35 protein-coding genes, 4 tRNA genes, 1 rRNA gene and 1 other annotated feature are annotated in these 49,074 nt (G+C 42.0%); of the genes, 34 read left to right on the top strand and 6 right to left on the bottom strand.

From position 1 onward, the window contains the following. The 5 genes from DW059_RS09465 to DW059_RS09445 all read left to right on the top strand — a co-directional run. Window positions 1-214: ribosomal RNA gene (locus DW059_RS09465) — 23S ribosomal RNA — on the top strand; the annotation flags it as partial. A gap of 221 nt (window positions 215-435) precedes the next feature. After that, a tRNA-Trp gene (locus DW059_RS09460) sits at window positions 436-506 on the top strand. Window positions 507-937: 431 nt separating this feature from the next. Further along, the gene (locus DW059_RS09455) at window positions 938-1,891 is read left to right on the top strand and encodes a magnesium transporter CorA family protein (RefSeq protein WP_158552096.1); all 954 of its coding nucleotides are present in this window, start codon (window positions 938-940) and stop codon (window positions 1,889-1,891) included. Between the two features lie 515 nt (window positions 1,892-2,406). Further along, the gene (locus DW059_RS09450; protein WP_117698613.1) at window positions 2,407-2,634 is read left to right on the top strand and encodes an HPr family phosphocarrier protein; all 228 of its coding nucleotides are present in this window, start codon (window positions 2,407-2,409) and stop codon (window positions 2,632-2,634) included. Between the two features lie 251 nt (window positions 2,635-2,885). Beyond that, on the top strand, window positions 2,886-5,237 hold the full coding sequence (locus tag DW059_RS09445) for an ATP-dependent DNA helicase (RefSeq protein WP_117698612.1): 2,352 nt from the start codon (window positions 2,886-2,888) through the stop codon (window positions 5,235-5,237). Here the strand turns inward: DW059_RS09445 and DW059_RS09440 are convergent. Then, complete coding sequence (locus tag DW059_RS09440; RefSeq protein WP_022243377.1) at window positions 5,232-6,116, bottom strand: LysR family transcriptional regulator; 885 nt, start codon at window positions 6,114-6,116, stop codon at window positions 5,232-5,234. The two genes, DW059_RS09445 and DW059_RS09440, sit on opposite strands and share 6 nt — an antisense overlap. A 178-nt stretch (window positions 6,117-6,294) precedes the next feature. On the opposite strand from DW059_RS09440, the gene DW059_RS09435 reads away from it, so the two are divergent. Further along, complete coding sequence (locus DW059_RS09435) at window positions 6,295-10,098, top strand: phosphoribosylformylglycinamidine synthase (RefSeq protein WP_117698611.1); 3,804 nt, start codon at window positions 6,295-6,297, stop codon at window positions 10,096-10,098. Between the two features lie 365 nt (window positions 10,099-10,463). Here the strand turns inward: DW059_RS09435 and DW059_RS09430 are convergent, their stop codons facing one another. Continuing rightward, window positions 10,464-11,303 (bottom strand): Cof-type HAD-IIB family hydrolase, encoded by an 840-nt coding sequence (locus DW059_RS09430; protein ID WP_022242649.1) that lies wholly within the window; start codon window positions 11,301-11,303, stop codon window positions 10,464-10,466. A 169-nt stretch (window positions 11,304-11,472) separates the two neighbouring features. On the opposite strand from DW059_RS09430, the gene DW059_RS09425 reads away from it, so the two are divergent. The 5 genes from DW059_RS09425 (at window position 11,473) to DW059_RS09405 (ending at window position 16,952) form a co-directional block, all read left to right on the top strand. Further along, on the top strand, window positions 11,473-13,281 hold the full coding sequence (locus tag DW059_RS09425) for a bifunctional homocysteine S-methyltransferase/methylenetetrahydrofolate reductase (RefSeq protein ID WP_117698610.1): 1,809 nt from the start codon (window positions 11,473-11,475) through the stop codon (window positions 13,279-13,281). Beyond that, a complete protein-coding gene (locus DW059_RS09420; protein WP_117698609.1) occupies window positions 13,278-15,698 on the top strand; it encodes a homocysteine S-methyltransferase family protein in 2,421 nt (806 codons plus the stop codon). The genes DW059_RS09425 and DW059_RS09420 overlap by 4 nt, the downstream gene beginning before the upstream one ends. Before the next feature lie 25 nt (window positions 15,699-15,723). Further along, window positions 15,724-16,575, top strand: coding sequence for a DegV family protein (locus tag DW059_RS09415; protein ID WP_117698608.1), 852 nt, complete (start codon window positions 15,724-15,726; stop codon window positions 16,573-16,575). 207 nt (window positions 16,576-16,782) lie between these two features. After that, window positions 16,783-16,855: transfer RNA gene (locus DW059_RS09410), tRNA-Val, on the top strand. A 23-nt stretch (window positions 16,856-16,878) separates the two neighbouring features. After that, a tRNA-Met gene (locus DW059_RS09405) sits at window positions 16,879-16,952 on the top strand. A gap of 132 nt (window positions 16,953-17,084) precedes the next feature. On the opposite strand, the gene DW059_RS09400 is transcribed toward DW059_RS09405, so the two are convergent. Then, window positions 17,085-17,579: a DUF6512 family protein gene (locus DW059_RS09400; RefSeq protein WP_117698607.1), complete on the bottom strand. Its 495-nt coding sequence runs from the start codon at window positions 17,577-17,579 to the stop codon at window positions 17,085-17,087. A 450-nt stretch (window positions 17,580-18,029) separates the two neighbouring features. On the opposite strand from DW059_RS09400, the gene ispF reads away from it, so the two are divergent. The 11 genes from ispF to DW059_RS09350 all read left to right on the top strand — a co-directional run bounded on the left by ispF (window position 18,030) and on the right by DW059_RS09350 (window position 27,812). Continuing rightward, the gene (ispF, locus tag DW059_RS09395) at window positions 18,030-18,569 is read left to right on the top strand and encodes a 2-C-methyl-D-erythritol 2,4-cyclodiphosphate synthase (RefSeq protein ID WP_022242903.1); all 540 of its coding nucleotides are present in this window, start codon (window positions 18,030-18,032) and stop codon (window positions 18,567-18,569) included. Between the two features lie 79 nt (window positions 18,570-18,648). Continuing rightward, window positions 18,649-18,867, top strand: a binding site (T-box leader). 113 nt (window positions 18,868-18,980) lie between these two features. Next, a complete protein-coding gene (gene epsC, locus DW059_RS09390) occupies window positions 18,981-19,658 on the top strand; it encodes a serine O-acetyltransferase EpsC (RefSeq protein WP_022242902.1) in 678 nt (225 codons plus the stop codon). 31 nt (window positions 19,659-19,689) lie between these two features. After that, entirely contained in the window at window positions 19,690-21,108 is a 1,419-nt protein-coding gene (cysS, locus tag DW059_RS09385) for a cysteine--tRNA ligase (protein ID WP_117698606.1), read from the top strand. Then, entirely contained in the window at window positions 21,093-21,554 is a 462-nt protein-coding gene (locus DW059_RS09380; protein WP_022242900.1) for a Mini-ribonuclease 3, read from the top strand. Before cysS ends, DW059_RS09380 begins: the two co-directional genes overlap by 16 nt. A 10-nt stretch (window positions 21,555-21,564) precedes the next feature. Next, window positions 21,565-22,320, top strand: coding sequence for a 23S rRNA (guanosine(2251)-2'-O)-methyltransferase RlmB (gene rlmB / locus DW059_RS09375; RefSeq protein ID WP_416390276.1), 756 nt, complete (start codon window positions 21,565-21,567; stop codon window positions 22,318-22,320). A gap of 12 nt (window positions 22,321-22,332) precedes the next feature. Beyond that, window positions 22,333-22,929: an RNA polymerase sporulation sigma factor SigH gene (gene sigH, locus DW059_RS09370; protein WP_022242898.1), complete on the top strand. Its 597-nt coding sequence runs from the start codon at window positions 22,333-22,335 to the stop codon at window positions 22,927-22,929. Between the two features lie 4 nt (window positions 22,930-22,933). Further along, window positions 22,934-25,105: a YhgE/Pip domain-containing protein gene (locus DW059_RS09365; RefSeq protein ID WP_117698605.1), complete on the top strand. Its 2,172-nt coding sequence runs from the start codon at window positions 22,934-22,936 to the stop codon at window positions 25,103-25,105. 19 nt (window positions 25,106-25,124) lie between these two features. After that, window positions 25,125-25,517, top strand: a complete 393-nt coding sequence (locus DW059_RS09360) for a hypothetical protein (protein ID WP_199534332.1) — start codon at window positions 25,125-25,127, stop codon at window positions 25,515-25,517. A gap of 14 nt (window positions 25,518-25,531) precedes the next feature. Next, entirely contained in the window at window positions 25,532-26,059 is a 528-nt protein-coding gene (locus DW059_RS16470; RefSeq protein WP_242986186.1) for a YhgE/Pip domain-containing protein, read from the top strand. After that, complete coding sequence (locus DW059_RS09355) at window positions 26,053-27,672, top strand: YhgE/Pip domain-containing protein (RefSeq protein WP_242986184.1); 1,620 nt, start codon at window positions 26,053-26,055, stop codon at window positions 27,670-27,672. The genes DW059_RS16470 and DW059_RS09355 overlap by 7 nt, the downstream gene beginning before the upstream one ends. A gap of 67 nt (window positions 27,673-27,739) precedes the next feature. Next, window positions 27,740-27,812, top strand: a tRNA-Thr gene (locus DW059_RS09350). 269 nt (window positions 27,813-28,081) lie between these two features. On the opposite strand, the gene DW059_RS09345 is transcribed toward DW059_RS09350, so the two are convergent. After that, on the bottom strand, window positions 28,082-28,825 hold the full coding sequence (locus DW059_RS09345) for a LytR/AlgR family response regulator transcription factor (RefSeq protein WP_158552095.1): 744 nt from the start codon (window positions 28,823-28,825) through the stop codon (window positions 28,082-28,084). A 203-nt stretch (window positions 28,826-29,028) separates the two neighbouring features. Between DW059_RS09345 and DW059_RS09340 the strand changes: the two genes are divergently transcribed. Further along, complete coding sequence (locus DW059_RS09340; RefSeq protein WP_117698603.1) at window positions 29,029-31,806, top strand: hypothetical protein; 2,778 nt, start codon at window positions 29,029-29,031, stop codon at window positions 31,804-31,806. A 148-nt stretch (window positions 31,807-31,954) separates the two neighbouring features. Next, complete coding sequence (locus tag DW059_RS09335) at window positions 31,955-32,710, top strand: tRNA threonylcarbamoyladenosine dehydratase (protein WP_022242242.1); 756 nt, start codon at window positions 31,955-31,957, stop codon at window positions 32,708-32,710. A gap of 73 nt (window positions 32,711-32,783) precedes the next feature. Here DW059_RS09335 and pckA read toward each other — a convergent pair whose 3' ends face one another. Beyond that, window positions 32,784-34,388: a phosphoenolpyruvate carboxykinase (ATP) gene (gene pckA / locus DW059_RS09330; protein WP_117698602.1), complete on the bottom strand. Its 1,605-nt coding sequence runs from the start codon at window positions 34,386-34,388 to the stop codon at window positions 32,784-32,786. 345 nt (window positions 34,389-34,733) lie between these two features. Here pckA and DW059_RS09325 point away from each other — a divergent pair, with 345 nt between their 5' ends. Then, on the top strand, window positions 34,734-35,891 hold the full coding sequence (locus DW059_RS09325) for an exonuclease SbcCD subunit D (RefSeq protein ID WP_117698601.1): 1,158 nt from the start codon (window positions 34,734-34,736) through the stop codon (window positions 35,889-35,891). Continuing rightward, the gene (locus DW059_RS09320; RefSeq protein ID WP_117698600.1) at window positions 35,888-39,067 is read left to right on the top strand and encodes an SbcC/MukB-like Walker B domain-containing protein; all 3,180 of its coding nucleotides are present in this window, start codon (window positions 35,888-35,890) and stop codon (window positions 39,065-39,067) included. Before DW059_RS09325 ends, DW059_RS09320 begins: the two co-directional genes overlap by 4 nt. On the opposite strand, the gene DW059_RS09315 is transcribed toward DW059_RS09320, so the two are convergent. Then, on the bottom strand, window positions 39,059-39,607 hold the full coding sequence (locus DW059_RS09315) for a TetR/AcrR family transcriptional regulator (protein ID WP_117698599.1): 549 nt from the start codon (window positions 39,605-39,607) through the stop codon (window positions 39,059-39,061). The two genes, DW059_RS09320 and DW059_RS09315, sit on opposite strands and share 9 nt — an antisense overlap. 721 nt (window positions 39,608-40,328) lie before the next feature. On the opposite strand from DW059_RS09315, the gene DW059_RS09310 reads away from it, so the two are divergent. The 8 genes from DW059_RS09310 (at window position 40,329) to DW059_RS09275 (ending at window position 48,561) form a co-directional block, all read left to right on the top strand. Continuing rightward, complete coding sequence (locus DW059_RS09310; protein ID WP_158552094.1) at window positions 40,329-41,174, top strand: DegV family protein; 846 nt, start codon at window positions 40,329-40,331, stop codon at window positions 41,172-41,174. Window positions 41,175-41,455: 281 nt separating this feature from the next. After that, on the top strand, window positions 41,456-42,991 hold the full coding sequence (locus DW059_RS09305) for an ABC transporter permease (protein ID WP_117698597.1): 1,536 nt from the start codon (window positions 41,456-41,458) through the stop codon (window positions 42,989-42,991). Window positions 42,992-42,999: 8 nt separating this feature from the next. Beyond that, window positions 43,000-43,359, top strand: coding sequence for a sensor histidine kinase (locus DW059_RS09300; protein ID WP_117698596.1), 360 nt, complete (start codon window positions 43,000-43,002; stop codon window positions 43,357-43,359). A gap of 30 nt (window positions 43,360-43,389) precedes the next feature. Then, window positions 43,390-44,037 (top strand): HAD family hydrolase, encoded by a 648-nt coding sequence (locus DW059_RS09295; protein ID WP_117698595.1) that lies wholly within the window; start codon window positions 43,390-43,392, stop codon window positions 44,035-44,037. A gap of 15 nt (window positions 44,038-44,052) precedes the next feature. Further along, window positions 44,053-45,099 (top strand): GGDEF domain-containing protein, encoded by a 1,047-nt coding sequence (locus DW059_RS09290; protein ID WP_117698594.1) that lies wholly within the window; start codon window positions 44,053-44,055, stop codon window positions 45,097-45,099. A gap of 54 nt (window positions 45,100-45,153) precedes the next feature. Beyond that, window positions 45,154-46,179: a lysozyme inhibitor LprI family protein gene (locus tag DW059_RS09285; RefSeq protein WP_117698593.1), complete on the top strand. Its 1,026-nt coding sequence runs from the start codon at window positions 45,154-45,156 to the stop codon at window positions 46,177-46,179. Between the two features lie 63 nt (window positions 46,180-46,242). Continuing rightward, window positions 46,243-47,232, top strand: a complete 990-nt coding sequence (locus tag DW059_RS09280; protein WP_117698592.1) for a guanosine polyphosphate pyrophosphohydrolase — start codon at window positions 46,243-46,245, stop codon at window positions 47,230-47,232. 12 nt (window positions 47,233-47,244) lie between these two features. Further along, a complete protein-coding gene (locus DW059_RS09275) occupies window positions 47,245-48,561 on the top strand; it encodes a hypothetical protein (RefSeq protein WP_147326036.1) in 1,317 nt (438 codons plus the stop codon). Window positions 48,562-49,074: the final 513 nt, after the last annotated feature.

Here is a 49,074-nt window from a genome sequence, read left to right as displayed (position 1 = left end):
GGTGCATCAGCTGGATACCAAATCCATAGCTGGGTAGCCAAGTCCGGAAGGGATAAACGCTGAAGGCATCTAAGCGTGAAGCCCCCCCCAAGATGAGATGTCCCTGTCTTCAAGACAGTAAGACCCCTGAAAGAGTATCAGGTAGATAGGGCAGAGGTGGAAGCGCGGTAACGTGTGGAGCTGACTGTTACTAATCGGTCGAGGGCTTGACCAAAAAGCAGTAAGATGGTAGGACGGATGAAGAGATGTGGAGCAGATTTATCTGCGGAAACAGCTCTTAAGCCGGACGAACATTTGCCTGCAAATGACATCGAAAATGCGAAGCATTTGAGATGACCATCTTAGAAAAAAAGTTTTCGGATTCCTGTATGAAGTTTTGAAGGTATGTTACAAAACAAACCTATTGTGACGTACTTGTACGTCATTTTAGCATATAGGGGTGTAGTTCATCGGTAGAATAAGAGTCTCCAAAACTCCAGAGGAGGGTTCGATTCCTTCCACCCCTGTTCTTTAAAAGAAAGTATATTCTATACTTTCTTTTTTTACTTTACAGGAAATTGCTTTCCTGTAAAGTAAAAAACGCTCTGCGAGGATGCACACTGCGGCGTATAAGGTAGATGTCGCAAGCGACCGCCGCAGGCGCGAGAATGTGCCAAGGCACATTCTTTGTTATGCGAGTAGCGAGAAACTCGCAAAGCGTGTTTCTCGTTTGTGTCAAGTATTCGTAAGAAGCTATCGGCAGACTTAGCATGAATTCACAAACAGCTATTAGCAGTAAATTTTGTATAAAAAAGAAAAGTGGTATAAAATAGACAAAGAGTGTTAAAATCTAAGAGATAGTAATGAAAGAGAAGTTTTATAAAGGGCAGTCTACTGACATAGAAGAAAATATGTGATGAATGAAAACAGGATTGTGAGGAAGGGAGCTGTAAGAGAAATGAACAGGTATTGGTTGCATGCGGCATCAGGAGAACTTTCTTTAGCAAGGGATAATGGGAAAAATATAGAAAAGGAATCAGAACCGCAGATAATACTATTAAATATGGAAGAATTTCAGCAATTAGAAGGAAATTATCCGCATCGAAAGAATCTGATTAGCAGCATGCGTTTTATCCGCTATAGCAAAGTAGAGGCATTTCATGAATGTGTACAGGGGATTATACATGTACCAAAACAGGGAAGTAAAAAGGAAAAAGAGTTTTCCTTTGGCTTTTATCTCTTTGAAAATAAACTATTTTTAATAGAAGAAGATGAGGAATTACAGGAAATATTGGCAAAGGTCAAAAATGATATGTTTGATGGCTGCACACTTCATATGGTGTTGCTATTTATTTGTAATGCATTAATTGACAATGATATTCTTTATCTGCAAAAGATAGAGGAAAATTTGGAGAAGGTAGAGGATGTTGTAATTAAGAGGATACCGGAGCATTTTAATGAAGTAATAATGCGTTATCGGAAGCATCTTTCAGAGAGCCGGGCATATTATGAACAGTTAATGAATATGGGAGATTTCATGCAGATGTATATGAACCGGGAGTCTTTAGTAGAAGAGGAACAGGGCTGGGAACGCTATATGAATCGTGTGGAACGGCTTCATAATTACGTAGAGACAATCCGCGAGTATTTACAGCAAATCCGTGAAATGTATCAGACGCAGATTGATATTCACCAGAACCGGATTATGAGTATTCTGACCATTGTAACAACGCTCTTTTTGCCATTGACACTAATTACAGGCTGGTATGGAATGAATTTTCCGGGAATGCCGGAATTTCAATGGAAATATGGTTATCTGGCAGTAATCGGAGTGTCCGTTCTTCTTATTATTATAGAGATAGTATATTTCAAGAAAAAGCGGATCTGGATATCTTCGAAAGACGTAATATAATGAGCGCAAGCGAGTCAAGATACTTGCATGATTTAAAATCGGCGAAATTAATGAGTGATACAATCACGTTATAATACACGAAATGTCCACTTATATGGAAAAACGCTGAATGTACGGAAAAAAGTGCAATAGTAAGTATTATGTAAATGTTATGTGTAGAAAGAAGTTTAGGAATAATGATGGAATTTGGAGCTTTTTTGAAGACTTTTGAAGGAATGCGAGGCTTATTCCCTTATTTTTTGACACAAAAATTTGTGAAAAACGATAAAAAATATTGACTGAGTAAAAAAAAACTTGTAAATGTGACTAAAGTACCATAAAAAACGACAAAATGTGACAGGCAAACTAATTTTGGTAAGACCAAAATGGAGAAAAACAGAAAAATTTATTGTGTAAAATGCTCATAAAATTCATATACTAAGATGGTAAGCGAAAATTGACAAAAAAAAGAAATGGTGTCATAATGCTCAAGAATCAAAAGTAAATCAGTTATTTTTTTGAGGATGGTGAAAAAAATGAATGAAAAGAAAATCAAATTAGCTGGCACAGAAGAGGTTAGAGACTTTGTACGTGAGGCAGGAAAATGTGATTTTGACATTGATATTTCATACAATAGAGTAATAATTGACGCAAAGTCTTTTCTTGGAGTATTAAGTCTTGATCTGAATCGAGAGCTTACTGTTAAGTATGGCGGACATGATATGAACTTTGAGAATGTATTAAGCAAGTATGCAACTGCTTAAATGATGGCACAGGTTTTCTGGCAGCCAGAAAATACAGGTTCATAAGGTAAGAAGAAATACCGGGTAGCGGACAATTTGGATATTGTCTTTTCTATCTGGTATTTTTTTGTTATTATGAAATGAGAGTACGTTTCAATTCCTTTAAAGTCTGCTAGAAAAATGAGATTTTTCAAAAATTGATAAATAGAAAAAATAGTAAATAGCATAAATAGAAATAAGTATAAGATGGGATGAAAAGGGGTGACAGCGGAATGGAACGTGAGCAGATAAGAATATCGGTACGAAATCTGGTGGAGTTTATCTTGCGTTCCGGAGACATTGATAACCGCAGAGCCAGTCTTGATACGATGGAAGCCATGCAGGCGGGCAGCAGACTCCATCGGAAGATTCAAAAGAAGATGGGAAGCACTTACCATGCCGAGGTTCCTTTAAATATTATCATTGAGGAAGAAAATTATGAGCTTGGAATCTGGGGACGGGCAGATGGCATTATAATAGAAGAAACAGTTACCATTGATGAGATAAAAGGCGTATATTTAAGCCTTGACTTATTGGAAGAACCCATAAAGGTACATCTGGCACAGGCAAAGTGCTATGCGTACATATATGGAATCCAGAATGATTTACAGAAAATCAATGTTCAGATGACATATGGAAATCTCGATACCGGAGATTTAAAATATTTTTCTTATGAATATAGCATGCAGCAGCTGCAGGAATGGTTTTCAGATTTGATTTTAAAATATAAGAAATGGGCGGATTTTCAGTATGAGTGGCGGAAGAAACGGCAGGCATCCATTAAAGAACTGGCATTTCCGTTTCCGTACCGGGAGGGACAGAAAGAGTTGGCTGCCGGGGTTTACCGTACGATAGCCAGAAAAAAGAATCTGTTTATTCAGGCACCTACCGGAGTAGGCAAGACCATTTCTACATTATATCCGGCAATCAAAGCGGTGGGAGAAGGATTAGGTGATAAGATTTTTTACTTAACTGCTAAGACTGTTACCGCAAATGTGGCAAAAGAGACCCTTGGCATTTTATGTGAAAAGGGTTATCGGGCAAAGAGTGTGCAGATTACAGCGAAAGAAAAATTATGCCCTTGTGAGGAAGTGGACTGTAATCCCGTAAGCTGTCCTTATGCAAAGGGACATTTTGACCGGGTAAATGATGCGGTTTATGATTTATTGCAGAAGGAGAATAATCTGACAAGAGAAGTTTTGCTGGCACATGCAAAAGAATATCAGGTCTGTCCTTTTGAAATGTGTCTGGACACGGCAACCTGGGCGGATAATATTATCTGCGATTATAATTATGTCTTTGACCCGAATGTGTATCTAAAGCGTTTTTTCGCAGATGGCATCAAGGGTGATTACATCTTTCTGGTAGATGAGGCACACAATCTTGTGGAACGTGGACGGGAGATGTATAGTGCCGCCCTTGTCAAAGAGGATATTCTTGCGGTGCGGAAAATTATGAAGCCAAGAAGCTCTGCCATTGAGAAGGAACTGAGCAAATGCAATAAGCTGATGTTAGAATATAAGAGAGAATGCGAAACTTATCAGATTTACGAAAGCATTCCGAATCTCATTTTCTCCTGTATGCGCCTTGCTGCAAAAATCGAAGAATATATGCAGAAGAATCCGGAGTTTCCGGGGCGGGATGTGGTTCTTGATTTTTATTTTGAATTGAGAAATTTTTTGAATATCTACGAGCGTGTGGATGAACATTATGTAATTTACGGGCAGCATGATGAAGAGGGCAGATTTGTCATAAAGCTTTTTTGCGTGGATCCGTCCTTTAATCTGCAGGAGTGTCTGGATAAGGGAAATACTACGATTTTCTTTTCGGCAACGCTGCTGCCGGTTCAGTATTATAAGGAGCTTTTGACGAATAAAACGGATAATTATGCAGTTTATGCAAGGACAACATTTTCCCAGGATAAGAGACTTTTGTTAATCGGAAATGATGTCAGCAGTAAATATACCAGAAGAACACCGGAAGAATATGGAAGGATTGCGGATTATATTTATCGTACAATAAAGAAGAAAAAGGGCAATTATATGGTGTTTTTCCCATCCTATCTTTTCCTGAAAAAAGTGCATGAGGCATTTGAGTTACGGATGGATGAAACAATTACCTGCATCTGTCAGGAATCCGGCATGCGAGAAGAGGAAAGAGAAGCTTTCTTAGAAGCATTTCAGGAGGAAAAAGAAGAGTCCCTGGTGGCATTTTGTGTTATGGGCGGCATCTTTGGAGAAGGAATTGACTTAAAGAGGGAGCAGTTGATTGGCGCAATCATCGTAGGAACCGGTCTGCCGCAGATTAGCAATGAGCGGGAAATTTTAAAAGAATATTATGATAAGAAAGAGGGCATGGGATTCGATTATGCCTATCGGTATCCAGGGATGAATAAGGTACTTCAGGCAGCGGGACGTGTTATCCGGACTGCAGAAGATGTGGGAATTATCGAGCTTTTGGATGAACGCTTTCTGCAGAATGATTATCAGCGGCTGTTCCCAAGAGAGTGGGAACAGCGAAGCGTGTGCCAGCTTTCCAATCTGGAAGAGAAACTGACAACCTTCTGGGAGGAAAAGCATTTATAATGTCGGCAGCAGATTTAAGAATTCTTCTGTGGAAGTAAGAATCGGCAGATTCGGATTTACGGAGACGGCAAGCTGTCTTCGTGGAAGAGGTTCTAAAGTTTTTAAGATAAACAAATCCTTAGATTCATGTTTCAAGCAATAGTCCGGAATGCAGGCGATACCAAGACCGATACGGGCAAGGTCAATCAGAAGGTCATTACTGCTCAGTTCAATTTCCGGAATCAGCTCCAACTGATGGGAAAGGAAGAGATTGTGCATGAATTCGCTGGTGGTACTCTTGTTATCGAGCATCAGCAGAGGATATTTTGTTAAATCCCGGAAACTTAATTCCTGTTGTTTTAAATTAAAGTAGGATGGATTCGCAATAAATACATCCGTAAAATCCAGTACCATTTTGCGGATGTAGGATTGATTTAATCGTACATTCGGGCAGTTGGTAACGGCAATATCGACTTTTCCCTGCTCTAAGAGGTCAACGCAGCCAAGAGAGGTTGCATTGGTAACCTTGATGGGAACGCTGGGAAATTTTTTATGAAATTCTTTTAAATAAGGTACTAAAAAATAGCGGCAGATAGTATCGCTGGCAGCAATATGAAGCTGCCCCAACCCAAGAGTATTGGATTCTAAGAGCTGGTTTTCCCCGCGGGCGATGAGATTCATGGCAGGCTCAATGTGTTTTAACAGAACCTGTCCTGCCGGAGTAAGCTGGACTTTCTTGGTGCTCCGGATAAAAAGCGGCTGCTCTAATTTCTTTTCTAAGGTCTTGATGGACTGGCTTACTGCAGACTGGGAAATGTAAAGTTGCTTGCTGGCTTCCGAGAAGCTTAAGGAAGTAGCAACGTGATAGAATACTTTATATAATTCGTAATTAATATCCATAATGGCTCCTTTATCATATCAGAATGCATATCTTGCATATTTTCCTTTATTATAAGTGACACTTATAACTGTGTCAACATTAGTAACTCTTATAAATAAAATTAAATATATTAATTGTTCTTATTCATAATGCCGTGCTATAATGAGCATAAGAAAGTAAACATTCAGGAGGTAGAAGATGAGTAAGGTAAGAAGAGTGTATGTAGAGAAAAAAGACGCTTACGCAGTACGCGCCAAAGAGTTACATGCAGAGATTAAGAGTTATCTTGGAATCAGCGCAGTAGATAAGGTACGTGTCCTGATTCGTTATGATATTGAAAACATTTCCGATGATGTATATAAAAGAGCAGTTCAGACTGTATTTTCAGAGCCGCCGGTAGATGATGTCTATGAAGAGAATTTTGAAATGGGGGATGGAAAAGTATTTTCCGTTGAATTCCTTCCGGGACAGTTCGACCAGAGAGCAGATTCTGCAGAGCAGTGTGTGAAGCTTTTAAAAGAGGATGAAGAGCCGGTTATCCGTACCGCAACAACGTATGTTATTTACGGAGATATCAATGCTGAGCAGTTAGAGGCAATCAAGCATCACTGTATCAATCCGGTAGATTCCAGAGAGACCGGCATGGAGAAGCCTGAGACTTTGGTAACAGAGTTCCCGGAGCCTGCAGATGTTAAGATTATGACCGGATTTAAGGATATGCCGGAGCAGGAATTAAAAGCACTTTATGATTCCCTTGGACTGGCTATGACATTCAAGGATTTCTTACATATTCAGAACTATTTCCATGGAGAAGAAGATAGAGACCCATCCATGACCGAGATTCGTGTGCTGGATACCTACTGGTCAGACCATTGCCGTCATACCACATTTTCTACCGAGCTGAAAAATGTTGCATTTGAAGATGGTTTCTACAAAGAGCCAATGGAAAAGACTTACGAGGATTACCTTGATACACATAAGAAAATGTATGAAGGCAGAGATGACAAATTTGTCTGCTTAATGGACATTGCATTAATGGCAATGAAGCGTCTGAAAAAAGAAGGAAAATTACAGGATCAGGAAGAGTCCGATGAGATTAATGCCTGCTCTATCGTAGTGCCTGTTGAAGTAGATGGCAAGACAGAAGAATGGCTTGTAAACTTTAAAAATGAGACCCACAACCACCCAACCGAAATCGAGCCGTTTGGTGGAGCTGCAACCTGTCTCGGTGGAGCAATCCGTGACCCGTTGTCAGGACGTACCTATGTATATCAGGCAATGCGTGTAACCGGAGCTGCTGACCCTACCGTATCTGTAAAAGATACCATGGAAGGAAAGCTTCCTCAGAAGAAACTGGTTCGCGGCGCAGCACAGGGATACAGTTCCTATGGTAACCAGATTGGACTTGCTACCGGATATGTCAAAGAAGTATATCATCCGGATTATGTTGCTAAGAGAATGGAAATCGGAGCCGTTATGGGAGCAGCACCTCGTCGTGCCGTTCAGAGACTGACTTCTGATCCGGGAGATATTATTATCCTCTTAGGCGGACGTACCGGACGTGATGGCTGCGGTGGAGCAACCGGTTCCTCTAAAGCACACAATACAGAATCCATTGATACCTGTGGAGCAGAGGTCCAGAAAGGTAACCCACCTACCGAGCGTAAGATTCAGAGACTTTTCCGCAGAGAAGAAGTTGCCCACATTATTAAGAAATGTAATGACTTTGGTGCCGGTGGAGTGTCCGTAGCAATCGGAGAGCTTGCAGACGGATTACAAGTTGATTTGGATAAAGTACCAAAGAAATATGCCGGACTGGACGGAACAGAACTTGCTATTTCCGAGTCTCAGGAGCGTATGGCAGTTGTTGTTGCACCGGAAGATGCACAGCAGTTCTTAGATTATGCAAAAGAAGAAAACTTAGAGGCTGTGAAAGTTGCCGTTGTAACCGAAGAGCCAAGATTAGTATTATCCTGGAGAGGAAAAGAAATTGTAAATCTTTCCAGAGCATTCTTAGACACCAACGGAGCACATCAGGAGACTGATGTAAAGGTAGAGCTTCCGGTAAAAGAAGAGAATTATTTAAATAAAATCGGCACAAAGGCTGTAGAAGAAGCAGTTGCAGCAGGCGATATGAAAGCAGCATGGTTAAATGAATTAAAAGACCTTAACGTATGTTCCCAGAAGGGTCTCGTAGAAATGTTTGACGGTTCCATCGGAGCAGGCAGTGTATACATGCCATATGGTGGAAAATATCAGTTGACCGAGACACAGAGTATGGTTGCAAAACTTCCGGTTATGAATGGAAAATGCGATACAGTAACCATGATGAGTTACGGATTTGATCCATATTTATCTTCATGGAGCCCATACCATGGAGCAGCTTATGCAGTATTAGAGTCTGTTTCCCGTATCGTAACAGCCGGTGGTGATTTCCACAAGATTCGTTTCACATTCCAGGAATACTTCCGCAGAATGTCGGAGGAGCCAAGTCGTTGGAGCCAGCCATTTGCAGCACTGCTTGGTGCTTATAATGCGCAGATTGGTTTCGGACTTCCATCCATCGGTGGAAAGGACTCCATGTCCGGTTCCTTCAATGAAATTGATGTACCGCCAACACTGGTATCCTTTGCAGTTGATGTAGCAAAAGAAAAAGATGTTATCACACCGGAGCTTAAGAAAGAAAATAATAAGCTGATGTTATTTACCATCGAAAAAGATGCTTATGATATGCCGGATTACGCACAGGTTATGAAGCTTTATGATGCAATTCATGAAATGACTGAGACAGGCGTTATCGTAGCAGCTTATGCATTAGACGGAAAAGGTCTTGCAGCAGCAGTCAGCAAGATGGCATTTGGTAATAAACTTGGCGTTACTGTAAATGCAGATGTAACAAAAGAAACATTATTTGCACCGGGCTTTGGAAATATCGTAGCAGAAGTTCCGGAAAATAAAGTTGCAAAAGCACAGGAAATCCTTGCAGCAGCAGGTCTTGCAGCAAACGGAGCTGTTGTGGGTGCAGTAAATGACAGCAAGAACTTTATCTATGGTGATATGAGCATTTCCATGGATGAAGCAATCGAAGCATGGGGACAGACTTTAGAGAAAGTATTCCCAACCAGAGCAACCACCGGAACAGAAGAAGTGAAGAGCGGACTTTACGATACCAAAGACATTTACGTCTGCAAGCACAAGGTTGCCCGCCCACATGTATTTATTCCGGTATTCCCGGGAACCAACTGCGAGTACGACAGTGCGAAAGCATTTGAAAATGCAGGTGCAGATGTAACCGTAAAGGTATTTAAGAACTTAAATGCAGAAGACATCCGTGATTCTGTTGATGTATTTGTAAAAGCAATTGATGAAGCACAGATTATCATGTTCCCTGGTGGATTCTCCGCAGGAGATGAACCGGAAGGCTCAGCAAAATTCTTCGCAACAGCATTCCGTAATGAGAAGATGAAGGAAGCTGTAAACAAGCTTTTAAATGAGCGTGATGGACTGGCACTGGGTATCTGTAATGGATTCCAGGCATTGATTAAGTTAGGTCTGGTTCCTTACGGAAAGATTACGCACCAGAGACCGGATTCACCTACACTTACCTATAATACGATTGGACGTCACATTTCCAAGATGGTATATACCAAAGTAGTGACCAATAAGTCCCCTTGGCTGGCACAGGCAGAACTTGGCGGAGTATATTGCAATCCGGCATCTCATGGAGAAGGCCGTTTCGTTGCTCCAAAAGAGTGGTTAGACAAGCTTTTTGAAAATGGTCAGGTAGCAACCCAGTATGTAAATGAAGCCGGTGTACCAACCATGGATGAAGAGTGGAATGTAAACGGTTCCTACATGGCAATTGAAGGAATTACCAGTCCGGATGGACGTGTCCTTGGTAAGATGGCTCATGCAGAGCGTCGTGGAGAGTCTGTTGCAGTCAACATTTACGGCGAGCAGGATATGAAGCTGTTCGAAAGTGGAGTAGCATACTTCAAATAAAAAATAGGAATAAAGAAGAACAAGACCTTGTAGATAGGAGAAATCCTTTCTGCAAGGTCTTTTTTTAGTAGAAGATGGTAAGTACATGAAACATTAAAAATTGTGGTGAGCAGGAGGAAGCGGCGAATCGTTTCGCAGAAGATAGTCTGATTCCGAAAGGGTATTATCAGGAATTTATAAGACAGGGTGAATTTGATTTACAGGCTATTAAGAAATTTGCAAATAAAATAAATCGTGATCCAGGTATTGTATTAGGAAGACTTCAGAAGGATAAGAAAATAGATTATAACGACTATACGATGAATACTTTACGACGTAAATATAAAGTATGTACAAAGTTCTAGCGTATACAACGAGCGGTTCTGTTAAAAGCAGAACCGCTCGATTGCGTATGCAACACCATCTTCTTCATTAGAAAGGGAAATGAAATCAGCCGAATCTTTTAAGAGCTGTTGCGCATTTCCCATGGCAACGCCAATGCCGGCAGCTTTGACGATATCGAGATCATTTTCGCTGTCACCTACCGCCATGGTATCTTCCATGGAAATGTGGAGGTAATCACAGAGGAATTTAAGTCCTTTGGATTTGGCAATGCCGCATCTGGTAACTTCTAAGTTATGAAAACCGCCGGACACATAAGTGACTTCCGGGAAGGTGTCTAAGATTTCTTTTGTTTTTTCTCTTGTGGTATAGCTTCCATCTGCATCCGGTGCAAAGTTTAAAGTCAGTTTTGAAACACAAAGTTTATGTTCTTCGATATAAGCAGCTAAGTCAGTAATCGTTTTCCGGGTGGTCTGGATATATTTTTTTAAGGAATCCGGAATATCTAATAGGTTGGTAAGCTCGCTAGTGGAAAACTGGGTATAGCCGTCACCATTGATAAAGGCATCGATATGAAGAGACTGCGTATAGAGCTTGCGTAACAGCCGGACACTTAAATCGGTATCCATGCTTTCATCTAAGAGCAGTTCCTTTTCCGGGACGCGGTATACCGCAGAACCGTTGGCAGTAATGGCATATTGGATGCCAAGCTCCTTCATTTCATCCACAGGAAGACCGATATAAGGCCGGCCGGTGGAGATAATAACGGTAATCCCGTTTTCTACGGCTTTTCGAATCATTTCTTTATTATAAGAGGTAATGACACCGTCTTTATTATAGAGGGTGCCATCGATGTCTAAGGCAATTAGCTTTACTGAATTCATCAAGTGTACTCCTTTGTATTTGAAAATATCATTGTCAATGAATAACAGTGTAGCACAGAAAATGAAAAAAGCAAATCACCGGATTAAATTTATATTTTTAAGTTGCAGGAAAAGGAGCTTACATATATAATTAGTAGGAATTCAAATGTAAGATAAACTGGAGCATACTATGAATATAAAAGAATATATCAAAGAACAAAGACTGATAACCGATGGTGCCATGGGCACTTATTATGAGGAAAAATACAGCGAAGATACCGTGATTGCAGAAAAGGAGAATCTTAAGAATCCGGAGCAGATTAAGGAGATTCATTTAGAATATCTGCGTGCGGGAGCAAGGCTGATCCGCACCAATACATTTGCAGCAAATACCATGTTTCTTGCAGATATGCAGGAAGTAAAAGAGACAGTCCGGGCGGGCTATGAGATTGCAAAGGAAGCAGTAGCCTCATTTCAGGCAGAAAATGGAAAAGAGATTCCGGTATTTATCGGAGCAGATTTAGGACCGATTTATGATCTTGACCATCAGGACTATGACAATGTGTTACAGGAGTACAAAGAAATTTGTGACACCTTCCTTTCCTGTGGCGCAGACTGTTTTGTATTTGAGACACAGAGTGACTTTACCTATATTGAGCCGGTGACGGCATATATCAAAGAAAAATCAGACGCATTTATTCTGGTGCAGTTTGCGTTTGACAAGAGTGGATACACCCGCTCAGGTCTCTCCATGCAACGTGTGGCAGTAGAAGCTTCCGAGATGGAAAATGTGGATGCCTATGGATTTAACTGTGAACTGGACAGTACCCACATGTATCAGTTTATGAAGAACCTGAAGTTCTCCAGTGACAAATTCGTATCAGCACTTCCAAATGCAGGGTACCCATATACTTTGCGGGGAAAGACAATTTATTCCAATAATGCATCTTATTATGCAGAAAAAATGAAGGATATTGCAGCCCTTGGCACCGATATTTTAGGTGGCTGCTGTGGAACCACACCGGAATATATTGCTTTGCTTTCTGGCGAGTTACAGGATGTGCCGAAGGCAGCAAAGAAAATTGAAAATGTAGTAACGCAGGAGGTTACAAGAACTCCATCTATTTTTGAAGAGAAGCTTTCCCGTGGGGAGAAGGCTTATATTGTAGAATTGGACCCGCCATTTTCCGAGGATGCATCCAAGGTTATGAAAGGAGCAGAAGATTTAAGAAAATGTAATGTGGATCTGATTACCCTTTCCGATTCCCCGATGGCGCGGGCGAGAATGGATGCCGGACAGCTGGCAGTGAAAATCCAGCAGAAGACCGGTGTGGCAGTAATGCCACATATCAGCTGCCGTGACCGCAATGTGATTGCGTTGCGTGCAGGTCTTTTAGGCATGCATATGAATGATGTCCGCCATTTCCTGATTGTGACCGGAGACCCGGTTTCAAGGGCAGACCGCGAAAGAGTGACTTCTGTTTTTGATTTCAATTCCATCAAACTGATGCAGTATGTTAAGGAAATGAATTTAGAAGTTTTTGCACAGGAGCCGGTTTATTATGGTGGTGCACTGAATTATCATGGCGCCAATCCGGATGCGATTATTGAACGGATGAAGCGTAAAGCGGAAGCAGGATGCGGTTATTTCCTGACACAGCCGGTATATACCGAGGAAGATGTGGAAAGACTGACTTATATCAAAGAACACATTGACACCAAAATCATGTGCGGTATTATGCCGCTGGTAAGCTATAAGAATGCAATGTTTGTGAAAAATGAGATGCCGGGCATCCATGTTTCCGATGAAATTGTAAACCGGTATCGGGAAGATATGACAAGAGAAGAGGCAGAAGAAGTGGCAATTGAATTATCTGTTGAAATCGCGGCAAAATTATATGATATTGCAGACGGATTTTATTTTATGACACCATTTAACCGGACGGGCTTAATTGCGAGAATTATTGAGGCAATCCGACAGGAGGAAGAACGCAGATGACAAGAGAGGAATTTAAAGAATTAGTAAAAAATGGACCGGTTATCTTAGATGGTGCAACCGGAAGCAATCTTCAGAATGCAGGAATGCCGGTAGGAGTCTGCCCGGAGCAGTGGATTTTAGAGCATCCACAGACCATGATAGATTTGCAGCGGGCTTATGTGGAGGCTGGAACACAGATTCTTTTGGCACCGACCTTTACTGCAAACCGCATTAAATTAGAAGAATATGGACTGGCAGATAAGCTGGTAGAGATGAACCAGCAATTAGTTGCCATTTCCAAAAAGGCAGCAGGCGGAAAAGCGCTGGTAGCCGGTGATATTACCATGACCGGTCAGCAGCTTTATCCGATGGGTGAATTGCAGTTTGAAGAACTGGTAGATATTTATAAAGAACAGGTCAAAGTTGTGGCAGATGCGGGAGTAGACTTATTTATCATTGAGACCATGATGAGTCTGCAGGAAACAAGAGCCGCTGTGCTGGCAATCCGTGAAACCTGTGATTTGCCGATTATGGCAAGTATGACTTATAACGAGGATGGCAGAAGCTTGTATGGAACAGATCCGGTAACTGCGGTAGTTACGTTGCAGAGCCTGGGTGCAGATGCAGTGGGAATGAACTGCTCCACAGGACCAGAGGAAATGTTAGAGCCGATTCGCCAGACTGTAGAATATGCCTATGTTCCTGTTTTGGCAAAGCCAAATGCCGGACTGCCGGAATTAGAGGATGGCGTAACGGTATACAAGACCACACCGGAAGAATTTGCAGAAGTTGGTGCAAAATTAATCGAAGAAGGCGTTTCGATTATTGGTGGATGCTGTGGAACGACCCCGGCACATATCAAAGCATTGGCAGATAAAGTAAGACCAATGGGAATCCATCATGTGGAAGCACCAAGACGAAGAGTGCTTACTTCCGAGCGTAAGACAGTAGAAATTGATTTGGACGGACCATTTATGGTAATTGGTGAGCGGATTAATCCGACCGGAAAGAAGAAATTGCAGGCAGAGCTTCGGGAAGGCAGCCTTAATATGGTTCGTGATATGGCACGGGCACAGGAAGAAAATGGTGCAGCCATTCTGGATGTCAATATGGGTATGAATGGAATCGATGAGAAACAGATGATGTTAAATACCATTCATGAGGTTACTTATACAGTGGATTGTCCGCTTTGTATCGATTCATCCCATGTGGATATTATTGAAGCAGCACTTCGTATTTATCCGGGACGAGCTTTGATTAACTCTATTTCCTTAGAAAAAGAGAAATTCGAAAAATTGCTTCCGATTGCAAAGAAATATGGAGCAATGTTTATTTTGCTTCCGCTTTCTGACGAGGGACTTCCAAAAGACGCAGAAGAGAAGCGGCAGATTGTCCGTACCATTTTAGATGCCGCCTTAAAAATCGGTCTTCATAAAGAAGATATTATCGTGGACGGACTGGTAGCAACGGTAGGTGCCAATCCGCTGGCAGCATTGGAATGTTTCGATACCATCCAGTATTGTAAGGATGAATTGGGCCTTGCCACAGCCTGTGGACTTTCCAATATTTCTTTCGGTCTGCCGGAACGTATTTATGTAAACAGTGCATTTCTTACCATGGCAATTGCAAAAGGACTTACGATGGCAATTGCAAATCCATCCCAGGATTTATTAATGAATGCGGCAGTGGCTTCGGATATGCTTTTACATAAAGAAGGTTCCGATATCCGCTATATCAATCGGATGAACCAGCGGGCACAGAAGGAAGCTCCGGCAACCGATAACGCAGCTTCGGCAGGCACTTTAGAGCCGGCAAATCCGGTATTTGACTGTGTATTAAAGGGAAATAAGGGCAATATTTTAAAAGAAGTAGATAAAGCTTTGGCAGCAGGAGAAGAACCGGGAGCGATTATTAATGGACAGTTGATTCCTGCCATTAATGAAGTAGGTGTCCTTTTTGACAAGCAGATTTATTTCCTGCCGCAGCTGATTTCCAGTGCGCAGACCATGCAGCATGCCATTGAATACTTGGAGCCAATGCTTTCCAAAGATAAGGACGCAGAGCCAAAGGCAACCATTATTATTGCAACCGTAGAAGGTGACATACACGATATCGGTAAGAATCTGGTAGCACTGATGCTCCGTAACTATGGTTATCGTGTTTTAGATTTGGGCAAAGATGTAGCGGCAGATATTATTGTTGATACTGCATTGAAAGAGCATGCGCAGATTATCGGACTTTCCGCCCTGATGACCACTACCATGATGCGTATGAAGGATGTGGTAGAACTGGCAAAAGAGCGCGGCTGCAACAGCAAGATTATCGTAGGCGGCGCAGCAATTACACAGAGCTTTGCAGATGAAATCGGTGCAGATGGCTATTCCCCGGATGCAGCTGATTGTGTAAAACTGGTAGAGCGTCTACTGGAAGAAATGTAAATTTTTATTTTGGGAGGTTTTTGATATGGTAAAGATAATTTCAGATAGTACCTGTGATTTATCTGAAGAACTGGTAAAACGTTATGATATTACCATTCTTCCGCTTCACATTTTATTAGGTGACGAAGAATATCTGGATGGAGTAAATATTACTCCGCAGGAGATTTTTGACTGGTCGGATGAACACAAGACCACTCCAAAGACTTCAGCACCATCCGCAGAGCAGGCAGTAGAATTGTTAAAGCCTTATGTAGAAAAAGGTCAGGAGGTTATCTGTTTTGCCATTGCATCCGGGATGTCTTCTTCCATGAATGTGATGCGTCTTGCAGCAGAAGAATTGAATGCGGAAAATCTGGTGACTGTAATCGATTCAGCAAACCTGTCTACCGGTATCGGACTTCTTGTTATAGAGGCAGCTGAAATGGCACAGCAGGGAAAGGGTGTAGCAGAGATTACAGCCCGTATCGAAGAATTAAAGCCTCTGGTCAGGGCAAGTTTTGTGGTAGACACCTTAACCTATCTTTATCGTGGTGGCAGGTGCAGTGGACTGGCTGCCTTAGCCGGTGGTGCATTAAAGCTTCATCCGCGGATTGGCGTTGAGGATGGCAAGATGGGACCTGGCAAGAAATACCGTGGCAATATGGAAAAGGTTGTTCTCTCTTATGTGAAAGACATGGAAGAAGCAATGAAGAATGCCCGGCCGGAACGTGTATTTATCACTCATTCCGGCAGTGCTCCGGAAATCGTAGATAAGGTACGGGCTTATCTCAATGACCTGCATGTCTTTCATGAAATTTTAGAGACCAGAGCGGGTGGTGTAGTATCCAGCCACTGTGGACCGGGAACACTGGGCGTCTTGTTTATTGCGAAGGAATAGGGAGAAGGAGAGATGTATGATTTGCAAAGGTATCTCATAAGGCAGGTATCCGGCAGCTTGACAGAATTATTGGAGTAATTTTGAATCTTGAAATATTTTCAAAAATTTTAAATATTTCAAAAATATTTTTGAAAAAGTGCTTGACTTCACTATTCCTATATAGTATACTAGCAAAGCGGGTTGCAGATGAGTAACCCGCAGGAATATGGGATCTTAGCTCAGCTGGGAGAGCATCTGCCTTACAAGCAGAGGGTCACAGGTTCGAGCCCTGTAGGTCCCATTCCAAAACAAATAATTGAATATGGCGGAATAGCTCAGTTGGCTAGAGCACACGGTTCATACCCGTGGTGTCGAGAGTTCAAATCTCCCTTCCGCTACTGAAAAAGAATCTTGCAGATGCAGGATTCTTTTTTTGCGAGTAGCAAGAAAAAATCTGGCATCAGGAAAGAACTGCAGGTGAGAATTTCTTGTAAATCCCTTACCGACCTGTTTTCCTATTTAAAAATAGCTTATGGCTCCTGAAAAAGTCCAATTTCAGGCGGATAGTAACTAAAGATAAAAAACAGAATTGCAAGAATTACAAGGCAGGTAAGTAGCAGTCCACTGCGGTTGGCAAGTTTGCGGTTATCTTTCAGAAACCATCCGGTAAGAAAGACACCCAGAACACTGATGTAGAAAATTGCAATATCAATCGCCATGACAGAGAAGCCCAGCACACCGGTGTATGTGTAGAAGAGAATTGGAATCAATGCCAACCCAACCAGCGTCCCAATGGAGAGTGCTACTGGAATCGGACTTTGTTCCGGCAGTTTGAAAAAGAGAAAAAGCACAAGAAGCAGCATTGGAAAGAAAAGAAGCTTCATGTGCTCCCAGGTGGATTCATTCCATGGTGCAAAAAGCCGTACGATGGAATTGTTACCGGACCATTCATAGACGAAATGTAATAGGGATCCAATCACAGACACAAAGAGAAAACCCCAGATAAAAAGTTTTTTAGAATTCATAAAAATACCTCCTGAAACTATAGTATGATGCAAAACAGGAAATAATATGAAAAAAGAAATCTATAAACAGCTATCAGAAAATACCTCCAGTGTGGTATAATGTCCGTAAGCATTGAGCAGTGCCAAAAAACAAGAAAAATCCAGATTGGCTGCTTGCAGACAAAACTGGATTTTCCTTGTTTTTGATAGGGCGAAAGCCCGAGAGCGGGAAGGTGCGAAGTAGCTTCCCGCGTGCACTGCGGAGCTGGACCGAGATAGGGCGAAAGCCTGAGAGCGGGAAGGTGCATGGCAGCTTCCCGCGTGCACTGCGGAGCTGGACTGAGATAGGGCGAAAGCCCGTGAGCGGGAAGATGCGAAGCAACTTCCTGCGTGCACTGCGGAGCTGGATCGAGATAGGGCGAAAGCAGAGAGCCGGAAAGTTGAAAAGAAAAAAAGAAAGCAGGTAATCACATGCGAGTAGGAATGGGATATGATGTTCATAAATTAGTAGAAGGAAGAAAATTAATCATAGGCGGAGTGGAGATACCGCACAGTCTTGGCTTGCTGGGACATTCGGATGCAGATGTATTGTTACATGCCATCATGGATGCGTTGCTGGGGGCAGCGGCTTTAGGAGATATCGGAAAGCATTTTCCGGATACAGACCCGGCATATGAGGGGATTTCCAGTATAAAATTATTGGAAGAAGTGGGACAGCTTTTAGAGAAAGAGAATTATGTCATTGATAATATCGATGCTACGATTATTGCCCAGAAGCCCAAAATGCGTCCACACATTGAGAAGATGGAAGAAAATATTGCACAGGCATTGAAGATAGACGTCAGTCAGGTAAATGTAAAGGCAACCACAGAGGAAGGGCTTGGCTTTACCGGAAGCGAAGATGGAATCAGCTCCCAGGCAATCTGTGCTATCTCAAGTATCTATGAAAACAGCATAGCAGTGGGAGGCAGTGAACGAAATTGTGCAGGCTGCCCGGGATGCGGAAAATAACTTTTCTATTGACAAAATGGCAATTCGTGCATAAACTAGTAGCGTAAAAAGAATTTAAAAATGATTCAGAAATGAATTGATAAATGCAGTGAACGGAAAGAGTAGTATACATGCGTGAATAAAAGAGAGAGACTGTCATCGGCTGAAAGCAGTCTTGATTCCAAAGTATATGAAGTGCATCCGGAAGCAGTCCCGGTGAAAGCAAGTAGCCAGGAACGAATAGCACATGTTACGTGTATTGAGGGAAAGCAGCAATGCTTTACTTAGAGTGGAACCGCGGAATAACTTCGTCTCTATATTTATATAGAGACGATTTTTTACTTTATAGGAAATTGCTTTCCTGTAAAGTAAAAATCGCATGCTTGCATGCATAAAGGAAAGAATCTATACAGTGAACAGGAGGCTGTAATCATGGGTTTTATAAAAGAATTAAAAGAGGAATTTGAGATTATCAAGGAGCGTGATCCGGCATTAAAATCTCCAATGGAGGTTTTGCTTTATCCGTCATTTCGTGTTATGCTTAGTTATAGGCGTGCACATAAGCATTACCTGAAGGGACATTTCTTCCGGGCAAGATATATTTCACAGAAAGCAGCAAGAAAAACCGGAATTGAGATACATCCGGGCGCAGTAATTGGAAAAGGATTCTTTATCGACCATGGTACCGGCGTTATCATCGGAGAGACATCAATTATCGGAGATAATGTAACCTTATATCAGGGTGTAACTTTGGGCGGAACCGGTAAGGAAACCGGAAAACGTCATCCGACCTTAGAGGATAATGTAATGGTAAGTGCAGGAGCAAAAATCATCGGTTCCTTTACGGTAGGCGAGAATTCGAAAATCGGTGCCGGAAGTGTGGTAATTGAAGAGGTGCCGCCAAATTGTACCGTAGTAGGTGTTCCGGGACGAATCGTAAAACGTAATAATGTAAAAATTCCACGCAGCGATATGGATCAGTGCAATCTGCCGGACCCGGTACAGGAAGACATCAATGTATTGCAGCGGGAAAATTCAGAATTATGCAACCGTATCATTGATATGGAAAAAGAGATAAAAGCATTAAAGCAGGAAGTAGAAAAGAATTAAATAAGTAATTCCAGGAACGATGGAGGATAACATGGAGAACAACGTAAAGATTTTTAATACCCTTACAAGAAAAGTAGAGACCTTTGTGCCAAACGAAGATGGCAAAGTGAAAATGTATACCTGCGGACCAACCGTATATCATTTTGCACATATCGGAAATCTGCGCAGCTATATTATGGAAGATGTATTAGAGAAAACACTTCGCTATGCAGGTTATGATGTAAAGCGTGTCATGAACATAACAGACGTAGGACATCTTTCCAGTGATGCAGATACCGGTGAGGATAAAATGTTAAAGGGCGCAAAGCGTGAGCACAAGACCGTTATGGAGATTGCAAAGTATTATACCGATGCATTCTTTTCCGATTGCTCCAAATTAAATATCAAACGTCCGGATGTGGTAGAGCCGGCAACCAATTGTATCCCGGAATTTATTCATATGATAGAGGTACTTTTAGAGAAAGGCTATGCATATATTGCCGGAGAAAATGTATATTTTGATACATCAAAATTAGATGATTATTATGTATTCTCCAGCCAGAGCGAAAAAGAGCTGATGGTAGGTGTCCGTGATGACGTATCTGAGGATGAAAATAAGCGCAACAAGAGTGATTTTGTATTGTGGTTTACCAAGTCCAAATTCGATAACCAGGAACTGAAATGGGATAGTCCATGGGGCGTTGGTTATCCGGGCTGGCATATCGAGTGCTCCTGCATCAGCATGAAGCATTTAGGTGAATATATGGATATTCACTGCGGCGGTGTGGATAATATTTTCCCACATCATACCAATGAGATTGCACAGAGTGAAGCATATCTGGGACATAAATGGTGTAATTACTGGTTCCATGTGCATCATCTGAATGATAAATCAGGAAAAATGAGTAAATCCAAGGGAGATTTCCTGACCGTTTCCTTATTGGAAGAAAAAGGTTATCTGCCGCTGGTATATCGTATGTTCTGTCTGCAGTCCCATTACAGAAAGCCATTGGAATTCTCTTATGAAGTAATGGATAATATGGAAAATTCCTATGTAAAGCTTCGTAAGACCATTGCAAAACTGGATGCGTCTACAGAAGTAGAGCAGGATAAATTTGATGCATACAAAGAGAAATTCCTGCAGGCATTAGAGGATGATTTAAATACTTCCATGGCACTGACTGTAGTATATGAAGTATTGAAAGCCGATATGACCGATGCAACCAAGCTTGCACTGGTAAAAGATTTTGATTATGTATTATCTCTTGATTTAGCAGCGGGAGAAGCAGCAAATCCTGCCGATGAAATCGATGCAGATTTAGAAGCATATGTATTAGAAAAAATCGAAGAGCGTAAGGCTGCAAAGAAAGAAAAAGATTTTGCCAAAGCAGACGCAATTCGTAATGAACTTTTGGAAAAAGGAATTGTCTTAGAGGATACCAGAGAGGGTGTAAAATGGAAAAAGGCATAGATTCCCATATCAAAGAATATTTTGACCTGCCAAAGGTGGATGTAGCAACCTACTCCCCTTTGGCACTTGCCTACATAGGAGATGGCATTTATGACCTTGTCATAAGAAGCATTGTAGTTGGAAAAGGCAATACCAAGGCATCCCGTCTGCATCAGACCACCAGCCATCTGGTGAAAGCGCATGCGCAGGCAACGATGATGGAGACACTGACTCCGATGCTTACGGAAGACGAAACGGAAATTTACCGCAGAGGCAGAAATGCCAAGTCTCCGACCATGGCAAAAAACGCAACTATGTCAGATTATCGCCGTGCCACCGGCTTTGAAGCATTGATGGGCTATTTATATCTGACGGATCAGTTTGAGCGGATTTTGGAACTGGCGAAAGAAGCAATCAGACACTATAATGTGAAGACCGGAAAGAATGATCTGGCAGGAGGAAAGTAGAATGGAAGAAATGCAGATGGAAAACACACAGGCGGAAAGCACGAAGATAGAAGGAAGAAATGCAGTTTTAGAAGCATTTCGTTCCGGAAAAACCATAGACAAGCTGTTTGTATTAGATGGCTGTAAAGACGGTCCCATTCAGACCATTTTAAGAGAAGCGAAAAAGCATGATACGCTGGTACAGTTTGTGGCAAAAGAGCGTTTAGAGCAGTTGTCAGAGACGAAGAAGCATCAGGGTGTCATTGCCATGGCAGCAGCATTTTCCTATGCAACGGTAGAAGATATTTTAGAAAATGCCAGAAAGAAAAATGAGGCACCATTTGTCATTTTGCTGGATAATATTGAAGACCCGCACAATTTGGGTGCAATTATCCGTACTGCCAATCTGGCAGGTGCCCATGGCGTCATTATTCCAAAGCGCCGTGCAGTGGGACTGACCGCCACCGTAGCAAAGGCTTCTGCAGGAGCCATTTATTATACACCGGTAGCAAAGGTAACCAATCTTACCAATACCATCCGGGAATTAAAGGAGCAGGGCATGTGGTTTGTCTGTGCAGATATGGGTGGCACAACCATGTATGATCTGGATTTAAAAGGTTCTATCGGACTGGTTATTGGAAATGAAGGAGAAGGTGTCAGCAAATTAGTAAAAGAAAACTGTGACTTTGTGGCATCGATTCCAATGAAGGGAGATATTGACTCCTTAAATGCATCGGTAGCAACAGGTGTTTTAGCTTATGAAATTGTAAGACAGAGATTAAGTTAACAGGAGAGAGAGATGCAATCTTATCAGAACATGAGTGATGAGGAATTAATTGCAGCACTTCGTAGTGGTGAAAAAGAAATTACAGATTATCTGATGGACAAATACAAAAGTCTGGTTAAGAAAAAAGCAAAAGCACTTTATCTCATTGGTGGTGAGACGGACGATTTGATTCAGGAGGGAATGATTGGTCTGTTTAAAGCTGTCCGGGATTATCAGCCGGATAAAGACAGCAGTTTTTTTCATTTCGCAGACCTTTGTATTGCAAGACAGATGTATACAGCGGTGGAGGCTTCCAATCGGAAAAAGCATGCACCGCTCAATTCGTATGTACCACTTTATGCAGATAGTGAGGATTCGGAAGGCAGGAATCTGGCGGATGTGTTAGAGACTATAGATGAGGCGAATCCGGAGAATTTATTTATCAGTCAGGAAGACCGGGAAGATTTCAAGCGGAAAGTAAATGAAACTTTAAGCAAAATGGAACAGGAAGTGTTGTCGTATTATCTGCAGGGCTTTCGCTATGAGCAGATTGCAGAAGCTATGGGAAAAGAGCCGAAGGCTGTGGATAATGCGTTGCAGCGTTTAAAGAAGAAGTTGAAAGGGAAGTAACAGCATGAAAAATATCATTCACATTTTTCGTAAGGACGTAAGAGGACTTTGCAGGAATTTTTTCGCACTGGTCATTGCAATCGGATTGTGTTTTATTCCATCTTTGTATGCATGGTTTAATATTTATTCCAATGAGGATCCTTATGCCAACACCGGAAATATCTATATTGCAGTGGCATCTGAAGATGAAGGAATGAAATTAGAGGATGGCACAACCGTCAACATGGGTGTTCAGGTGATTGAGCAGTTGAAGGAGAATAAGTCCATAGGCTGGCAGTTTGTAGACAGCTCTGATGAAGCAATCAGCGGAGTAGAAAGTGGAAAATATTATGCGGCAGTAGTTATTGGTGACCGCTTTTCCGAGAGCATGTTCAGCATCTTTTCTAAAGGACTGGAGAATCCGACCATTACATATTATGAGAATGAGAAGAAAAATGCCATTGCAACGAAAATTACCGATACTGCAGTGAGCACATTAAAGTCCAGTATCAATGAGACATTTCTTGAGACAGCGGCAAGTGCCATGTTTGCCCAGATGGATAATCTTTCTGAGAAAATAAGTGAAGATGGCGGTGTGGATGGATTCCGCCAGAAATTAGAGCAGCTCAGCCAGAATTTAAAGGACTATGATGCCATGATAGACAGCTTCCTGTCCGGAAATGAAGAACTGAGCGCAGGGATTGATGAAGCCAATTCCAGTGTGTCAAAGGTGGAAGATAAAATTGATTCAGCTGTAAATTCCCTGAATGGAACAAAGACACAATTAGACAGTACGGATACTACACTTTCAGATTTTTCCAAGAATGTGGAGACAACCTTAACGGATATTGAGAATTCTTTGAATAAGATTTCAACGGATATTACCAATGCCGGACTGGGAGATTCTGCCAAGAAGACAACTGAAAGTATTGAGACAACAACGAATGATATCAAGACTTTAAATGACCAGTTGCAGTCGCTTTATGGAGCAATCAGTGGACTCAAGACAGATGAGAGCTTTACGGACGAGCAGAAAACGGATATGGATGATGTGATGTCACAGATTGATGCGTTGAAGCAGGATGCAGAAGAAATGCAGAAGCTTTTAGAGACACTGATGCCGGACAATGCATCAGATGCAGTAAAAGATGCGGTAGATACTGTGACAGGCGGAATGAATACAGCATTGTCTACCTGCAGCAAGACCATTGAAAATATGAAGAATGTATACACCAATAATCTGGTGCCTGGAGTATCCGGAATATTGGATACGGCATCCCAGATACTGGTCAATGTAACCAATCTTTTGAATAATCTGAATAATACATTAGGTGACATGGAAACCATTTTCGATGGAACCTTAGATATGGTAGATGCTACAGATGAAAGCTTTACACAGATTCAGACATTGCTGAAGACCTGTGATACAAAGATAGAAGAGGCAATCAGCAAGCTGAATGAAGCATCGGAAGATGAACAGATGCAGATTATCATGGAACTTTTGGGCGGCGATCCGGAATCCTATGGTAAATTCTTTGCACAGCCGGTAAAAGTGGAGACAAAGCAGGTTTATGAGATTAAAAATTATGGTTCTGCGGTTGCACCATTTTATACAACACTGGCACTCTGGGTAGGCGGTATTGTACTGGTGGCACTGATTAAGGTAAAGGCATCCGAAAAGGATTTGACGAATCCGAAGCGTTATCAGCTTTTCCTTGGAAGATATCTCATTTTCTTTGTGATGGGACAGATACAGGCATTGATTATTGTGCTGGGTAATATTTATCTGCTGCATTGTCAGGTGAAGAATCCGGTATTGTTCTGGTTTGCGGCGTCGCTGACGAGCTTTACCTTTACCTTATTAATCTATGCGCTGACACTTTCCTTTGGCGATATCGGAAAAGCACTGGTGGTTGTAATGGTCGTTATTCAGATTGCAGGTTCCGGTGGAACATATCCGATTGAGATATTGCCGGAATTTTACCGGCGGGTATATATTTTCTTCCCATTCCCATATGCCATTAATGCCATGCGTGAAACCATTGGCGGCATGTATGGCGGAACCTATGAGAAGAATCTGGCAGAGCTTCTGATTTTCGCAGCAGCGGCATTGTTAATCGGACTGCTGATTCGCGTACCATTTATGGGTATCAATCATTTCGTGGAAAAGCGAATGAAAGATACGAAGATGATGTAAGAGAGCAGGTGAAGAGCAGATGGAAAAGAAAGAAGATTATGAAAAGCTTTATGACATGCTTTTAGGCTATGAGCAGGAGATTCATAAGAAGAACCAGAAACGTATCCGCATCGGATTGCGGTGCCTTATCATTATTCCACTGATTTTCCTGGCATTGTTATTCTGGACAGAAAGCTCAAAAATTGTATTTTTGATTCTGTGGATTGTATCGCTGTTTATTCTGGCAGGATATTTAATCTTTGTAGAATATTCAGATTATAAATTACAGGAAAAATTAAATGAGATTTCCAACCGGGAGCAGCAGGAGAGAGATGCACTGATTGGCGATGGAATTGCCCAGGTAGAGGAACGGATTCGTACCGTACTTCAGACGGCAGAGCAGGAACTTTTAACGGATAGCACAAAGGAGTAGCAGAGGGATAACACATGAAAAATATTTTTAGAATCTTTTATCAGGATTTTAAGAGAGTCAGCACCAATGTGGTAGCAGTGGTTATTGTAATAGGTCTTTCTATTATTCCGTCACTGTACGCATGGTTTAATATATTGTCCAACTGGGACCCGTATGGACCGGAATCTACATCAAATCTTAAGATAGCAGTATATTCCGCAGATGAGGGAATTGACATGGGAGGTCTGTCTTTAAATATCGGAGACAGCGTCATTGATGCCCTGAAAGCCAATCAGACTATGGGCTGGCAGTTTACTGATACCATGGATGAAGCAACAGATGGTGTATACAGCAGTGAATATTATGCGGCACTGATTATTCCGGAGGATTTCTCCGAGAAAATGATAAGCTCCTTAACGGAGAAGTACAGAATCCGCAGATTATTTATTATGAAAATGAGAAGAAAAATGCCATTGCGCCAAAGATTACATCCAAGGCAAAAACGGCAGTACAGGAGCAGGTTAATGCAACCTTTGTCAGCACTCTGGCAGAAGTCATGTTAAAGGTAAATGATGTCATGGTAGAAAATGGAATGGATTCCGGCTCTATGATGAATCTTTTCCTGACACAGCTTAATGATTTAAGCGGAGATTTGGACAGCTATATTGCATTGCTGAATTCTTTTGTCAGCATTACCAATTCGGCATCCAGCCTGATTGATACGACACAGGTTATGCTGCCGAATCTGAATACGATGGTAGATGATGGTTCGAATACGGTAAATACCATGCAGGGAGCATTGAATTCCGGCAGCCTTAATGCCAGTGCTTTGGCTGAGGTTATTTCAGCAAATCTTAATACAGCAGCCGACAGCCTTGACAATATCAATACGCTGATACAGAATGCCTTAGATCAGTTGGATAACTATGGTGATTTATCTTCCGGCGGACTGCAGAGCGCAATTAATATGATGCCGCTGATCCGTCAGTTATTTGAAAACAGTGTGGCAGACTGGAAGGATGATGAAAGTGTTTCCGGTCAGATTGCAGAAATCGAAGCACAGTTAGATAAAATTGAAGCAGATTTAAACAGTGTCCAGAATAATGTCACAGATTTAAATACTGCAAAGGATACTTTAAACACTGAAATATCTACCGAAATAACTTCCTGTAAGACCGAAATAAAAGCTTTAAAAGATACGTTTGACTATTCGGTAAAAGGTCAGCTGGAGACAACCATTCAGTCCATGCAGGGGTCACTGAATCAGACACAGGCAATTTTAAATGGTGTCGATGGAGATTTTGATGAAGTATCGGAAGTGTTGGATGCTTATAGTGAAACCCTCGATAAGGGAAATGAAAGCTTAAGTGATTCACTGGCAGCAGCACAGGAAATGAAGGCCGGACTTGACAGTGTGATTACAAGTCTCAGTGCTCTGGAAATCAGTGACCAGTATCAGGCTTTGATGAAAATTTTAGAGACCGACCCGACTTTGTTAGGAGATTTCTTATCTTCTCCGGTCAATATGGAGACGAAAGAGATTTATCCGATTTCCAATTATGGTTCGGCAATGTCACCGTTCTATACGGTACTGGCATTGTGGGTAGGTGCGTTGATTCTGGTGGCAATCATTCATGTAAAGGTACTTCCGGATGAGAAAATACCGGATGCAAAACCTTACCAGAAATTCTTTGGAAGATATATTACATTCTTCCTGATTGGACAGGTGCAGGCATTGATTACTGCACTGGGAGATTTGTTTTATATTAAGATACAATGCCATAACCCGTTCTTATTCTGGCTTGCCTGCGCATGCTGCAGCTTTGTATTTACCTTATTTATGTACGCATTAACGGTAGCCTTTGAAAATGTCGGAGAGGCTTTGGCGGTAGTCATTATGGTTATCCAGGTAGCAGGAGCAGGCGGTTCCTTCCCAATCGAAGTACTGCCGGCAATCTATCAGCGAATTTACCGTTTCTTCCCATTCCCTTATGGAATGGATGCACTCCGGGAGACCATCGGTGGTATGTATGGAATGACTTATTGGAAATGCCTCGGCATCTTGGGCATCTATATTATAATTTCACTTCTGATTGGACTTGTAATTGCAGTTCCGTTCCGGAAGTTAAATATGAAGATTGAGCATAGCAAAGAAAAATCTGACATTATGCTGTAGAAAAGTATTGACAATCATAGCTCTCTATAGTATAGTATTACAAGTCGGGATTAGTTCCGACAGAATTGCTGGCATGGCTCAGTCGGTAGAGCGTCGCATTGGTAGTGCGGAGGTCACGGGTCCGATTCCCGTTGCCAGCTTAACTGGAAAAAAGGCTGTAATCCTTGATAAATCAAGGGTTACAGCCTTTTTGGTGATTATGCAAATCGCATAAAACATATTAACATCCGAGTCTGAATAATTTGCAGATTGTGTTAAATAACTCGGAACAGCTATTGAAATTAAAACACATAGTTTCGTCCTCCTTATTTTCTTTGAAATCATGTCTTAGCTAAGTACAAATGAATTGTAACAAGTCTGTAACATTTTCGCAATAGGAGTACATTGGAAACATGGGAAATATCTGGCCTTAGGATAAGCCGGGAGGAGTTGGCTCTTTCTCAAGCTTTGCAAACCAGCTATTAACGGCCTTGCTTACCTCGTCACGTTTACGAAAAGGAATCTGCACAATGGAGTGGTCTTCCATAATAAGGTCGTGCTGCAGAATTCCAGTGACATGGTTTAGGTTTACCAGATAGCTGCGGCCAACCGGAAGAAAACAGGCAACAGAGGCAAAGTCCTCGGTAAGCTGTGTCAGGTTTCCGGGAATCGTAAAAGTCTCTGATATAGCGTGCAGCAGGACATTGTGCTGCCCGGTTTCAAAAAAGAGAATATCTGAGTAAGGAAGAGAATATTCCTTCCTACGGACAGAAAAGGTAAATACTTCATTGGATTCCTCTAAAAGAGTATCGCAGCGGCTCATGGCATTGAGAAAGTCTGCGTGTGAGTAAGGCTTTTGCAGATAGTAAAGAGCATTTACCTCATAGCTTGCCATGGCATGTTCCGTAGAAGAAGTGGTGAAAATAATGCCACCTTCATAGCCCAGTGAACGAAGGATACGTGCTGTTTCCACACCGTCCTGGTTATTCATATAGATATCTAAAAACAGCAGAGCCGGATAACGCTTTTCTTCCTTATAATACTGAATCATCTCTTCGCCCGAAGAAAAAAGTAGAATCTCCATATTACAATGATGTTTTGTGGCATATGTATTCAGATGATGTTTTAACCGTAAGGCATCGCTTTCAGAATCTTCGCATAAGTAAATCAGCATAATTATTCTCCTGTATATAAAAAGTAAAAAACACCGGATACGAGACAAGTATAACATATTGAAAGAAAATAAGAATCATTTTTTATCGACAATCAGGAAGATAAAATCACAATTTGGAAGAATTGGTTGCAAAATTCCCGGCGTTTTCTTAAGATAGAAACTGTGTGAACAAAAGAAATAGAAATAAAAAAAGGAGAGGAAATATGGGAAGAAACCGAAAAAAACGATGTCTGGCATTTTTGATGGCATTGACTATGATGACAGGCTTATTTATGGGAGATGCTGCCGGACTACTGGTAAAGGCAGAGGATACGCCGGCATCTGTTCAAATAGGAAGTACAACATTAGAGACGGGCTGGTATGTGAAGGCGGTGGATTCTCCTTCTATACCGGGACCAGCTGCAAGGTATCGTGGTGTCGATAAAGTAGGGGAAGAACCGGAAAGTGGTGGCTATATTTACTTTGATAAGGATACGGCAACCATGACTGTATACAATGATATGGAGATTGCTACTTCCGGACCGAATCCGGTGACAGTAACGGATGGAAATCTAACAATTTCCGGGGCGGGAAATCTTACTGTTACAGGAACCTATAGTCCGGCATTTAACTTATCTGGAACCGGTGCTGCCGTTGTCACAAAGGATTTTACCGGAAATTTCAAGGTAACAAGTAATAGTAATGTAATAAACGGTGGCAGCAGATTTGAGATAGATACAACCGGTGATATTACACTGGAAACTGCATCAACGTCTTCAGAGCCAATTGTTTTGAGCAGTGGAGTGGTTGATTTAAGTGGAAAGAAAGTTACGATAACCGCACCATGTGGTATGATTGACAGTGGAGTATCCACACTGAACCTGACACAGACAGAAGGAGACCTTGCATTAAGTTCTGCATCTGATTATTATCCAATTTTCAGTGCAGAAAATGTTACCCTGAAAAATACCGGTGGAAAGGTAAAACTGGAAAATACCAGCACAGGGGTGTTGACTGACAGTAATCTTACGATTGAAGCTGCAGGAGATATTTCTTTAAAATCAGCGAAGGGAATAACAAGCAAGAGTAATCCACAGGTGAGATTAACTTCAACCAATGGGGATCTTACAATTGAACAGACCGCAAACCCTGTCATGCAAGATGGTAAGCTGACGATTCAGGCATTGGCAGGAGCAGTAAGCATTTCAACTAATGCACCGGTACCGATGTTTATGGCAGAACTTGATATAAAGGCAAAGAATGATGTAACACTGAAACAGAATGGAACAACAGATTCATCACTTACCTGGGGCGGAGCCGGTGGAAGTATTGAGAGTACCGATGGGAATATTACAATAGAACAGGAAAGCAGCACATATGTGATTTCAACTTTGAATGCAGTCAGCCTGAATGCAGGTGGAACGGTTACGGTAAAGAGAAATACGGAAGGAACAGCATTAGCTTCCATGGTGAACGGGATTCCTGCAACAGGTGTAATCCAGCTTGTAGACGGCACAAAGAAAGGAGCCATCGTAGATGGAACCGTATATGCTGCCAGCGGATGTACGCATCCAAAGCGTATCAATGGAAAATGTGTTGTATGTGATGACCAGGAGCCGGTGGCAGCTATTGTAGATGCCAACGGAAATGTAACAAATTATAACAGCCTGTCCGATGCATTCCATAATGCCAATGAATACAATACCGTAAAATTATTCGTTGATTATAAGAACAGCAGTGAATCAATTGATTTATCCTCTGTATATAAGGCTGTAAATCTTGATTTAAATGGGAAGAGTTTAACATTAGATGCATTCAATATCATGAATCACTTAAGCATTTCCAATGGAAAGCTGAACCTGAGAATGCTCAATGATGCAAATACTAGTCTTTCTGATAAATGTACATTAGAAAATGTGGAAGCGGATATCCATGAGATAAGTTGGACTGCAAATGGTGGCCTGGAATTAAAGAGCAGTAGACTTCATGTAGGTTCACAGGCATCCCCTTGCTCATTCTTTGTAGAAATGATTACAATAGCACCGGATGACGATTCTGTAATTACAGTAGAAAACATGATAAGTGGTCTGGCAAACTATAAAAATGTACCAGCAATGGAACAGGCATTGGACAAATTAATTCCTTTCGGATATTCAGTTTTTGTTGATACTGATATTACAGTACTGGATGAATCCGGAAATCGTGCCCAAAATCTGGTGCTTCGTAATAAGAAGCTGGCAGAAGCGGACATTACTTTAAACCCGGCTGCCTTTGTCTATGATGGCACAGGAAAAGAGCCGGCTGTAACCGTAACGTATGATGGAATGACATTAACTGAAGGAAGGGATTTTACGGTTACTTATGTTGATAATATTGAAGTGGGTGATACAGCTGCAGCAATTATCAGTGGTTCCCGCTTTTTAGGCAGTGTAACAAAATATTTCAGCATTACCAAAGCACATCGTGGAGCACCAACAGGACTTACCGCAGTAGCAGAAACCATTGATGGCAAAAATGATGGAAAGATTCGTGGTGTGAATGCGGAGATGGAATACAGTATTGATGGAACTACCTATACCGCAATTACAGAAAATGAATTGACCGGACTTGCTGACGGAACTTATCTGGTACGTTATCAGGAAACACGCAATTATTATGCGTCTTCTGCAACACAGATTGTAGTAGAAAAAGGACTTCCTTCTTCCGACAGCTTAAACCCGTCAAACCCGGGCGGCGGAAATAATCCGGAAAATACACCAGGTGGAAGCACGCCAAATGAAAATAATAATGGAACGACATTAACCGCCGGAAGTAATGTTGTTACAACATTGCCAGGCGCATCTTCGGTACAGACACCGGCAGCAACAACGTCTGATAGCAGCACACAGGTTAAAACCGGAGACGACAATCAGATATTCCTATATTTTCTTGTACTGATTGCTGCGGCAGGAGTGGCTGCGGGAGCATATGGCAGATTAAATGCAGGACGCCGTATGGAATAAGTGAAAAGGGATATATCGGAAATAGAAAAGTCATGAAATGAAAAATAAAAATGCTGTACTTTCAGAAATGGGAGTGCGGCATTTTTCTGTTGCAAAGAACATAAGGACGCGGTAAAATGTAGCGTAGTCAAAGAAGAGGAGATAGAAGATGCTGACACAGTTTTCAAGAACCGAACTATTGCTTGGAAAAGAAGCAATGGAAAAATTAAAGAATGCAAAGGTTGCAGTATTTGGAATTGGCGGAGTAGGTGGATATGTCTGCGAAGCACTGGTAAGAAGCGGAGTTGGAGCTTTTGATCTGATTGATGATGACAAGGTATGCCTGACGAATCTCAACCGTCAGATTATTGCAACCAGAAAGACCGTTGGAAAATATAAAACAGACGTCATGAAAGACCGCATTTTAGAGATTAATCCGGATGCCAGGGTAGAAGTGCATAAATGCTTTTTCCTTCCGGAAAATGCGGATGAATTTCCTTTTGAAGAGTATGATTATATCGTAGATGCAGTAGATACGGTAACAGCGAAGATTTCACTGGTTATGAAGGCACAGGAGATGAATGTGCCGATTATCAGCAGTATGGGAGCCGGAAATAAGTTAGATGCCAGTCAGTTCCGTGTGGCAGATATTTATAAGACAAAGGTATGCCCGCTGGCAAAAGTAATGCGCCGTGAGTTAAAGAAACGTGGCGTAAAGAAGCTTAAGGTGGTTTATTCCGAAGAGCAGCCAACCAGACCAGTTGAAGATATGGCAATCAGCTGTAGAACCAACTGTATCTGTCCGCCGGGAGCAGCCCATAAATGTACGGAGCGGCGTGATATTCCGGGCAGTGTGGCATTTGTGCCATCTGTCGCTGGACTGATTATCGCAGGTGAAGTAGTAAAGGATCTGGCAGCAAAATAGGAAACAGATAAAGAAAACCGGATGTGGAATCACATCCGGTTTTCCGTTTCTATTGATTTCCTTATCAGGAAAATTATTTCTGAGGACCTGCAGAAACAAGAGCTTTACCAGCTTCATTTCCTTCGTATTTAGCAAAGTTCTTGATGAATCTGTCAGCAAGATCTAATGCTTTTGTCTCCCATTCAGAAGCATCTGCGTAAGTATCACGAGGATCTAAGATGCCTGAATCAACACCTGGAAGCTCGGTAGGAACTTCAAAGTTGAAGAATGGAATCTGTTTTGTAGGAGCACTTAAGATAGCTCCGCTTAAGATAGCATCGATGATACCACGGGTATCTTTGATGGAGATACGTTTTCCGGTTCCGTTCCATCCTGTATTTACGAGGTAAGCCTTAGCTCCGCTCTTTTCCATTTTCTTAACAAGCTCTGCAGCGTATTTTGTAGGATGCAGCTCTAAGAAAGCCTGTCCGAAACATGCTGAGAAAGTAGGTGTAGGCTCTGTGATTCCACGCTCTGTACCAGCAAGTTTTGCTGTAAATCCAGACAGGAAGTAGTACTGAGTCTGCTCTGGAGTTAAGATAGATACTGGAGGCAGTACTCCGAATGCATCTGCGGAAAGGAAGATGACATTCTTAGCTGCTGGAGCAGAAGAAATCGGGCGGACAATGTTCTCAATGTGGTTGATTGGGTAAGATACACGGGTGTTTTCTGTTACGCTCTTATCAGCAAAATCGATTTTTCCGTTAGCATCTAATGTTACGTTCTCAAGAAGAGCGTCACGTCTGATTGCATTGTAGATATCCGGCTCGGAATCCTTGTCAAGGTCGATAACCTTAGCGTAGCATCCACCCTCGAAGTTGAATACGCCGTTGTCATCCCAACCATGCTCGTCATCACCGATTAAGAGACGCTTAGGATCGGTTGAAAGGGTTGTCTTACCTGTTCCGGAAAGTCCGAAGAAGATAGCGGTGTTTTCACCGTTCATATCTGTGTTAGCAGAGCAGTGCATGGAAGCGATGCCCTTTAATGGCAGATAGTAGTTCATCATAGAGAACATACCTTTTTTCATTTCTCCGCCGTACCATGTATTAACGATAACCTGTTCACGGCTTGTAATGTTGAACATTACTGCTGTCTCAGAGTTTAATCCTAATTCTTTGTAGTTTTCAACTTTTGCTTTAGAAGCATTGTAAACGATGAAGTCCGGCTCAAAGTTCTTTAATTCTTCTTCAGTAGGCTGGATGAACATATTTGTTACGAAATGTGCCTGCCAAGCTACTTCTACGATGAAACGGATAGCCATACGGGTATCTTTGTTAGCACCACAGAAAGCATCTACTACATAAAGTTTTTTGTTAGAAAGTTCTTTGATAGCAATGTCTTTTACAGCACTCCATGCTTCCTCAGATGCTGGATGGTTGTCGTTCTTGTATTCATCAGATGTCCACCATACAGTGTCTTTGGAGTTCTTGTCCATAACGATGAATTTGTCTTTAGGGGAACGACCTGTATAGATACCAGTCATAACATTGACTGCGCCAAGTTCACTTTCCTGACCTTTTTCATAGCCTTCCAGTTCTGGCTTGGTCTCTTCTGCGAATAATGTTTCGTAGGATGGGTTGTAGACAATTTCTGTTGTTCCAGTAATGCCATACTTGCTTAAATTGATTTCTGCCATTTTGTTTTTACCTCTTTCCTTTAAATATAGTAATATGATAATCGCCCGCAAAAAGCAGGTTTTTATGATATCTTGACTGAGAAACTATAAATCCTAGTTACGTCATCATAATTATTATACATAAATAAGTCATAAAATCAATAAAAAAACTGCGAAATTTTTATAAAGTGAAGAAAGTTGAAAGATTTTCCCCCTAAAGAATTAGCCTCCTGCTTAAAAATGCTGCCATATAATTCTACAGAAGTCCGTTGCGGCAGCACCACAGACAAGCTATAATACAAAGTAAGAGAAAAATATAATCTTACTTTGTAGGATAATCTTGTATAGAAAAGGAGCACATGGGCTATGAAGATATTTCACTTATCCGACCTTCACATCGGATTGAAATTAATGAATCATGATTTAAGGGAAGACCAGGAATATATCCTGCATCAGATTGTAGAGCGGGCCAGAGAAGAAAAACCGGATGCCATTTTGATTGCAGGAGATATTTATGATAAAGCAGTGCCGGCGGCAGAGGCAGTAGAGGTATTCGATCATTTTATCAATGAACTGACGGAGATGGTGCCGGAGGCTGTCCTTATGATGATTAGCGGAAACCATGACAGCGCACCAAGAGTGAACTGTTTCCGAAGCATTTTATCAAGACAGCATTTATATATGATAGGAAAGCCGCCTGAGACGAAAGAGGAATACATTGAGAAAGTGACATTGACGGATAAGTATGGAAAAGTGAATTTTTATCTTCTGCCCTTTGTGAAGCCGTCTATGGTAAAGCAGATTGTGGGAACGGATGAAAATGATAACAATCTTTCTTATGATGCAACTTTGCATAAGCTTCTGGAAAGAGAAAATGTAAATGAAGCAGAGCGGAATGTGCTGGTGAGCCACCAGTTCTATCTGCCGGCAGGAAAAGCGGCGGAGGATGTTGAGCGGATGGATTCCGAAATCCGCACCGTGGGAAATATTGATGAAGTGTCTGCGGATGTGTTGGAGCGGTTTGACTATGCGGCATTGGGACATATTCATAAGCCTATGACCGTGGGAAAAGAGTGTTATCGTTACTGTGGAACACCTCTTGCCTGCTCCGTCAGTGAAGCGGGACAGAAAAAGGGCATTATTATGGTGGAACTGGAAGAAAAGGGCAAGCTTTCCACCAGAGTAATTCCGTTAAAACCACTGCGCCAGGTGCGTATTGTGGAAGGAGAATTAGAAGAAGTATTAAAGCAGCCATCCGATAATTTTGTAACTGTGATTCTTACCGATAAGGTGGATGTCAATGTCTTTGACATGCAGGACCGGCTGCGTCATGCATTTCCCAATTTGCTGGAAATCCGAAGAGAAACGCTGCACAAAGCCAATTATGAAATGGAAAAATTCCGGCATGAGGCAGAGCTTGATGCCTTTTCGCTATGCTGTGAGTTTATCGGAGAGATGAACGAGGAAGAGAGAGAAATTCTTAAGGAAGTCATCAATAAAGTAGAGGAGGAGGCTGAGTTATGAGACCATTAACTTTGGAAATGCAGGCATTTGGTTCTTATGGAGACCGGACGAAAATTGATTTTCGAAAACCATCCCAGAATTTATTTCTGATTACCGGGGATACCGGTTCCGGCAAGTCCACTATTTTTGATGCCATAGCCTTTGCGTTATATGGAGAAGCCAGTTCCACAGCTAATAAAAAAAGTGGAACAGAGCTGCAGAGTCAGTTTGCCACAGCAGGCGCAGAGCCTTATGTGGAATTGAAATTCTGTGAAGGAACAGAAGAAAGCGGCGTCTATACAGTGCGCCGTGTACCAAGACATGTCCGCCCATTGAAGCGGGGAAGCGGTGAAAAAGAAGAAAGCGAATCCGTTACCTTAATCATGCCGGATGAAACCGTTTATTCGCAAAAGGAAACGAATCAGAAAATCATTGATATTGTCGGGCTGAACAAGGGGCAGTTTATGCAGGTGGCAATGATTGCCCAGGGAGAATTTATGGAACTGCTCCGGGCAAAATCCGATGAGAAAAAAGTGATTTTTCGAAAATTATTCCACACAGAAAAATATGAAAAGATTGCCAATGAATTAGGGGACCGGAAAAGAAAATTAGATGCAGAGATTGCCACAATCCGTACGAAGTTTCATGCCAAAGCTGAGAATGCGGACATACCGGAAGCCTTTGAAGAAGCCGAAGCTCTGTTGGCATTGAAAAAGAAGATGCAGCAGGCGGATGCAAAAGCACCGGAGATGGAACGCTTTTTAGAATTGATGCAGCAATTGTGCCAGTATCTTAAGGAAGAGGGAAAGAAGAAAAAGAAGGAGACAAAAGAAGCGGAAAAACTGCGGGAGCATTGCAGGAGTGCGTTGCAGGAAGCGGAAAATCTGCAAAAATCCTTTACCCAGATGGAAGAAGCACAGCGGGAGTTAGCACGCCTTTTTGAAGCGGAAGAGGAGATAAAAGAGACTGCCCGCTTAGAGCAGAGGATAAAGCTTGCCTATGATGCAAAGCAGCTCTATCAGCAGTATGAAGAAGCGGTAAAGAGGCTGGAGAATTTAAAGGCAGAACAGCAGAAATTAGAAGAAAAGCTGCCGGAGATAAAGAAAGCTTTAAAAGAGGCAGAAAAGGAAAGAAACTTAGCAGAGGCGGAAAAGGAAACACAGCAGAAAAATTACAGTATTATAGAAGAAAAAGTAAATCGCACGAAAGCGGCATTGAAAGAAATAAGAAAAGCCGCACAGGAAGTAGAGCAGAGTAAAGATGCTTTGCAGCAGGCGGAAGAGACGGAAAAAGAGACAAAAGAAAAAAGTACTGTCTTAGAGCAGAATATCGTGCAGTGGAAGAAAGAAGCGGAAGCCTTCGAAGAAATTGAAGTAAGGCAGTTACAGATTACCGGAAAGAAAAATGCTCTTGCAGAAATCGAAGATGCCGTAGCAGAGATTACAGAATCAAAGCAGCTTCTTGGTAAAGAAAAGAAACAGGAGGAACATGCAAAAGAGATTTATCGGGAAGCATCCGGACAGTATCAGGCAAAGCAGCAGGAATACGAAGCATATCGTAAGCGATTTTTCGATGCGCAGGCAGGTATTTTAGCAAAGGAATTAAAAGAGGGAGAGCCATGCCCGGTCTGCGGTTCCATGGAACATCCAAAGCCATGCATTGCGGTAGAAATGCAGGAAGAATTAAGCCGGGAAATGTTAGAAGCTTTAGAAAAAACGATTGCAAAGTTACAACAGAAGCAGGAAGCGGCATCTACAGAAGCCGGTGCATGCCACGTAAGAAGAGAGAACCGGGAGAAAGAGTTGGCAGAAAGAAAGGAAAAGTGCCGGAATAAAATAGAAGACTTTGGAAAGGAAGCAAACCCGGCAGCCGATAATGAAATAGAACCGTGGCTTGTCGCGCAAAAGAAAAAGCTTGCAAAAGAAGAAGAAACACTTTCTCAGGAGATAAAAAAGAAGAAGGAATTGTCTCATAAATTAGAAGAGGCAGAAGCAAAAAAGATTGCACTTCAAAAAGAAGAGACAGAAGCAACAGAAAAGAAGCTATTGGCAAAAGAGCAGTTTGACCGTTGTCAGGCAGCTTACACAGAGCGGAACCGCACCCTTGACTATACATCTGAAAAAGAAGCGGATGAAGTCTTGGCAGAAGCACAGCAGAAGAAGGCTTCTGCAGAAAGTGCATATGCAAAGGCTGATAAAGAAAAGAGCCGTTTAGAGGAAGAGAAAACCGGTACACAGACAGGCATTGTCCGTTGTGAAAGAGAACTTCCGGAACGGAAAAAGGAAGCAGAAGCCAAGCAGCAAAAATATGATTTATATATAGAAGAAAAAGATATTTCCAAACTGGAATGGCAGACGCTGGTGGAGCAGTATTCGATAGATGCCATGGAAGAGATGCGGCAGAAAAGGGAAGATTATCAGAATCAGAAGACGATGTATCAGAGCCGCTATGAGACAGCCAGAGAAACGGTAGGAGAGAAAGAAAAACCGGATATAGAGAAGCTTTCAGAGGAACTTAAGGCAGCAGAGGAGCAGAGTAAGCTTGCAGGCAGGGCAGCCAATGAGTGGGAGATTTCTAATCAGAAGGATACGGAAATCTTAGAAGCGGTAGAGGAAATATGGAGCGGGCGGCAGCAGGTATTAGAGCAGCACAACCGTATAACACGGCTTTATACTGTCATTTCCGGAAATGTGTCCGGCAGCCGTATGGATTTGGAGACCTTTGTGCAACGTTATTATCTGGAGCGGATTCTTTATGCAGCAAACCGCCGTTTTGAAGAAATGTCAGCAGGACAGTTTGAACTCAGAATGTTTGATGAGAAGAAGGCTGCAATCGGAAAGAATAAGGGACTTGACCTTATGGTATATTCCAATGTAACCGGAAAAGAGCGGGAAGTCCGTACGCTTTCCGGAGGAGAATCCTTTATGGCGGCGTTATCCATGGCATTGGGCATGGCAGATGAGATTCAGGAAAATTCTGCTGCCATACATCTTGATATGATGTTTATTGATGAAGGCTTTGGTTCCCTGGATGAGCATGCAAGAGAGCAGGCAGTCCGGGTATTAAAAGAGATGGCAGGCGGCTCAAAGCTTATTGGAATCATTTCCCATGTAACAGAATTAAAGCAGGAAATGGAAGACCAGCTTCTTATTACAAAAGATGAAGAAGGAAGCCATGTCCGCTGGCAGTTAAGCTAGCGGATAGGCTCCCTGTTCTAACATTTCCGTCACCATGGAAGCCATAGCGGAAGGAAGCTCCTTCATTCCGTTTTGCAGCCATTTTAAGAAAACATTATAGAGCGCACCGGAATAGAAGTAGACTTTATACCGGTGGATATCATTATAAGGCATGTCACCCATATGATTTTCTAATTCCTGATCAAAAAGGTCTAAGTAAATGTATGCAAGACCTGCCTTATATACACTTAAAATAAATTTCTTGTAAGTCTTAAAATACCGGAAAATCAGTAAAATTGCCTCATAGCTGAAAAAGTCATTTTCAAGCTTTTCTGCCCGCTTCCGGTATTCTTCCATAATATCGTCTGTAATCTTAATTAATACTTCTTCCTTGGAATGAAAATTCCGGTAATAGGAAGCTCTTGCCACTTCGGCAGTGGTAATAATATCGGTTACGGATATATCGGAAAATGCTTTGGTGTCCATGAGTTTGGTCAGGGCACGGGCAATCTTTAATTTTACCTGGCGGTTCGCTTCGTATCTTTTGTCGGTTTCTTTCATTTAAATGCTCCTGTTCGTATGTGCTATGGATGTGTGCCGGTGGGTGGGACAGTCGCTTTATATTTGTTATTACGATTTGTATTTGATACATACATTGCTTCTAACGTCAAAGAGCGGTTTTTCTTGCACTGCATTTTTCTTTTGCCGATAAAGCCTGTCTTTCCAATGTTTGACAGTATGCCGGACTCTGTTCGCCTGAATGCGGATACGATATATGCAGTCTGTTAGAGACGCTTAGAATTCCGGCAGCAACCGGCAACGCTGGCACAGGGACGTGCCAGCGAGGCACATCTTAAGCATGGATGCGAATATGTGCCGGTTGCCGGAAGATACGGAAACTTTAACGGAATTCTTAGCGTCTCTTTCAGACGGAATGTGGTATCCGCAACAGACGGACAGAGCCGGCATCCGGTCAAAGCAACGGAAAGGACAGCCTGACAGCAAGAAAAATACAGTGCTAAGAAAAATAACGCTCTTTGCGTAATGAACCAATGCACATATCAAATGCAAATCGTAAGAAACGAATATCATATTCTGTCCCACCCACCGGCACCACATCCGTATCATGATACAAAATGATATAAAATGTCTCACATCAAACCGTTGAAAAAAGGGAAAACTATGCTACAATGCTACTTATGCAGCCACAACAATGTGATATAAATTATCTCACATATAGTGTGGCATAGATACAGACAACAGTCAAGAGATGGAGACGAAAATGAAGATAATTACAGATACAGGATCTGATATATTTGAAACCGAAGCAAAGGCAATGGGCGTGGATCTGGTGCCGATTTCGGCAAACTTTGCAGATGTTATATTCGACCGGAATACAGAAGAGAATTTCAAAGCATTTTATGAGAAACTGCGCAGCGAGGAACAACTTCCGGTATCCAGCCAGCCATCACCGGCAGCATTTTTAGAAAAGTATGAAGCGGCAGAAGAAGCAGGCGAAGAAGTGTTGGTGATTCTTATTTCCTCGAAGCTTTCGGGAACTTATAATGGGGCAGTGCTGGCAAAAGAAATGTGCGGATATGAAAAGATATATATCGTGGATTCCCTGCAGGCATCCTTATCCTTGCGGCTTCTGGTGGAGTATGCCGTGAAGTTAAAAGAAGAAGGCAAAAGTGCAGAAGAGATTGCAGGAATCTTGGAAGAAGTAAAGAACCGCACCTATCTTACCGGTGTTCCGTCCACATTATTATATTTGAAAAAGGGCGGACGTATTTCTCCGGTAGTTGCAGCAGTGGGAAATGTAATGGGAATCAAGCCGGTACTGCTGCTCCGGAATGGAGAGATTGAAGGCTATTCCAAAGCCCGCGGCATGAAAGCAGCGAAAAGCGGAATGCAGGCTTTCTTAAAAAAAGGAGAAGTGGATAGCTGCATGCCGGTAGAATTTGCTCACAGCAATAACCCGGAAATGGGAGAGGAATTCCGGAAAGAAACCATGGAAGCTTTTTCCCTGACAGAAAGCAGCTTACATGAAGTTGGAATGGCAATCGGAACCCATATCGGACCGGATGCACTTCTGATGGCATTTATTTTAAAAGAAAGCATGAAATAAGAATTTTCAGATTTAAGGATTCTTTAATAATTGATTCGTTATAGTAGAACCAGCAAAGGAAATAAAACTTTGCCGGTTCTTTTTTTGCTTTACAGGAAATTGACTGCAAAGTAAAAAACGCTCCGCGAGGATGCACACTGCGGCGTATAAGGTAGATGTCGCAAGCGACCGCCGCAGGCGCGGGAATGTGCCAAGGCACATTTTTGTTACAAGTAGCGAGAAAATCGCAAAGCGCGTTTCGCGTAGTTGAGGTATACTAAGAGGATAGAAAGGAGCAGAAGATGTTTTGGGATATCTTACGCAAAGACTTAAAGCGAAAGAAAACAATTAATATTGTAATTTTGCTGTTTATTATTTTAGCTGCCATGTTTGTGGCAAGCGGGCTGAACAATGTACTGACGGTAGTAAATGGAACCGATTATTATCTTAATCAGGCAGACATTGGAGATTATGTAGTACTGACCCAGCAGGGGGATGGCGGTGTGCCGGAGCTTTTGGATACCTGTCAGTATGTAAAAGACTACCGCATGGATCATATTATGTATGCAGCCAAGGGGAATATCAAGGCAGAGGGAAAAGAACTTGATATAGCAAACAAGGCAATGATCATAGAATCCATTTCCGAAAGTGAGATACATTTTTTCACAAAGGATAATAAGGAGCTTACAAAAGTGCCTGAGGGTGAGGTCTATGTCACAGGAAATTTCTTAGATGCAAATGATTTAAAAGAGGGAGATAAACTTACGATTACCCATGGCAAAAACAGTGTGGAGCTTACGATTGCTGGAAAAGCAAAAGATGCGCTGCTGGGTTCTGAATTTATGGGAAATAAAAGATTTATTTTAAATGAAGCGGATTATCAGAAATTTGCATCGGATGAAAGTCTTGCAGAATACCGGGGCGAGATCATTTATATTGACACAGACAATCCATCGGAAATAGCCTCTTTATTAAGCAATGCATCCGACATCCGATTCAACCGGGGACGGGACATTTTTAAATTGTGTTATGTCATGGATATGATTGTGGCATTTGTGGTACTGGTTTTAAGTGTATGCCTGATGATTGTATTCTTTGCAGTGTTGAAATTTACGATTACTTTTACGGTGACAGAAGAATACCGGGAAATCGGTGTCATGAAAGCCATCGGAATTACGGACTTTAAGATACGAAGCCTTTATCTTGTAAAATATCTGATGCTGGCTGTTGTGGGAGCAGCAATTGGATTCCTGGCAAGCATCCCATTTGGCAATATGCTGCTGCAGTCTGTGACAGAAAATATGATGTTGGGAAACAGTCATGCCATTACGGTAAATTTCATAGGAGCAGTCATTGTTATTGCAGTTACTATCTGGTTTGCATACCGGTGTACCGGAAAAGTAAAGAAGCTGACACCGGTGGATGCCATCCGAAACGGTCAGTCCGGAGAACGCTTTAAAAAGAAATCCATTTACCGGCTGGGAAAAAGCCGTTTTAACAGTACCTGGTATCTGGCAGTCAATGATATTTTAAGCAGTCCAAGACGGTTCCTTACGATTATATTGTCCTTTTTCCTCTGTTCCGTTTTTATGCTGGGAGTGGTTATTACAACAGATACCATGAAAAGTAAGAATCTGATTACAACATTTGGAAAAGAAAGTGATGTCTATGTATCAGATGTATCACAGACAATGGAGAATATGGCAGGAAAGACCCGGGCGGATTTGGCAAAAGAATTAGAATGCCTGGCAGAAGAACTTACGGAAGAAGGCATGCCATCGGAAATGTCTGTTGAGATACAGTATACTATAAAGATAAACTTTCACAGCTTCATATAGGGTTTAACATGGGGGAGTATCAGAATTTTCTGGTGAAAGCAGATACAGAACGTTTGCTGGAAGTATTGCAGAATATCATAGAAAATGCTATAAAATATGGTAGTGGCAAAAAAATTGGTATATCAATTTCAAAAGAAGAAGACTGTGTGCTGATTACCGTGGAAAATACAGGAGAAGTTCTTCCGGCAGAAGAACTTCCGCATCTTTTTGACAGCTTCTATCGTGGCTCCAATGCAGGAAGCCAGGAAGGAAGCGGACTGGGGCTTTATATATGCAGAAAGCTGATGCATAAAATGAACGGGGATGTTTTTCTGAAACAGGAAGAAAATCTTTTTTCGGTAACTGTGGTAGTGGGGATGGCAAATTAGTCAATGAAAAAGGCAGGAAGAAAATGTAATATGATAAAAGCAGTTTTATTTGATATGGACGGAACACTCATTGATACAGAGAAATATTATAGAATCTGCTGGCCTAAGGCAATGGCGCATTTTGGCTATGAAATGAGTGATGAGCAGGCATTGTCCATGCGTTCCTTAGGACAACCCTTTGCACCGACGCATTTAAAGGAAATGTTTGCAGATGAGAATCTTGACTATCCGGCTATCCGGGCTTACCGGAAGGAATTGATGGAGGAATATCTTGCAAAGAACGGTATTGAGATAAAAAGAGGAGCTATTGAGTTATTGAATTTCTTAAAAGAAAAGAAAATCCGGCGGGCAGTTGCAACGGCAACCGACATGGAACGGACAGAAAGATATTTAAAGCAGATAGGACTATATCCGTACTTTGATGAAATCATCAGTGCAACCATGGTAGAACACGGAAAGCCGGCACCGGATATCTATACTTTTGCATGTGCACAACTTGGACTTGCTCCGGAAGAATGCCTTGCGGTGGAGGATTCGCCCAATGGGATTATGAGTGCTTGTCGGGCAGGCTGTCAGGTGGCAATGGTTCCGGATCAGACACAGCCAGATGATGAATTAAAAAAGAAACTTACGATATGTGTAAATACACTGGATGAATTGAAAAACTTATTTTCATAAAATGGGAGAGGGAAGATGAATTTTTTATTTGATACTTCGATTGATGTGAGCCGCAGACAGTTTTATGTGCTGGCAATGGGAAGCTGTATCGGAAATCTGGCAGGATTTATTGGAAATGCATTGATTTTCGGATGGAGCGGAACAACGATTTTCTGCGGAATCTGTATGTTACTTATGGTCGCAGGAAGTTTCATTGGAATTAAAAAAGGACAGATACGTTATGCGTCTTATTTGATGATAGCAGTATTAAGCCTTGTGGAATTTCCGGCACTGTATTATATATATCAGACGGGAACGATTGTATACATGGTACTTGCGATGGTAGCAATTGCGATTTTTATTCCAACCGGAAATGCAATCCGGTTTGCCGGCGTGGTAATTGTAGCAGATGTGGCAGCAGTTATTTTAGCCTATATGAGACCGCTGGAAAGTGAAAAACTGTCAAAAGAAGTCGTGCTGCAGAGCACACTTTGTTCCCTGCTTATCGTTTTACTTTGTGTCTTTTTAATTTCTATCCTGCTTCAGATGCAGAGACAGAGACAGGAAGAAGAAGTAAAGAAGTTGAATGAACAGTTGAAAGATGCCGCAGATAAAGATGCACTGACCGGAATCTATAATCGTCGTTATTTAAATCAGTATCTGGGAGACCTTATTCTGGATGAGAAGGAAGAATTTGATGCGGTACTGATTGACCTTGACTTCTTTAAACATGTGAATGACACATACGGACATGGATTTGGAGATATTATTCTGGTGGAATTTGCAAGACTTTTAACAAAGCATGTAAAGAATAAAGGGATTGCAGTACGCTTTGGCGGAGAAGAATTTATGCTGGTTTTAAAGGGGATGAACACGGATGAAATCGGTAAAATGCTAGAGCATATAAGATGGGAATATAAAGAATTTACAAAGCATGAAAAGAATATCGAATGTTCTTTCAGCAGTGGAGTACAGCATTATACAGAAGGGATTGCTGTTACGGTATTATACCGCTTAGCGGATGAGAAGCTCTATGCTGCAAAAGAACGGGGAAGAAACCAGGATGTCTTTGATTTAGAATAATAGAAAGATAAAAAAGGGGCGAGAAACGAAAAGGAACATCAGGAGGATTCGTTTGTGAAAGGGAAAAAGTTTTTAGTAATGATATTAAGTGCAGCGTTGGGAATGTCAACGTTTGCGGCTTGCGGAAGCAGAGTCGTGGAGCCGGAGAAAAAGACCACAGAAACAGAGGCAGAGACTGAGACGGAAGAAACGGAAAACTCAGAAGAGGTGACAGAGGAGACAGAAACGGAAAATGTGGATGAAGATGACATTTTTGCACAGCTTGCAGGAGAAAGCTTTATGTTTACCAGCGGAGCCGGTGCATGGGATTCTACATTGATTTTATCCGAGGATGGCTCTTTTGTGGGAAATTATCATGATGCAGATGCGGGAGATAGCGGGGATGGATATCCAAATGGAACCCTTTACTATTGTGATTTCTATGGAAAATTCACCCGGCCGGAAAAGATAAATGATTATACCTATGAGATGCAGTTGGAGGATATTGCAACGAAGGAAACAGAAGGCGACACGGAAATTAAAGGCGGCGTGAAATATATTTACACGGGACCGGCTGGGTTGGAAGAGGTTTATGATTTATATATTTATCTGCCGGGTGCACCGTTAGATGAATTGCCGGAAAGATTCCTGGACTGGGCATCCATTGGTCTTACCGATGAGGATACGACGCTTCCATTCTATGCAATTTTTAATACGCTGACCTTTGATACCTTTTTAGGACCGAGTGGAGATAAGGTTACGGTAAATGATAAAACCACAACTTCCGATGTATCCATAGAGAGTGAATTGCAGAAAATCGAGGAGAAAGCAGCAGCCATGCAGGAAGACCTTTCCAGTGGAGAACTGGCACAGCAGGAAATGAATACCCTGTCTCTGCAGTTGTATCAGTTGTGGGATAATGAGCTGAATTCTATCTGGAGCCGTTTAAAAGAGACTTTGGATGAGGACACTATGACGACTCTTACCCAGGAAGAGCGTGACTGGATTAAGACAAAAGACAGTGCAGTAGAGGAAGCCGGCAAAGATGCCGAGGGCGGAAGCTTCAGCCATTATTGGAAAATGATAAGGCGGCAGAATTAACAAGAAACAGGGTATATGAACTGGCAGAGTATTTGAAATAAAAAGATATTTTAGCGAGGGAAAATGGTTACATTAAATGATTACTTATACTCCGGAGCAACGGTGTTCCGGATATTGAAAAAGTATACGCAGGACCTCCGGGCATCCGCAAAAGTATCAAAAAATGAAGTGGATCTGGTGCACTGCAATTTCCTGATTCAGATTATGGAACTGTTAGAGCACAATGATTTCCTGACAGCGCAGTCCCAGAAAATCCGTGAGTTCTACAAATATATGGCAATGGAATATCCTTATCTTTCCTTTACTTTTAAAGGAAGAATCAAGTCACTGATTCGTGCGGAGGGCAAATTCAACGGCTATATTGTAGAGTACATTTATGATTATTATAAAAAGCATAAAAGCTATCCGGACATTGCAGAATTAAAGGAAAAGCTGAACTGCTTCCGTGATCTGATTGCATACCGGATTGTGATTTCCATGCCACGGTGTCATTTGAAAAATCATGAGAACCGCGAAGAAGAGGAATTAAAGCACCTTTATCAGATTGCAAATGTGCTGCCACAGTTTTTAGAGGAGCGTGGATTTACGGCAGAGCCGACAGGCGGTGTCTTAAGAAGCAGTTCCCCGCTTTTGGATGATGCTGTAAAACCATATTACCGGGATTATATCACCAGCGAAAAGGAGGACGATTACAAATCCTTACATATTACTTTTTATGATAACAGTGCGAGATGTTATGTGGAAATGCAGCTTCGCACAAAGCAGATGGATGACATTGCAGAAATCGGTTCCGCCAATCATATTAATTATGAGAAAAAGCAGGAAGCATCCAGAGCACGCCGGGATACCATCCCGGAGGGAGAATGCATTTATTTTGATGAAGCTTATGAACGGTGCAGGCGTTTGCAGGAACTGGAGCTTTCCGGTGTGGATGTCGACATGTTTACAGCAGTAAGCAACAGCCTGATGAATGACGGCTGCGGCTTATACCGGGGAAGACTGATTCTTCCTTATGAGCATTTGTCGAGATTTCAGAATGATTTGATTGATTAGAAATAGAACAGAATGGAAGCGTACGAAACGGAGAAGGCAGCTATGGGTGAAAATATGGAAAAGGAACAATGGATGAAAGAGAGTCTCCAGATGCAGAAGGCAAGCTGGATTCAGGATGAAATCACAAAGCGCAGAGAGCGGGAAGATGAGTTGCTGCAGCAGATTTTTATGGAACAGAAAATGTTGCAGGAACTGGACGAAGACATGGACGAAAATATGGCACATGCCAGAGAAGGCCGCAAATACCGGGAGGACATGAAGGAGCGGGTCAATGACCGGGTATATGAAATTCATGACCTGAGTGCAGATAAGCGCGAGGGAATGCGGGAATACAAATATGCATACCGCAGAGGCTACGCCCTTGCCATGTTTTTCTTTTCACTGGCATTGTGCGTCTTTGTAGGCTTTTTACATGGAATCACATCACAAATCTGTCTGATGCTGATGTTCTTTACCGGCGTGCAGGCAGCCATTTTTGTGCACCAGAAGCAGTGCTTCTTTCTCTGGAGACTCATCTGCGATATTTTCTCTGCAGTAGTTTTCCCGGTGATGCTGGTTCTCTTTATCGGCTATGAATTAAAGTACGGCTTCTACGATTTCCTGCTTCCAATCTGCCTTATCGTAGGACTGGTGCTGCTGGCACTTACCACAGCATCCTATTTCCTCTACGATCCATACCGCAGTGCCCGCCGCAGAGTCGGTGATGCCAAGAGCATGATCCGTTCTATCGAGCGTTCCGCCAAAAAGCAGGTCAAGAAGAGCCAGAAGCAGCAGGCGAAAGACGAGCTTCGCCAGAACCGCCTGCAGCAGAAGGAGCAGGATAAAGCCGAGAAGCTCCGCATCAAAGAAGAACAACGCCAGGAAAAAGAGCTTAAAAAAGCCGCGCAGCGCGAAGAACAGCAAAAACTCCGTGACGCAAAGAAGCAGGAAGCCTTAGAAAGCCGCGAAGAGAAGAAGCTTGCCCTCAAGGATGCTGTGGCAGCCAAGAAAGAGCAGTTCCGGGAGAAGTTCCGGAAGGATGGGGGAGTGGAAGAAACGGAAGAAAAGGAGAAAGCGGAAGAGGGCGTTTTGGCTTCGGATGAAGGCACGGAAGATGCAGAAAATACAGAGCAGGGCGAGACAGTAGTTGTGGAAGATGCGGTGCAGGAAGAAAGTGTGGTTTTAGAAGAAGTAGATGTGCCGGAGGATGCAGCGCAGAAAGAAGAAGTGTTAGAAGAGGAAAATGTGCCGGAGGATGTGGTGGCATCGGAAGATACTGCGGATTCGGGGAAAAATGAGGCAGTTTCGAGTTTGGCTAAGGAAGAGAAAGTTCAGTTGGAAGAAAATTAGATAAATGAAAGTTGTAAGATAAGAGCATGGAAGAAATTCTGTGCTCTTTTTATGCTGGGAAAATAATTATATAAGGATAGAGATATAAGTATAAAACAGGAATCATAGAAAGTATTGTCGAATTGGGGCGTGAAACAGATTGATAAGAGGGGAGATTTTGACGGTTTTTATTAAAAAAGGTTGCAATTTGGAAAAAGGAGTTGCATAATATTTATATAGAATTTGGAGGGAGAGAAAAGTTATGAAAAAGCTAAGTAAATATTATAAAAAGAGATTAGAAGTTCACAAAAGATATGATGCGTAAGGGCATTGGTCGTTTGTGAATTTTTTTATGGGCTGCCAGCGTATGTTAATCTGATTGAAAAGATATTAATGAAACTAAATGCAGATTAAGAGAATATATAGGTATATGAAATAGATAGGAGGGTTAATAATGAAAAACCAATATATGTTTTTTAAAGAACAACTTTTTGATGGATTTGATTTGAGTGACTATAAAAAGAGGAACATTAA

The sequence above is a fragment of the Roseburia sp. AF42-8 genome, from assembly GCF_003435965.1.
GTDB lineage: Bacteria > Bacillota > Clostridia > Lachnospirales > Lachnospiraceae > Roseburia_C > Roseburia_C amylophila.
This window is presented reverse-complemented; position numbering and strand designations above follow the sequence as displayed.

What these genes read in the sequence shown, in the direction of transcription:
- DW059_RS09455 (WP_158552096.1), top strand. Translation starts at nt 938, where the DNA reads ATGAACAGGTATTGGTTGCATGCGGCATCAGGAGAACTTTCTTTAGCA.
- DW059_RS09450 (WP_117698613.1), top strand. Translation starts at nt 2,407, where the DNA reads ATGAATGAAAAGAAAATCAAATTAGCTGGCACAGAAGAGGTTAGAGAC.
- DW059_RS09445 (WP_117698612.1), top strand. Translation starts at nt 2,886, where the DNA reads ATGGAACGTGAGCAGATAAGAATATCGGTACGAAATCTGGTGGAGTTT.
- DW059_RS09440 (WP_022243377.1), bottom strand. Translation starts at nt 6,116, where the DNA reads ATGGATATTAATTACGAATTATATAAAGTATTCTATCACGTTGCTACT.
- DW059_RS09435 (WP_117698611.1), top strand. Translation starts at nt 6,295, where the DNA reads ATGAGTAAGGTAAGAAGAGTGTATGTAGAGAAAAAAGACGCTTACGCA.
- DW059_RS09430 (WP_022242649.1), bottom strand. Translation starts at nt 11,303, where the DNA reads ATGAATTCAGTAAAGCTAATTGCCTTAGACATCGATGGCACCCTCTAT.
- DW059_RS09425 (WP_117698610.1), top strand. Translation starts at nt 11,473, where the DNA reads ATGAATATAAAAGAATATATCAAAGAACAAAGACTGATAACCGATGGT.
- DW059_RS09420 (WP_117698609.1), top strand. Translation starts at nt 13,278, where the DNA reads ATGACAAGAGAGGAATTTAAAGAATTAGTAAAAAATGGACCGGTTATC.
- DW059_RS09415 (WP_117698608.1), top strand. Translation starts at nt 15,724, where the DNA reads ATGGTAAAGATAATTTCAGATAGTACCTGTGATTTATCTGAAGAACTG.
- DW059_RS09400 (WP_117698607.1), bottom strand. Translation starts at nt 17,579, where the DNA reads ATGAATTCTAAAAAACTTTTTATCTGGGGTTTTCTCTTTGTGTCTGTG.
- ispF (WP_022242903.1), top strand. Translation starts at nt 18,030, where the DNA reads ATGCGAGTAGGAATGGGATATGATGTTCATAAATTAGTAGAAGGAAGA.
- epsC (WP_022242902.1), top strand. Translation starts at nt 18,981, where the DNA reads ATGGGTTTTATAAAAGAATTAAAAGAGGAATTTGAGATTATCAAGGAG.
- cysS (WP_117698606.1), top strand. Translation starts at nt 19,690, where the DNA reads ATGGAGAACAACGTAAAGATTTTTAATACCCTTACAAGAAAAGTAGAG.
- DW059_RS09380 (WP_022242900.1), top strand. Translation starts at nt 21,093, where the DNA reads ATGGAAAAAGGCATAGATTCCCATATCAAAGAATATTTTGACCTGCCA.
- rlmB (WP_416390276.1), top strand. Translation starts at nt 21,565, where the DNA reads ATGCAGATGGAAAACACACAGGCGGAAAGCACGAAGATAGAAGGAAGA.
- sigH (WP_022242898.1), top strand. Translation starts at nt 22,333, where the DNA reads ATGCAATCTTATCAGAACATGAGTGATGAGGAATTAATTGCAGCACTT.
- DW059_RS09365 (WP_117698605.1), top strand. Translation starts at nt 22,934, where the DNA reads ATGAAAAATATCATTCACATTTTTCGTAAGGACGTAAGAGGACTTTGC.
- DW059_RS09360 (WP_199534332.1), top strand. Translation starts at nt 25,125, where the DNA reads ATGGAAAAGAAAGAAGATTATGAAAAGCTTTATGACATGCTTTTAGGC.
- DW059_RS16470 (WP_242986186.1), top strand. Translation starts at nt 25,532, where the DNA reads ATGAAAAATATTTTTAGAATCTTTTATCAGGATTTTAAGAGAGTCAGC.
- DW059_RS09355 (WP_242986184.1), top strand. Translation starts at nt 26,053, where the DNA reads ATGTTAAAGGTAAATGATGTCATGGTAGAAAATGGAATGGATTCCGGC.
- DW059_RS09345 (WP_158552095.1), bottom strand. Translation starts at nt 28,825, where the DNA reads ATGCTGATTTACTTATGCGAAGATTCTGAAAGCGATGCCTTACGGTTA.
- DW059_RS09340 (WP_117698603.1), top strand. Translation starts at nt 29,029, where the DNA reads ATGGGAAGAAACCGAAAAAAACGATGTCTGGCATTTTTGATGGCATTG.
- DW059_RS09335 (WP_022242242.1), top strand. Translation starts at nt 31,955, where the DNA reads ATGCTGACACAGTTTTCAAGAACCGAACTATTGCTTGGAAAAGAAGCA.
- pckA (WP_117698602.1), bottom strand. Translation starts at nt 34,388, where the DNA reads ATGGCAGAAATCAATTTAAGCAAGTATGGCATTACTGGAACAACAGAA.
- DW059_RS09325 (WP_117698601.1), top strand. Translation starts at nt 34,734, where the DNA reads ATGAAGATATTTCACTTATCCGACCTTCACATCGGATTGAAATTAATG.
- DW059_RS09320 (WP_117698600.1), top strand. Translation starts at nt 35,888, where the DNA reads ATGAGACCATTAACTTTGGAAATGCAGGCATTTGGTTCTTATGGAGAC.
- DW059_RS09315 (WP_117698599.1), bottom strand. Translation starts at nt 39,607, where the DNA reads ATGAAAGAAACCGACAAAAGATACGAAGCGAACCGCCAGGTAAAATTA.
- DW059_RS09310 (WP_158552094.1), top strand. Translation starts at nt 40,329, where the DNA reads ATGAAGATAATTACAGATACAGGATCTGATATATTTGAAACCGAAGCA.
- DW059_RS09305 (WP_117698597.1), top strand. Translation starts at nt 41,456, where the DNA reads ATGTTTTGGGATATCTTACGCAAAGACTTAAAGCGAAAGAAAACAATT.
- DW059_RS09300 (WP_117698596.1), top strand. Translation starts at nt 43,000, where the DNA reads ATGGGGGAGTATCAGAATTTTCTGGTGAAAGCAGATACAGAACGTTTG.
- DW059_RS09295 (WP_117698595.1), top strand. Translation starts at nt 43,390, where the DNA reads ATGATAAAAGCAGTTTTATTTGATATGGACGGAACACTCATTGATACA.
- DW059_RS09290 (WP_117698594.1), top strand. Translation starts at nt 44,053, where the DNA reads ATGAATTTTTTATTTGATACTTCGATTGATGTGAGCCGCAGACAGTTT.
- DW059_RS09280 (WP_117698592.1), top strand. Translation starts at nt 46,243, where the DNA reads ATGGTTACATTAAATGATTACTTATACTCCGGAGCAACGGTGTTCCGG.
- DW059_RS09275 (WP_147326036.1), top strand. Translation starts at nt 47,245, where the DNA reads ATGGAAGCGTACGAAACGGAGAAGGCAGCTATGGGTGAAAATATGGAA.